Raw genomic sequence first — 55,155 nt, 5'->3', positions numbered from 1 at the left:
GTGCCCACGGTCTTGACCACTACATAGTCGTCCTCGCCGCCCTCGGGAACACCGTCCTCGATGAGGTTCGGGATGGTGCGCAGCAGCTCTTCCTGCTTGGTCTGCGCAGCGTCGGCTTCGGCGGACGCCGCCTTGACCGAGTTGGCCAGCTCCTTGACCTCGGCGAGCAGTGCCTGCTTCTCCTCACCCTTGGCCTGCGCCACCTTTTTGCCGAAAGCGTTCTGCTCGGCCCGGAGGTTTTCGAAGCGGATCAGCGCTGCCCGGCGGGCGGAATCCGCGGAAATGATCGCGTCCACCACTGATTCGTCCGCGCCGCGGGCGCGCTGGCTGGCACGGAACTTGTCCGGGTTTTCGCTGAGGTCTTTTACGTCGATCACCCCATAAGGGTATCCAATACCTCGCACGACGACGGGCGGGCCCCGGGCGTGCCGGATCGGCATCCGCCGCCGGGCTACTGTTGAAGCACCATGAGCGACCTGATTCTCTACCTGCTGATTGCGGTGGCGCTTGCCTTCGCCATCTCCAGCTGGTGGGGCGTGCGCAAGCTCAAGGCCCTGCATATCCGCAGCGCGGTGGGCGGGGACGCGCACGAGTCGGGACTCAGCCAGCAGCGCGTCGCCGTGATCCTGAACCCCATCAAGACGCGCTCCGGTGAGGCGAGGGCAGACATCCAGCGCGCCTGCGTCACGGCGGGCTGGGATGAGCCCGTCTTTTTTGAAACCACTGCGGAGGACCCCGGCTTCGGCCAGGTGCAGGCCGCGCTGGCGCACAAGCCCGACGTCGTCCTGGTGGGCGGCGGCGACGGTACCGTGCGGGTGGTGGCCGAGTCCCTTGCCCACACGGGAGTGGCCATGGGCCTGATTCCGCTGGGGACCGGCAACCTGCTGGCGCGGAACGTGGACCTGGACGTCAACGACCTGCACGCCAACGTCCAGACGGCGCTCTTCGGCCGGCAGCGTTTTATCGATACCGCCCGGATGGCGATCGAGAACTCCCGCACCGGACATTCCTCGGAGCATGTTTTCCTGGTCATCGCCGGCATCGGCATGGACGCCGAGGTGCTGGCAGATACAAACGCCGGCCTGAAAAAAGCCGTGGGCTGGCTCGCCTACACCGAGGCCGGTATGCGGCACCTTCCCGGCCGGCGGAAGAAGATCTCCATCTCGCTGGACGGCAGCCCCGAGCAGGCCCGGAACATCCGCAGCGTCCTTTTCGCCAACTGCGGCCTGGTGCCCGGCGGCATCGACTTCATCCCGCAGGCCATGATCGACGACGGCATGCTGGACGTGGTGGTGATGAGCCCGCGCAGCGCCCTGGGCTGGCTGCTGATGTACGTCAAGATCCTGTTCAAGCACAGCGGCAAGCTGCCCATCATGACTGTGTACCGGTCCGGCAGGATCGTCATCAAATGCCCTGAACCGATGCCCACACAGCTCGACGGCGACACATCAGGCGAGGCCACCCGGCTGACAGTCCAGGTGGATCCACGGTCGTTGCTCGTGCGGGTGAGAAGTCAGGTTTAGGACGGGCTGCAACTGTTCGATAAGGGGCGGCTGGCAGGGCACGGAACCTGTCAGGCGTGGGCTTCCTTCGCAGCCTGGGCTGCGGCCTTGGCGGCAGCGCGGGCTTCGGACTGCTCACGGATCATTGCCTGTTCCTCTTCGAAGCGCAGGCGGTCAGCACGGTCTGCGTCGTCGCCGTCCCAGTCCTGGTTGTCGGCAGTGGGCCGGGGGTTGACGATCATCCCCTGGCCATCGTTGTCTGTGCTGCTGGTAGTCATGACCCGCTCCCTTCGTTAGGGGCCATCCCCCATGTGGATCAAGTAAGCATACGCACTTGTCCACAGCCCCGGAAGTACCCGCGACGGCATTTACCTACGCTGTGGGCGAAGCGGCGGAAACGTTTTCTGCCGGTGAAGACCCGGGCTGCAGGATGGACGCCACCCAGGACGTTGCCGCCGCGAACGCCTCATCCGACGTGTGGGACTCCACCGCTGTTTCCTGCATGTCCGCCCGGGGATATGAGCCCAGGAAACGGGTGTTGGGGCTGATCCGGTGAAGGCCGGCCAGGGCATCTGACACGCGCGCATCGCCCGCATGGCCATCGGCGTCGATGCTGAAAAAGTAGTGGCCGAGGTACTGCCCGGTGGGGCGTGATTCGATGCGGCTCAAGTTTACGCCGCGGCTGGCGAACTGGTCGAGGATTTCCATGAGGGCGCCCGGCCGGTCCTCCGGGAGTGGAACCACAACGGTCGTCTTGTCCGCGCCTGTCCGTTCCGGCAGCCTGCCCGGCCGGCTGACCAGGATGAAGCGCGTCACCGCGCCCGGGTTGTCGCCGATGTTCTCAGCGATAACGGAGAGACCGGGCTGTTCCCGGGCCACCAGCGGCGCGCAGATGGCGGCGTCGTAGTGGCAGTCCTCATCCAGCAGGCCCATGGCCGACGCGGCGGTGGAGGATCCTGGAACGTATTCCGCAGCGGGAATGTTCTTGTCCATCCAGAGCCGGCATTGTGCCCAGGCATGCCCGTGGGTTGACACCCTGCGCACGTCTGCCAACTCCACACCGGGCCGGGCCGCCAGAACGAAGCTGATGGGAACCAGGACCTCGCGGATGATCCGCAGTTCCTGCCCGTTGGCGATCGCGTCGAGAGTGGCGGTGACGCCGCCCTCCACGGAGTTCTCGATGGGGACCATTGCCGCGTCAGCTGCACCGTCCCGGACCAGGTCCAGGGCCGCGTTGACGTTCGACGCCGGGATGCGGGTGGCCTGGACAGCGTCCGGTACCTGCATCAGGGCGGCTTCGGTAAAGGTTCCCTCGGGGCCCAGGAAGGCGTAGGTGACGGCGGAGCCGGGCATCAGAGGACGATCGGCTTGAGACCGTTGTCCGAGACCAGCGGCTTGCCCAGCTCCAGCCACTGGTCCATGCCACCGGCCACGTTGATCGCGGTGTATCCCTGGCCGTTGAGCCACTGCGCGACGCGGAAGGAGCGGCCCCCGGTGCGGCAGATGATGTAGAGGTCCTCGTCCGGATCAAGTTCGTCCAGGCGCGCCGGGATCTGGTCCATCGGAATGTGGACGGCATCTTCGGCGTGCCCGGCCACCCATTCGTAGTCCTCCCGGACGTCCACAATTACGGCGTCGGAAGGGATGTCCTGGACGGGAACGGTATCGAAATCACTCATGGGAAGTCCTGTCGTGGCGGTCGGATGCACCGTTAAGCCTAGTGCTTCCACCGCGGGCGGGTCCGGCAGCCAGGCAAGTTAGGCTTCTAGGAAACCCTGAGGAGGACGCGTGCCCGCAGAGCAGCCCACCATCCTGGCCACCTCGGGCGGCCTCAAGCCAGGCGCCCGGACGCGGCTGGAGTTTGACCTGCTCCTGCATCACGCCGTGGAGCTATCCGGCGTCAGCGGGCGCGCCCCAAGAGTGGCCCACCTCGGCACAGCGGGCGGCGACCAGCGCGCGTTCAACGCGGAGCTGGATGAGGCAGCGCGCCTGGCCGGGGTCCGGTTCAGCCACCTGAACCTGTTCACCATGCCCAACCATCCGGACCCGGCAGCGCATCTCCTGGAGCAGGACGTGGTCTGGGTCAGCGGCGGTTCGGTGGTGAACCTCCTGGCGGTGTGGCGCGCCCACGGGCTGGATAGCATCCTGCGCACCGCGTGGCAGGAGGGAGTGATCCTGGCCGGTGTGTCCGCAGGCTCCATCTGCTGGTTCCAGGGCGGCACCACTGATTCTTTCGGTCCCGAACTGCGCGCCGTGGGCAATGGCCTGGCGCTGCTGCCGTACGCCAACGGCGTGCACTACGATTCGGAAGCGCGCCGGCGGCCCCTGGTCCACCGGCTCGTTGCGGACGGAACCCTCGGGGAAACGCATTGCACGGACGACGGCGTGGGGCTGGTCTACCGCGGCACGTCACTTGTGGAGGCCGTGTCCGAGGTCCGGGGCAAGGGCGCGTACAGGGTCACCCGCGGAGGAGACGGCGACGTGGTCGAGGAGATGGTGGAGCCGCGGTACCTTGGCTGAGCTTCACGAGCTGTCGGCCGTCGCGCTGAGGGACGCCCTGCATTCAGGGGAAGTCTCTGCAAAGGACGCCGCCGCCCACTTCCTGGCCAGGGTGGAGCAGCACAATCCGCTGCTGGGCGCATTCGTCACCGTCACAGCGGAACACGCCATGCGGCAGGCTCTGGCGGCAGATGCCCGGCGTTCCCAGACACCCGCCAGCGCACTGCCCGTCCTGCACGGCATGCCGCTGGCCTTCAAGGACCTCACGGATGTGGCCGGGGTGGTGACCACCCACGGCAGCGCTGCCCTGGACCACAAGCCGGCGCCCGCGGATGCCCCGCTGGTGGCGCACCTGAAGGAGGCTGGTGCGATCTCCCTGGGAAAGACCCAGGTTCCCGAATTCGGCCTCACGGCCTACAGCGAAAACCGCATCGCACCGCCGTCGCGCAATCCCCATGCCTTGAGCCGGAGCTCCGGCGGCTCCTCGGGCGGGAGTGCGGCAGCGGTGGCGGCCAACCTGCTTCCCTTCGCCCCGGGCACCGACGGCGGCGGTTCAGTCCGGATTCCGGCGGCCGCCTGCGGACTGGTCGGGTTGAAGCCGGGCCGGGGCCTGGTGCCTGCCGGGGAAAGCCAGGGCGACCCCGCCAGGCTGGTGGTGGCCGGCCCGCTGGCCCGGAGCGCCGCCGACGCCGCGCTCATGATGGATGCCCTTGTCCCGGACGCCGCATTTTTGGATGCGCTGGCGCAGGAGCCCCCGCGGCTGCGGATCGGCGTCACGCTGGACAGCCCATGGTCCGGAACGTTCCCGTTCACCGCGGAGCCGGAAGCGCTGGAGGCGCTTGAGGCCGGCGAGAAGCTGCTGGAGCACGCAGGGCACAGCGTCACCGAGGCAAGCATCCGCTACGACAACCGGTACCCGGACGCCTTCACCACGGCCTGGACCGCCGGCGTGGGCGCCGCCAGGATCAGCCCCCAGCGGGAAGCGCTGCTGGCCCCGCTGACCCGCACCTTCCGCCGTCGCGCCCAGCAGCGCAGCCCGGCCAAACTGGCCGAAGCGCTCGCGTTCCTGCGGCAGTTCCAGCAGGACACCGTGACGCAATATGCACAGTGGGACCTGCTCCTGATGCCTGCACTGGCACAGACCCCACGCCCGGTGGGCTGGTTCACCGGGACGGCACACGGCGATGAGCGCTGGCCTGCAACGCAGTGGCCGGGGGATGCCGACGGCGACTACCGGAAACAGTGCGAATACGCGCCGTGGTCATCCATGGTCAACGTCTGCGGCCTTCCCGCGATCACCGTTCCGGTGCACTGGACGGGCAATGCGGCGGGCACCGGGCTCCCCATGGGGATCCAGCTGGTGGGACCGATGGGCTCGGAGGCCCTCCTGCTGCGGGTGGCCCACCAGTTGGGATTCTAGCGGGACGGTAGTTGACCTGCGCCTAACGCCCCTTTGACCCTCCCGTAACCTGGCGGGAGCAGACTCTTATCAGCGCCTTTCCGCATCCTCCACCTGGCCAAAGCTCAACGAGGAGTTGCCCATCATGAACGCTGAATTCCCGAGTGCTGCCACTGGACAAGCCGGCGTGGGTGAAGAATTCCGGCCGGACCTGAGCAATGCCACGGTCCGGGAAGACCTGGCAAAAACCGGCCGCTGCGCAATGGTGCACCTTCCCACCGGCAGGACCTGCCTCCGTCCCCTCCGCCACCTTGGCCCCTGCGATTTCCACGGGCCCGAAGAGGCCGAGACGGTCGCCGCCACGGCCCAATAACCGTGGCCCGGGGGGCCGGCAGCGCAGCAGCCTCGCAGCCTGGACAGCAAGGGCGCGGCACCGGGTAGTGCCGGATTGCCTGCAGGGTGTCGACTCTTGGGCACATCGGGAGGACGATTAAGGGGCAGTCACGATAAGGAGGTCTGCGATGTGCTATTCATCCAGCAAGGACTTCGGGTGGGGCGTTAAGAAGGAAACCCACCGCCAGCCTGAAGCCAAGCAGGAAACCCCGGCGGAAACTCCGGAGCAGGAAGTCAAGGCACAGGACTACACGTTCTGGGCCTTCCCTAACTGGCGCAGGACGCCACGGCCCAGCACCCCCTCCGGCGAACGGAGCAAGGAAAGGGTCTGACACAGTGCGGTTCAACATTGTGCCGGTCTGACGAAATGCCGGTCCGGCACAGTGCCGGTTTGGTACAGTGCCGACGTCCTCGGAAGGGCCTCCCCAAGGGGCCCTTCCGTTGCGTCCGGGCTTGGCCAGGCAGGGCTTGGCCAGACGGAGCCTTCCGCCGCCGGGGCGCCTCTTGCCGGAGAATGGACGCATGCCCGGTTTCTACGTACACGAAGCCACCCTCCGGTTGGACCCCGCCGCCGACTCAGCGGCGCCCGGAGCTGCGATCACCGTAGCCCTGTGCGGCAGCTGGGAGCACCCCCCGCCGTGCCCGCTCGCCGCCCACCACACTGCCGTCCAACAGGACGGACAGTCCGTGAGGCTGCGGACCGTCTTCGCGGCCGATCCACGGCAGGAAGCCGAGGTCCGCCGTCGTATTGACGCTGCGCTTGCCAAAGGATCGCAGGCCAGCCCGGACGGCACCCTGTCCCGCTGGACGCTGGTGGGGACCAAAGCTGCCGAACTGACCACGGCAGAGCTCGAGCACGCGCAACGAATCGCCGGCAGTTAGCAGGCGCGGCGTTGTGCCAGCCGAAACCTCCCCGCTAAGGTTGCATTATAAGCATGCTTATCATCCTGGAAGGGGACGTGAATGAGTGCTGGACAGTACACGCCGGGGACTGACGGACCGATGGAGCCGCGCGACAATGGAACGCCGCCGGCCGACCGGACCGGAACGCCGGGGGTACCCGCCGCGCGCCCCGCAGACTCATCACCTGCCACAACCCCGCCCGCCCCGGCAGGTGCCGGCGAACCCAAGGTGACCCGCGCCGGCGTGGTGTGGGCCGCGGTGGTAGCGGCCCTTGCGCTCCTGATCCTGCTGATTATCTTCATCCTGCAGAACCAGGACCTCGTGCTGGTCAGGTTCCTGGGCTTCGAAGGAAGCTTGCCGCTGGGCATGGCACTGTTTATCGCCAGCGTGACCGGCGGGGTCCTGGTAGCGGCGGCAGGCGGCGCGCGCATCCTCCAGCTCCGCGCCAATGCCCGCCGGGCGCGGGCAACGCAGCGAAGGTAGAGCGCCCCGAAGCATCACAGAGCGGACAGCCACCGCAGGCTCAGAAGCTCCCCAGGGTGCGGTACTTCCCCGCCCGCGCTGCCACCAGCTCGGGAACGGGGATCCCGGCCACGGAACCCAGCTCGTATTCGATGGCGGAGGCCATCCGCCCGCAGAATTCACGGGGCTCCAGCGAGGCGTCGTCGCGTTCATCCACGATGTGGTCCACCAGGCCGTGGGCGTACAGCGACGCAACGTTCACGCCCTGTGCCTGGGCCATGGCAGGGGCAAAGGCCGTGGTCCGGTGGACAATCGCGCTGGCGCCCTCGGGAGGCAGCGGGGACAGCCAGCTGTGCTGGGCGGCGATGGTCCTGTCGGCGGGCAGCAGCGCCAGCGCCCCTCCCCCGGCCCCCTGGCCGAGCAGCACCGAGACCGACGGCGATTCCAGGCCGATCAGCTCGTGCAGCGAGCGTGCGATTTCGCCTGCCAGCCCGCCTTCTTCTGCTTCCTGTGAGAGGGCCGCACCTGCGGTGTCGATGACCGTGAGCAGCGGCAGCCGAAGTTCCTCCGCGAGTTTCATGCCGCGCCGCGCCTCCCGCAGGGAGCCTGGCCCCATCCCGGCAGCGTCCTTCCGCAGCGGGCGGGCGTGCCCCAGGACGATGCAGGACTGGCTGCCGAAGCGGGCCAGGGCCAGCAGGAGCCCGGGGTCCTTTTCCCCTTGCCCGGTTCCGTTCAGGGGCAGGGCATCGGTGGCACCGTATTTGAGGAGCTGGCGCAGGTCGGGCCGCCGCGGCCGGCGGGAGATTTCGATCGACGTCCAGGCATCCACCGGGGCGGGCCGGACGGCCAGGGTGGCAGGTGCGGCAGGCTGGTCAGCCGGCTGGGAAGACAGGTCCAGGCGGGGCGTCAGGATATCCAGCGCCCTGCCCACCAGGTCGGCCAGGTGGCCGGGTTCCACCACGCCGTCGATCAGCCCCTTGTGGAACAGGTTCTCGGCCACCTGCACGTTGTCCGGGAAGGCTTCCCCGTGCAGCGCCTCATAGACCCGGGGGCCCAGGAAGCCCAGCAGTGCGCCGGGCTCGGCCACGTTGATGTGCCCCAAAGATCCCCACGAGGCCATCACCCCGCCGGTGGTGGGGTGGCGGAGGTAGACCAGGTAGGGAAGGCTTGCCTGCCGGTGCGCCCGGACCGCGCCGGTGATCTTGACCATGGACAGGAACGCGAGGGTCCCCTCCTGCATGCGCGTGCCGCCGGACGCGGGCCCGGCCAGCAACGGCAGCCCTTCGGCGGTGGCCCGCTCCACGGCAGCCACGATCCGTTCCGCTGCCGCGTGGCCGATGGATCCCGCGAGGAAGGAGAATTCACTGACGATGACCGCCACACGACGGCCGCGGATGAGGCCGGCGCCGGTGATGACGGATTCGTCGGTGCCGCTGCGTTCCCTCGCCTTGGCCAGGTCCCGCGCGTACTCGTCGGACAGCGCCGGCTCCTGCGCCGGTGTGTCCCAGGAGATGAACGAGCCCTCGTCCACCACAATGTCCAGCAGTTCCGCGGCGCTGAGGTGCCGCACCTTTTCGGTCGTGGGCATGCTATTTCACCCCGGCGGTGGCGGCAGTTGCATCGGCAGGGACAAGGCCCAGCCACTGCCGGATGGATTCGCCGTCGGCATCCAGCAGCGGCGGGGCCGCATGCTCGGTGACCGTGGTTTCCGCGGTGTCGCCGGGTGCGAAGAACCGCAGCGGGGGGCCGGGCAGGCTGACTTTGCCCAGCAGCGGGTGGTCAACGTCCACCACCAGGCCCTGGGACGCCACCTGCTCCCAGGCGTACACCTCGTCCAGCGAGCGGACCTTCCCGGCCGGGATCCCGGCGTCGTTAAGCTTTTGCAGCAGTTCCGCGGCGCCGTAGCCGGCAAAGACGCGTTCGACGGCGGCAATCACCCCGGCGCGGTTCCGCACCCTTTCAGCGTTGCTGGCAAAGCCGGGGGCGGCGGGGTCCAGGCCGAAGGCGGCCGCGAAGGAGGCCCACAGCTTTTCGCTGCCGACACTGATCTGGACGCTGCCGTCCTTGCACGCGAACAGGCCGTAGGGGGCGATGGACGGATGGTGGTTGCCCTGCGCCTGCGGCACTTCCCCGGCCACGGTGGTGCGGGTGCCCTGGAAGGCGTGGACCCCGATCAGGGATGCCAACAACGAGGTGCGCACCACCTGGCCGTGGCCGGTCCGGTCGCGTTCAACCAGCGCCGCCAGTACCCCGAACGCGCCGTTCATCCCTGCCAGCAGGTCGGCGATGGGGACGCCCACGCGCTGCGGATCGTCCGGACCGGACCCGGTGAGGGACATCAGGCCCGCCTCTCCCTGGAGGATCTGGTCGTACCCGCTGCGCTGCGACTCGGGACCGTCGTGGCCGAACCCCGTGATGGACAGGATCACCAGCCGCGGGTTGAGTTCGTGCATGGCCGCGGTCGAGAAGCCCAGCCGGTCCATGACGCCGGGGCGGAAGTTCTCGATCACCACATCAGCCCGCTTCAGGAGCCCGCGCAGCACGGCCTGGCCGTCCCCGCTCTTGAGGTCCAGGCTGATGGATTCCTTGTTCCGGTTGCAGGACATGAAATAGGTGGACTGCAGGTCGTCCTCGGGTCCTACGAAGGGCGGACCCCAGCCGCGGGTGTCGTCACCGGTTCCGGGGTTCTCCACCTTGATGACGCGGGCGCCCAGGTCAGCCAGCATCATGCCGGCATGCGGTCCGGCCAGCGCCCGGCTCAGGTCAACGACCGTGTGCCCGGCCAGGGGGCCTTGGGGATTGTCAGCTCTGCTCATGTGCTGGTTCCTTTTCTGAATATGGGATGGGGCCGTGGATGCCGGCCGGTGCGGGGGGCTTGGGGCGGCTACAGCCAGCCGGGGACCACGAGCGCCAGCCAGGCCAGGGCGGGGCCGGCCACGATCACGATGCCGCTGTAGCCGAGGATCTGCTTGTAGAACCGGTCCTTGTCCACGCCCTCGGGCGCGTTGGCCAGGACCAGGGCGCCGTTGGTGGAGAAGGGCGAGACGTCCACGATGGTGGCGGCAACTGCCAGGGCGCAGATCACGCCGACGGCACCAATTTCACCGGTGGACAGGAACGGCACCGCGAGCGGGATAAGTGCGGCCAGGATTGCGGTGGAGGAGGCGAAGGCGGAGACCACGGCACCGATGTAGCAGATGAGGAGGGCCGCGAGGAGGGGCATGCCCATGCCGGCCACGCCGTTGGAGACGAACTCGATGGTTCCGGCTTCCTCCAGCACCCCGACGAATGTCAGCATGCCGCAGATCAGCAGCACCGTGGACCAGCTGATCTTGTTGATGGCACCCTTCTGCGCGGCAGGAGAGACCAGGGCCAGCACGATGGCGATGGTGATGGAGACAAACCCGACGTCAACCTTGAACCCGAGGGCGACGACGGCCAGGGCGATCAGGCCGCCGATGGTCACCAGCTGCGGGATCCGCTGGGACCGTTCCTTGGTGGCGGCCACGCCGTCGCCTGCTGGGTCGCGGGGGCCGTACATGCCGGAGCCGAAGCCCTTGAAGGCAACGTCGCCGGCCTTGGCTCCGACGCTGACGGCCATCCGCGCTTCGGCGGCCTGTTCCACGAAGTGGCTCATCTTGGAGGACAGGAGCGCCCGCCCGCCCAGGACCACAAAGAGCACCAGGGCGATGATGATGTTGAAGACCAGGCTGGACAGGAACAGTGCAGTGGGACTGAAGGCCAGGTCGGTTTTGGCGAGGATGCCGTTCACGGTGACGCCGTACACGGCGATGGGCGAGAATCCGCCGGCCTGGGCGCCGTGGATGACCATCATGCCCATCAGCAACGGGCTGATCTTGTACTTCCCGGCGAAGCTGAGGGCGATGGGGGCAATGATTGCGACGGCGGCGGGAGACAGCGCGCCAACGGCGGTGATGACTGCGGTGATGGCGAACATCACCCAGGGAATGAGTGCCACCCGGCTTCCCACGAGCTTGACGGCACCGCGCACCAGAAGGTCGATGGTTCCGTTGTTCTGGGCGATGGCGAACAGGTACGTGACGCCGACGATGGTCAGGAAGAGGCCGCCGGGGAAGTTGGCCAGGATGTCGTTGGTGGACATGCCCAGCACCACGGTGCCGAGCAGGAAGGCGCCAACGAAGGCGAGTGCGCCCATGTTCAGGGGCAGGACGGTGGCAAGCAGGAACATCGCCGCCAGGATGATGATCGACAAAACAGGAGCGGACATCGTTGGTCCTCCATTGGGGAAGAAAAATGTGACGTGAGTAACTGGCTCACTGGACTAGCCTCCTAGAGAGTGAGTCTATCTGTCAATAGCCGGCGGCTGTACTCTTGAAGGAACGACGACGGAGCGAGGGCTTTGTGGAGAAGACATCACGGCTTGGACTGGAGCGGGTGGCGCGTCCGCGGCTGTACGAACAGCTGGTGGAGCAGATCCTTGCCTACATCGAGTCGGCCCAGCTGGGGCCGGGCGACCTCCTGCCTGCCGAGCGGGACCTCGCCGAGCGGCTTGGGGTGTCCCGCGCCACCCTTGCCCAGGCCCTGGTGGCCCTTGAGGTCCTGGGCGTTATCGATGTGCAGCACGGCACGGGCGCGGTCCTTGCGCGCCGTCCGAGCGTTGCATCCGTCATCAAAGGATTGCGTGAGCACCGGAGCCGGCTGCCGGAGATCGTGGAGGCGCGCAGCACCCTGGAGGTCAAACTGGCTGCGCTCGCAGCGGCCCGCCGCACCGACGACGACTTAAAGGCGATCGACGAGGCCCTGGACGTCATGGCCAGGGAGATCAGCGACGGCGACCGCGGCACCCATGGCGACGAACTCTTCCATCAGGCCATCACGGCTGCGGCCCATTCCTCGGTGCTGGCCCAGCTCATGGCGTTTATCGCGGAGATGATCCTGGAAACACGCATGGAATCGCTGGGCCAGCCGGGCCGGCCCGAGCAGTCCCTTGCCTCGCACCGCAAGATCGCCGATGCCATCCGGGCGCAGGATGCGGAAGGGGCAGCAGAGGCCATGCTGGCCCACATCGAGCTCGTTTCGGATGTGGAGCTGCTCCGCTAGACGGCGCCCCTCGACGCGAGAGCACAACTCCCCGCCGAACGGTCATGTCCCCCTGGAACGCGCGGGGGAATAGCGCATCCGGAGGGGAATTTTGCGCCGACACGCCGGGCTGTCTGGAGCACCGGACAGCCGGGGGCAATTTCCTATTCTTATCGGGCCGCAAACCCAGTGTGATGGAACCTACGTTTTATCACCCAAGGAGTTTTGGCCATGGCCGCAGGAAGTACAGCCGTAGAGGCACGTTCAATCGAAATGATTCCGCCCGGCGAGCGCCACGGCAGCCCGCGTGGGCAGTTCACGCTCTGGTTTGGCGCCAATGCGCAGATCACCGCGATCGTGGACGGTGCGCTGGCAGTAGTGTTTGGCGCGGACGCGTTCTGGGCAATAGTCGGCCTGCTGGTGGGCAACGTGGTGGGCGGTGCGGTGATGGCCCTGCACTCGGCGCAGGGCCCCAGGCTGGGCCTTCCGCAGATGATTTCCAGCCGTGCGCAGTTCGGCGTCTACGGGGCGGTGATCCCGCTGGTGCTGGTCATCCTGATGTACATCGGATTCGCGTCGACGGGTACCGTCCTTTCAGGCCAGGCGATCAACCTGATGCTCGGGGTGGAGGCGCCCGCCGTCGGAATCCTGATCTTCGGCGCGGCCACCGCGCTGCTGGCCATCCTCGGCTACAAGTACATCCATGCCCTGGGCCGGATCGCCACGGTAGTGGGACTGGCCGGATTCCTGTACCTGACGGTGGCGGTCTTCACGAAGTTCGACGTGACGCAGGTGATGATGGTCAAGGGCTTCGAGTGGCCCACGTTCCTGACCGCGATCGCCCTCGGCGCCGGGTGGCAGCTGACCTTCGGCCCCTACGTCGCCGACTACTCCCGCTACCTGCCGGCCACCACGTCCGAGCGGAAGACCTTTTGGTACACCTTCGCCGGATCGGTGGGCGGCGCGCAGTGGGCCATGACCCTGGGCGCGATCGCCGGCGGCCTTTCCGCAGCCAAGCTGGGCGGTGACTTCCTGAAAAACCAGGTGGGGTACATGGGCGACCTTGCCGGCGGCGGGCTGATCGCCGTCTTCATCTACCTGATGATCGTCACCGGCAAACTCACGGTCAACTGCCTCAACGCTTACGGGGCCTTCATGTGCGGCGTCACCATCAGCACCGCCGTGAATCGCCGCGACTCGGTGTCCAAAACACTGCGGATCGTGTTCATTGTTGCGGTGATCAGCGCCAGCGTCCTCATTGCGCTCTTCGCCAGCAAGGATTTCCTGAACCTCTTCAAGAACTTCGTCCTGCTGTTGCTGATGGTGTTCACGCCCTGGTCGGTGATCAACCTCGTGGACTACTACAAAATCTCCCGCGACCGCCTGGACATCCCGGCGCTGTACAACCCGGACGGACGGTACGGCCGCTGGAACGCGGCTGCGCTGGTCTCGTACGGAGTCGGCGTCGTAATCCAGATCCCGTTCCTGGCGCAGGCGCTGTACACCGGTCCCGTCACCAAGCTGCTGGGCGGCGCGGACATCTCCTGGCTGGTGGGGATCGTGGTCACCCTCGCCATCTACTACCCCTGGGCCAAGGCCACCAACCGGGCGCCCGCGGAGTCCATCTACCCGCCCGCTCCGGCGGAGGACAGGGTTCCGCTGGCAGCCGCCGGCAAAGCCTAAAAGCCGGATGCCCTATCACGTTTGGTCCCTAAAACGGTGTCTTAGGGACCAAACCTGATAGGGCATCCGGGGGTTAGAAGGTGTTCGTCGACGTGGTGCCGGCGTATGCCAGACCGATAATGAGCAGCAGCCAAAAGGCGCCGTAGCCGAGCAGGCACAGGTAGCCCAGGACCAGGCCGGTGATGGACATGCCCTTGCCTGACGGCTCCCGCTTGAGCGCCATGTGGCCCGTGACGATCGCCGCAATCTGCGGAAGGAGCAGCCAGCCCATGATCACGGAGGCGATGCCGCACACCATGCTGGCGATGCTCAGGGTTTTGGGCTCGGCCGGCATCCCGTAATAGGCGGGCTGTCCGTACGGGCTGGCGGGCTGTCCGTACGGTGCCTGTTGCGGATAAGCGCCGGCCGGCTGCCCGTACGGATTCCCGCCGTGCTGGTCGCCACCGTACTGATCGCCGCCGTAGTGATTTTGGGGGTACTGGCTGCCCGGGTACTGGCTCGCGCCCTGGTTCTGCGCTTCCGAGCCGTAAGGCGGCACGAAGCGGGGCGGTTCATAGCCCGACGGCGGCACGTTGGGTTGCGGGTCTGCGCCCGGGTAGTCAGGCCCCGGATATTCAGGGCGCCGGGCAGGCTGGTCAGTCAAGGTTTCCCCCTAGGATTTTGATTCCCAGCCTACCGCCGAACCGTCCTCCGGAACCCGTCAGTGCATTACAAGCCTGATGGCGAGCACCAGCATCAACACCCCGATGGCCAGGTCCACCCAGCGCCAGGTCCGCGGGCTGCGGAGGACCCCCGCCAGCCTCCGCGCCCCATACCCCAGGGCGGAGAACCAGAGCACACTGCCCGTGACGGCGCCGCCTGCGAAGATCCACCGCGTACCGGGGCCCTGCTGGTTGGCCAGGCTGCCCAGCAGCACCACCGTGTCCAGGTAGACGTGGGGGTTCAGGAAGGTCAAGGCGACCGCAGTGGCAACCACCGAGTGCTTCGATCGCGGAGGCTGCTCGGTCAGCGACGAGGGCTTCAACGCCGCCATGAAGGACCGTACCGCAAACCACAGCAGGTAGGCAGCCCCGCCCCAGCGCAGCACCTCCAGGGCCTCCGGAAAACGGGTGACCAGGGCACCGATGCCGGCAGTGCCGCCAAGAATCAGCAATGCATCGCCCGCCATGCACACGGCCACGACCGCACCCACGTGTTCCCGCCGGATTCCCTGGCGGAGCACAAAGGCGTTCTGCGCCCCGATCGCCACGATCAGCGCGAGGCCGGTCAGAAGTCCCGTTATCCCTATAGTCCACATGCTTCGACGCTAAAGGGACCGTACGATGAAGACAAATAACAGATCCTACTGTTCCATTAGAATTTCTTCATGAACTTCGAGCACTTGAAGGCACTGACCGCAGTGGTTGACGAGGGGACTTTCGAGGCTGCAGCGGATGCGCTGCGGATCACCCCGTCCGCCGTGAGCCAGCGGATCAAGGCCCTGGAAGCCTCGGTGGGCCAGGTCCTGGTGCGCCGCCGGGTGCCGTGTACGGCCACTGACGCCGGCATGCTTTTGCTCCGCATGGCCCGCCAGGTGCAGGTGCTCGAGGCCGAGACATCGAACGCCCTGGGCAGTGGCGGGTTGTCCCGGACCCACCTGCCATTGGCCGTCAATGCGGATTCGCTGGCCACCTGGTTCGTTCCGGTTTTGGCAGAGGCCGCCGAATGGGATGACACCACCATCGACCTCCATGTCGAGGACCAGGGTTACAGCAGCCAGCTCCTGCGGGAAGGGGAAGTGATGGGCGCAGTGACCTCCGATCCCGTTCCGGTGAGCGGCTGCCGGGTAGAGCTGCTGGGGCATATGCGCTACATCCCGGTGGCCGCCGCCGGACTGCATGGCCGGTTCACCACTCCGGAGGGCCTGGACTGGGCGGCGATGCCCGTGCTGAAGTTCAACGCCAAGGACACCCTCCAGCGCCAGCTGCTCGATGCCAAAGGTATCCAGCAGCCTCCGCCCACGCACACCGTTCCGTCCTCGGAAGGATTCCTCGCCGCCGCCCGGGCCGGACTGGGGTGGGGAATGATCCCGGAGCTGCAGCTCACCGGAGAGATCGCCGATGGGTCCCTGGTCCGCCTGGAGGACAGCCACGAGGACGTAGCCCTCTACTGGCAGTCCTGGACCCTGGACTCCGAAGGACTCAACCGCCTCACGGCCACCGTCCGGCAGGCCAGCAGCAAACTGCTGGTTCCGGCCCGCTCCCGGCATGGCACGGAACAGCCGCGGTCACGTGCCGGCCGTGGGGCTAGTACCCCCAGTACGGCAGGATATAAACGGCGAAAATGACGAACGCGGCGAGCAGCGCGAGGCGTCCCGCACCGGCTCCCGCGTGCTGGTGGGCCTTAACGTTCCGGCCCTGCCGCACCCCGGCTGCCTTAAGGTGGCGGCCCGCCGGATGCCGGGCAGAGCTCCCGCTCCTGTTCGTGGTGTGCTTGCCCACCGCGGGCCTGGGGCCACCTTGGGAAAGGGAATCCTGAGCCGTTGCCTGTTCAATGTCAGCGCCCTTGCCCGCTGGCCCACGTGGCGGCAGGGCCCCTGTTGGGTGGACCACTGTTCCTGGCCGGACGTTCCGGAAAGCCGTGATCCCCGGCTCCTGCTCATGCGTGAGCTCCTGGCCCAGGTGCGCGTACAGTCCCACCACGGCCTGCTGGTCCAAAACGGGCGGCAACGATTCGATGGCCCCCACCAAACGCTGGGAACCCGCGACGGCGACGTCGGAGCTGGTGATGCCGAAGAGGTCCGGCTGCGCGGCCATGCAGATGAGGGGGCGAACCAGCCTGCGATGCGGCGGGTCAACCACCGAGGCCACCGCGGCGCACTGGGCCAGCGCGCCTTCCACCGCCTGGGTCCGGGCGTAGCGTCCCTGCCACAGCACCCCGGAGGCAACGCGCACTTCGCCGGTCCAGTTTTTGGCGTCCACCACCACAACCCCGCCAGGCCCCACCAGGACGTGGTCAAGGTTAGCCTTCGGGCGCCCGGGCCAGTGCACGTCGTGCAGCACATACCAGCCGCGCGGAACCAGCTCGCTCAGCTTGTCCGCCACCACCTGTCCGCCCGCGGCCCCTGCATCCCACGCCTTTGTGGCATGCTCGGCCTGGTCGAGCCGGCGCTTAAGCCTGGCAACCCTCTCAGCGGCCAGCCTGGACTGCTCGGCTGCTCCGTCTCCTGCCCCCATGGCCGTCCCTGCTTCCCTGCCGGAGGGACGAGGGCGGCAGGCCGCCGTCGTCCATTGCTTACGGATGTTTTTCCCGGTTTTTCGAACGTAACAGTGCCGGCAGGCCCCGGTATATAAGTACTTTGCGGGGCCTGTACTCAGGTTGGCTACTTGGTTAACGTCCCACCGGTTCATGACGCGGCGCCGTCACAGGTGCCCGGATTCCGGGCGGATCGTTTTGACTGCCGCGAGGTTCTGGCATGCTGGTGCCATGGCTAGCCGCGCGGGTACAGTTGCCCAACCCCAGGACCTTGTTGACATCACTGCGCTCCTTGACGCGTATTACGACCTCACCCCGGACCTGGGTGATCCAGGCCAGCGGGTGGTGTTCGGTACCTCGGGCCACCGCGGCTCCAGCCTCAAGGCATCCTTCAACGAGAAACACATCGTCGCCATCACCCAGGCCATCGTTGAATACCGGGCGGCGCAGGGCGTCACCGGGCCGCTGTTCCTGGCCAAGGACACGCACGCGCTGAGCGAGCCGGCACAGAACTCCGCACTGGAGGTGCTTGCCGCCAACGGCGTCCAGGTTCTCATCGATGCCCGCCACGGCTACACCCCCACCCCGGCCCTGAGCCACGCGATCCTCACCTATAACCGCAACGCCGGACCCGGCGCTGCACAGGCGGACGGCATCGTGGTCACTCCCAGCCACAACCCGCCGGCTGACGGCGGCTTCAAGTACAACCCCCCGCACGGCGGACCCGCCGATTCCGACGCCACCGGCTGGATCGCCAACCGCGCCAACGAACTGCTCGAAAACGACCTGCGCGGCGTGAAGCGCGTCCAACTGGCCGATGCGCTGGCTGCGGACACCACCGGCAAGTTCGATTTCCTCAGCAGCTACGTGGACGACCTCCCCTCCGTCCTGAACCTGGACGCCATCCGCGACGCCGGCGTACGGATCGGGGCCGACCCCATGGGCGGCGCAGCGGTGGACTACTGGGGCGAGATCGGCGAACGCCACCACCTGAACCTCACCGTGGTGAACCCCACGGTGGACCCGCAGTGGGCGTTCATGACCCTGGACTGGGACGAAAAGATCCGGATGGACTGCTCATCGCCCGCGGCCATGGCGTCCCTGATCAAGCGGATGTCCGACGGCGGTTCTGCCTTCGATGTGGCCACCGGCAACGATGCGGACGCGGACCGCCACGGCATCGTCACCCCCGACGGCGGGCTGATGAACCCGAACCACTACCTCGCCGTCGCCATCGATTACCTCTACCGGAACCGCAGCGGCTGGAACCCCGCCTCGGTGGTGGGCAAGACCCTGGTGTCCTCCTCGATCATCGACCGCGTGGCCGAAAGCCTGGGGCGCAAACTGGTGGAGGTGCCGGTCGGATTCAAGTGGTTCGTGCCCGGGCTGCTCTCCGGCGAGGGTGCCTTTGGCGGCGAGGAATCCGCCGGCGCCTCCTTCAACAAGAAGGACGGCAGCGTGTGGACCACGGACAAGGACGGCATCCTGCTGGCGCTGCTCGCCTCGGAGATCACGGCTGTGACGGGCAAGTCCCCTTCACAGCTGTACAAGGGCCTGACCGACCAGTTCGGCGCCCCCGTTTACGCACGCATTGATGCAGCAGCCACCCGTGAGCAGAAGGCGGCGCTCGGCAAGCTGTCGCCGTCGGACGTTACCGCCACTGAACTGGCCGGCGAGGCCATCACCGCCAAGCTCACCGAGGCACCCGGCAACGGCGCGTCCATCGGCGGGCTCAAGGTGGTCACCGAGAACGCCTGGTTCGCGGCGCGCCCGTCCGGCACCGAGGACGTGTACAAGATCTACGCCGAGTCCTTCAAGGGCGAGGAGCACCTCAAGCAGGTCCAGGCCGAGGCGAAGGCGCTGGTGGACGGCGTCATCGCCTAACCGGCCTCCGGTTCCCGGCTCCACAGCCGGAGCACGCGCCGGATGGTGTGGTCACCATCCGGCGCCATGTCCACCAAGGCGATCCGGTCAAGCACGACGGCGTCTCCCGGGTGAAGGCGCTTTACTCCCGCTCCTGCAGCACCGTGGTGCGACACGTGCGGGCGGTAGCCGGAGAGCGTGTGGCGCGGGGTAAGGATGGCGGCGCCCAGGTCCGTGACCGCATGGACGAGCTGCTCGTGCAGTGCCTGCAGGGAGGGGTGCGGTTCCACCAGGCTGACAGGCACGGTCCCGTTCCTGCCGAAGGCCGCGTCCTCCCCCACTGTCAGGCCGGCACCGAGGGCCTCGGATGCGTGCGGGCCGGCCTGTTCTGCCAGGCGGACGGCGACGTCGGCACTGTCCGGAGAGCCGACGTCGAACCTCACCAAAGTGATGTGCAGCGGCCACGCGGACCGCAGGAACACCTGGCCTTCAGCCACCGGCTCGACGAACGCCACAAAGATGAGGTTCCGCATCGGCATAGGCACAGTTTCCCACTCCTTAACCACCGATGCTCTATCACTTATGGTCCTTTCCGGGCGGCCGGAAGGACCATAAGTGATAGAGCATTCGGGGTTTCGACAGGCTCAACCACCGCCTGGGGGGGGTTAGACGGTGCGGACGACGTCCTCGTAAGCGAACTTGGGCTTGGCTTCGCCCCAGGCGTCCTCGGCAGGCTGGCCGATGTTGACCACCAGGAAGCTCTTCTGGTCGCCGGCCGGGAAGAAGGCCTCGTCGATGGCACCGAAGTCCGCGCCGGTCATGGGGCCGGCCGCGAAGCCGAGCGAGCGGACCGCCAGGATGAAGTAGCCGGCCTGCAGGTGGGCGTTGTTGTTGCCCGTGGCCGCGGCGAGCTCAGGGTTGGCGTCGTACATGGCCTTGGGGGCGTTGTAGCCGGGGAGGAAGTTGTCCCACTGGCCGGCCCAGTCGGTGTCGTAGCTCAGGATGGCCACCAGCGGGGCGGACGCGGTCTTGGCGCGGTTGCCGGGCATCAGGGCGTCCACGAGCTTGGCGCGGGCCTCATCGGAGCGGACGTAGGTGACGCGCAGCGGCTGGGAGTTGAAGGCGGTGGGGCCGAACTTGGTGAGTTCGTAGATGGCCTGGGCCTGCTCTTCGGTCACTTCCCCCTGGAAGGAGTTGGCGGTGCGGGCCTGGGCGAAAATGGCGTCGACGGTGGCCGGATCGATAACCGCTTCTTCGTGTGCAATGGTCATTGGCATACCTTTCGCTGCGCCGCCCCGCCTGCCGGAGTGGCCTCTCTGCTGTCCATAGTTGCAACTTCAAGTTCTCGCGTCCTCTTCCCGTGACGGTACGTGACCTTCGGCACAGCCTTGCCGGGCGGTATTCTGGTGGCAGTTCATCTTCGCCATCGGCGGCAACCCCCTCTGAAAGGCCCAGCCCATGAGCATGCTCGGAATCAAGTGGAAGCTGCACGGCACCGGCAAATCCATCAAGCCCGGCCACGTGGTGGCGCCTGACGAGCGGCTGGCCTGGCCGCTGACCATCGGCGTGGGCATGCAACACGTGGTGGCCATGTTCGGCGCAACATTCCTGGTGCCCATCATCACCGGAATGCCGCCGGCCACCACGCTGTTTTTCTCCGGCATCGGCACGCTGCTGTTCCTGGTGATCACCAAGGGCCGCGTGCCCAGCTACCTCGGCTCCAGCTTCGCGTTCATCGCCCCCATCATGGCGTCCCAGCAGCAGTTCGGCGTGCCCGGCGCCCTCGGCGGAGTGGTGCTCGCCGGCGCGGCGCTGGCCCTCGTGGGCGCCATCGTGCAGAAGTTCGGCGCAGGCTGGATCAACCGCCTCATGCCGCCCATCGTCACCGGCGCCATCGTGGCGCTCATCGGCCTTAACCTTGCCCCCGCCGCCAAGCAGAACTTCGACGCCGCGCCCGTCACCGCCGTCGTCACCCTCGCCACCATCATCCTGGTCAGCGTCCTCTTCCGCGGGATCCTCGGCCGGCTCAGCATCCTGGTGGGCGTGGTGGTCGGATACCTTGTGGCCATGCTGCGCGGCGAGGTCAGCTACGACAAGATGGAGGCCGCCGCCTGGGTGGGCCTTCCGCAGTTCCAGACCCCCGAGTTCCACATCGGCGTCCTTGGCCTGTTCGTGCCCGTGGTCCTGGTGCTGGTGGCCGAAAACATCGGCCACGTGAAATCAGTGGCCGCCATGACAGGGCAGAACCTCGACGGCGTCTCCGGACGTGCGCTGATGGCCGACGGCGCCGCAACCGTCCTCGCCGGCTTCGGCGGCGGCTCGGGAACAACCACCTACGCTGAAAACATCGGCGTTATGGCCGCCACCAAGGTCTACTCGACGGCGGCCTACTGGGTGGCGGGCATCTTCGCCATCCTGCTGAGCTTCTCCCCCAAGTTCGGCGAACTCATCGCCACCGTCCCGCCGGGCGTCCTGGGCGGCGCCGCCACCATGCTGTACGGCATGATCGGGATCCTGGGCGTCAAGATCTGGGTCCAGAACAAGGTGAACTTTTCGAACCCCGTGAACCTGACCACGGCAGCCGTGGCCCTGATTATCGGCATCGCGGACTACACCTGGACCATCGGCGAGCTGACCTTTACCGGCATCGCTTTGGGCTCGGCCGCGGCATTGGTGATCTACCACGGAATGAAGGCCATCGCGAAGGCCCGGGGCACCGTGGCCGAGCCGGAGTCCGAACAGGCAGGCCTGCCGCCGGCTGCCAAGGCCGCGGCCAACGCCGCCACCAAGCGGGCGCCGAAGAAGCGCTAGGCGCTTACACCTGCAGGCTGCGGGCGACCACAGTCAGGCCACCTCGTCCGATTCCTCCCCTTCCACGTTGCGTTCGACGGCGGCGCCTTTCGCGGCGCTGCGCCCGGCCGGGTGGCCCGGGGGGAACGGTCCCGGACGGCCCAGGCCGAAGATGGGCCCGGCCTGTGGGCGCTTCGCCACCAGGGAATCATCATCGGGACGGGGGTGCAGGCGCCGCAGCACCCAGGGAAGGAAATACTGCCGCGCCCAGATCAGGTCCTCCGCCCGGGCCTGGGTCCATCCCTGGGCCGGCAGCGGCCGGGGCTGGAGGGGCTTGAGGGTGTGCGGAACACCCAGCGCGTTGAGCGTGGCAACTGCTACGGCATGGTGGCCCAGCGGCGAAAGGTGCAGCCGGTCCCGGTCCCACATCCTGCCGTCCTGCAGCTCCGGCAGGCACCACAGGTCCACCACGATGGCGTGGTGCCGCAGGCCAATCCTGTGAAGATGCTCGTTGTAGATGGCCACCCTTCCGCGGATTTGGCTGAACACGGGAATATCGCCCCAGTCCGGCCCCGCGAAAAGGAGGACTGTGGCGCCGGTTCCGGTCACCAGGCCCACCGCCTCATCCATCTTTTCCGCGAGCTTGTCCGGATCGCCGAGCCGGAAGATTACGTCGTTTCCACCCCCGGACATGCCAATCAGGTCCGGCTTCAGGGCCAGCGCGGGAGCCAGCTGGCGGTCCAGGATCTGCCCCAGCAGCATGCCCCGCACGGCAAGGTTGGCGTACGCAAAGTCCGGCTGCCCGTCGCTCAGCTCCTCCGCAACCCGGTCCGCCCAGCCCCGGAGGCCGCCCTGGCTGCGCGGTTCAGGGTCTCCCACGCCCTCGGTGTAGGAATCGCCGATCACCACGAAGCGGTGCCAGGGGTGCCGTTCCCCTGCCCCAGCGCCGGCGCGCAGGTCCTGCTCTTCGGTCGTCATGCCGTCCTCCTTCGTGGACGCGACGGCGGGCGCTGCTTCTTTGCGGCCCCCGCCCCGGGTGGCATCTGTGACTGTTGATCCAGCTCTGCCGGCGCAGGCAGGCGCCAGTCCGCCCCGCCGTCGGGTATGTCCTGCTGCGGCTGTGGAGGCTCTGCGGCGGGCCGGTCTGCCAGGGGCAGGTCCATTGCCGCTCCGGCCATTCCCGCTGCCGCTCCAGGCACCACCACGTTCAAGGCGGCGTCCCGCAGGTCCAGTTCATGGTGCAGCGCCTGCGTCTGCAGGAACCGGAGGGCACCCTCCCGGCTGAGGCCGTACTCGTTCATCAGGCTGCGCACGGCCAGGTCCACCAGCACCAGCGAGCTCTGCACCACGGCGATTCCCGCCGTCGCTTCCGCCCGCTCGGCCACCCTGACCACCACGCGCAGGGCGCGGGCCACCTGCTGCACGTAGGTCCGGCTCCGCAGGAGGTCATCGCTGGTGAACGTGTGGGGCTCGGAGGCGTAAAGGTTGATGGCCGCGCTCGCCCCGCCTTCGGAGACGATGGGCGCGGACAGGAGCGACTGGACGCCGTGGCCCGCGGCCGCACTGGAGTACCCCGGCCAGCGCCTGTCCCGGCTGAGGTCCGAGAGCAGGACGAATTCGCCCGTCCGCAGCGCCTCCATGACCGGGCCGTCCGCGAAGGAGCACTGCTCCCGGTCCGCCTCGCGCGCCTGGTCGGTACTGGCAGCAAGAGTGTGCGCCTTACCCAGGCGGAAGAGGGTGGCCGCCCAGCTGATGCCACGGCTTTCACCCTTGATGTCCGTCATGAAGTCACGGGTGACTTCCCAGAGGTAGGTCTCGACGTCCTTGCTGTCGAATACCGGCTCCGGTGGCATTGGAAGAGGTCCCCAGCCAACCTGCCCCGAGGGTTCAGCGGCCATACTCCATGCCTTGCTTGAAGCGCTTCGGCCTACTGCAAAACCTTGTTCTAAGAATACGTCCCCCAGCCACGATGGCGGGAGCCCGGTGGGACTTTGGCTGCCTCAGACCCACACTTGGTAGCCGGTGGACTTGTCGAAGAGCCGGCGGGTACTGATGCCCGCACCGGCTATCCACAGGACCGAATCGTCTTCCGAGGCCTGGTCAACCACCCCGGTCATGACGTGCTCGCCCAGCAGCCACACTTCAACGGTGTGGCCGGTCAGGCGCGCCCAGTCACCGCGCATTCCACGACCGTTCTGGCTGCCGGACGTGCCCTTCTTCGTCCTGGTGAGGCTGCCGCCGGCCGGGACCGTATCTGCGGATGCGCCTGGTTTCATGTGTTCCTCCACCGTCCGGGCGCCAGGCTTCGTAGTCCTGGGCACCATACGAGCTGATATTTCATTGATATATCAAAAGCCAGCTCAAGTATGTTGCAGGTCACATTTCCTGTCAATGAAGCCTCGGCGTCCAAAGTGCGGCGGCGGCGAAACCTAGGCGCTGAAAAGCGCCTCCCGGACCGCATGTTCGAATCCGCTCACGTGCACCCGCGCCAGGTCGGCAGCCCTGGCCTCGTCACCCTCGATGACGGCGCGGAGCAGGTCGAGGTGTTCGTGCACATGGAGGGAAAGATCCGGAAGACGGTCGATGACCATGCACCAGATCCTGGTCGCCAGGTTGTCATAGCGGATGAGGATGTCCTCAAGGTGGGGATTCGCTGCTGCCGCGTAGATGCCCTGGTGCACGCGGGCGTCCAGCCTCAGCGTTTCAGTTACCGAGGCGGCGCCGGCATCAAAGGCCTCAACATCTTTGAGGATGGCCCGCAGCTGTGCCCGGACGGCTTCAGTTGCCACCCGCGCAGCGCGTGAGGCCGCAAGGGGCTCAAGCTGGGCACGTATTTCCGAGATGAACGAAAGATCCGTGACGTCCACGCGCGTGGCAAACGTGCCGCGCCGCGGATAGGTGACCACCAGCCGGTCCAGCTCCAGCCGCTTCAGGGCTTCCCGGATGGGCGTGCGGCCCACGCCAAGGGCTTTGGCAAGAGAGTCGTCATTGAGGAGTTCACCGGGTTTGATGTCCAGCATCAGGAGCCGGTCGCGGATGCTCTCATAGGCCACATCCGCAAGGGACTTCCTGCTGACATCGTCAGCCACCGCCAAAGTTTCAAACGCCACGCTAGGACCCCTTCCTCGGGCCAGAAATGACTATTGACCTCACTCATGGACCAGTATACGCTGATCTCCAACCTAATATATCAGTCCGATACACAGGATATATCTTGAAGGAGGAGGGGACATGACCCTCATGCAAACAGAGTCGTCAGCTGCTGTACTTGCGGCACCGGTCCAGGAGCAGGCGCAGAAATTCGTGCTCACACTGTCGTGCCGCGAGCGCGCCGGGATCGTCCAGGCCGTGACTACCTTCCTGTTCGAGCGGGGCTTCAACATCGACGAACACCAGCAGTTCGACGACAGCCTGCGTGAGACCCTGCACCTGCGCACCGCGTTCTCAGGTTCCCCCGACTACACCCCGGACATGCTCGAAGAAGAGTTCCGTTCCATCGCCGACCGTTTCGACATGAAGTTCAGCTTCCACGACCAGACCCAGCAGCGCGTCCTGGTGATGGTCTCCAAGTTCGGCCACTGCCTGAACGACCTCATCTTCCGCTGGCGCGGCGGCACCCTGGGCGGTGACCTGGTCCTGGTCGTTTCCAACCACGAGACCCACCGCGCCATGGCGGAAGCAGCCGGCCTGCCGTTCATTCACATCCCCGTGACGGCGGACACCAAGGCCGACGCCGAGCGCCGGCTCCTGGACCTGGTGGAGGAGTACAACGTGGACCTGGTGGTCCTGGCCCGGTACATGCAGGTGCTTTCCAACGACCTGTGCCGGTCACTGGAAGGCCGTGCCATCAACATCCACCACTCCTTCCTCCCCGGCTTCAAGGGCGCCCGCCCCTACCACCAGGCCTATGACCGTGGCGTCAAGCTGGTGGGCGCCACCGCCCACTACGTCACCGCAGACCTGGATGAGGGACCCATCATCGAGCAGGAAGTGATCCGCGTGGACCACAGCTATGGTCCGTCGGCATTGTCCACGGTGGGGCAGGATGCGGAAGCACTCGCGCTGTCCCGGGCTGTGCGATGGCACTGCCAGCACCGCGTGCTGCTGGATGAGTCCAGCACGGTCGTGTTCCGGTAACCGGCCGCGCCCCCTCAACAGACTTAAACACGAACAGCAGCAGGAGCAACCACATGGAATCGTCGCCACGCATTGTCATCATCGGAGCCGGCATCGTCGGCACCAACCTCGCCGATGAGCTCGTCACCAGGGGCTGGAACAACATCACGGTCCTGGACCAGGGCCCGCTCAACATGCCCGGCGGGTCGACCTCCCACGCCCCCGGCCTGGTCTTCCAGACCAACCCGTCCAAGTCCATGGCACTGTTCGCCAAGTACACGGTGGAAAAGCTGCTGTCCCTGACCGAGGACGGCGTCAGCTGCTTCAACCAGGTGGGCGGCCTGGAAGTCGCCACCACGGAGACCCGCCTTGCCGACCTTAAGCGCAAGCTCGGGTATGCACAATCGTGGGGCATCGACGGCAGGATCCTCTCGCGTGAGGAGTGCAAGGAGCTCTACCCGCTTATCAATGAGGAAGACATCCTGGGTGGCCTCCACGTCCCCACCGATGGCTTGGCACTTGCGGCCCGCGCCGTGCAGCTGCTGATCAAGCGCACCGAAGCCGCCGGCGTGAAGTACATCGGCAACACCGAGGTGACCGGTATCGAGCAGGCAAACCGCCGCGTGACCGGTGTCGAGACCTCCGACGGCGTGATCCCAGCGGACATCGTGGTTTCCTGCGCCGGCTTCTGGGGCGCCAAGGTGGGCGAGTTGATCGGGATGTCCGTTCCGCTCCTCCCGCTGGCACACCAGTACGTCAAGACCACCCCGGTACCCGCCCAGAAGGGCAAGAACGAACTGCCGAACGGCGCCCAGCTGCCCATCCTGCGCCACCAGGACCAGGACCTCTACTACCGCGAACACGGTGACCGGTACGGCATCGGCTCCTACGCCCACCGCCCCATGCCGGTGGACCTCGACGAGCTTGGAAGCTTCAAGCCGAACGAGATCAGCGAGCACAACATGCCCTCACGCCTGGACTTCACGCTGGAGGACTTCCTGCCCGCGTGGGAAGCAAGCAAGCAGATCCTGCCGGCACTGCGGGAAAGCGAAATCGAGGATGGCTTCAACGGCATCTTCTCCTTCACCCCCGACGGCGGTTCGCTGGTGGGCGAATCCAAGGAACTGGACGGCTTCTTCGTTGCCGAGGCCGTATGGGTTACGCACTCCGCAGGCATCGCCCGCGCCGTGGCCGAACTCCTCGTGGAGGGCAAGTCCCGCATCGACCTGGGCGACTGCGACATCCACCGGTTCGAGGACGTGCAGCTCACCCCCGAATACGTCAGCGAGACCTCGCAGCAGAACTTCGTGGAAATCTACGACGTCCTCCACCCGCTGCAGCCCAAGCTCTCCCCCCGCAACCTGCGGGTCAGCCCCTTCCATGCCCGGCACAAGCAGCTGGGCGGGTTCTTCCTGGAGGGCGCCGGATGGGAGCGCCCCTACTGGTTCGAAGCCAACGCAGACCTCCTCAAGGAGATGCCCGCCGACTGGCAGCCGCCCGCCCGGGATGCCTGGTCCGGAATGTTCAGCTCACCCATCGCCGCAGCCGAAGCGTGGAAGACCCGTACCGCCGTCGCCATGTACGACATGACCCCCCTCAAGCGCCTTGAGGTTTCCGGCCCCGGAGCCCAGAAGCTGCTGCAGGAACTGACCACCGCGGACATGTCCAAGAAGCCCGGCGCCGTCACCTACACCCTCCTGCTGGACCACGCAGGCGGCATCCGCAGCGACATCACCGTGGCCCGCCTGAGTGAAGACACCTTCCAGCTCGGAGCCAACGGCAACATCGACACCGCCTACTTCGAGCGGGCAGCCCGGCACCAGACCGAAAACGGCACGGCCAGCGACTGGGTCCAGGTCCGCGACACCACCGGCGGCACCTGCTGCATCGGCCTCTGGGGCCCGCTCGCACGCGAGGTGGTGGGTGCGGTCAGCAGCGACGACTTCTCCAACGACGGGCTGAAATACTTCCGGTCCAAGAATGTGGTCATCGGCGGCGTGCCGGTCACGGCCATGCGCCTGTCCTACGTTGGCGAACTGGGCTGGGAGCTCTACACCAGCGCGGACAACGGCCAGCGCCTCTGGGACGCGCTCTGGAAAGCCGGCCAGCCCTTCGGCATAATTGCAGCCGGCCGGGCAGCCTTCAGCTCCCTCCGCCTGGAAAAGGGCTACCGCTCCTGGGGCACCGACATGACCACCGAACACGACCCCCTCGAAGCCGGCCTGGGATTCGCCGTCAAGATGGCCAAGGACAACTTCGTCGGAAAGGCAGCCCTGGAAGGCCGCACCGAGGAGAACTCTGCCCGGCGCCTGCGGTGCCTGACGGTCGACGACGGCCGGTCCATCGTGCTGGGCAAGGAACCTGTGTTCTACAAGGACCAGGCAGTGGGCTACGTGACGAGCGCCGCGTACGGCTACACCGTGCGCAAACCGATCGCCTACGCCTACCTCCCAAGCGCCGTGTCAGTGGGCGACTCGGTGGAGATTGAGTACTTCGGACGGCGCATTGTTGCCACCGTCACCCAGGATCCGCTGTACGACCCCACCATGACCCGGCTCCGCGGCTAAGCCATGATCAGCGAAGAGACGATCGGCAGCTACCTCACGCGGCTCGCCTCACGGCAGCCCACCCCGGGCGGCGGCGCCGCAGCCGCGCTGCACGCCGCCCAGGGTGCAGCCCTGGTGGCCATGGTGGCCCGCTACACCACCGGCGGCAAGTACGAGCAGCACGCCGCCCTGGTGCAGCGGATCACCCAGGCCGCGGACGATCTGGTCACTGAGGCAGTGGGCCTGGCCGACGCCGATGAGCAGGCCTTCCAGGCTGTGATCGACGCCTACAAGCTCCCCGCCACGACGGACGAACTCAAGGCCGCGCGCACCGCCACCATTGACGCCGCGCTCGTCCAGGCGGCACAGACACCGGCGCACCTCGTCACTGTTGCCGGTGCCGTCGTGGAGCTTGCAACGGAACTGTTTGACGTCGCGAACGCGAACGTCATCAGCGACGTCGCGGCCGCCGCCGACGCCGCCCGCGCAGCCGCAACCACCGCACGGGTGAATATCGACATCAACGTGGTGGCCATCAAGGACCCCGAGGCACGCGCCGGGCTGGCCCAGCGGACGGACGGCCTGGAGGACAAAGTGGTCATGGCAGCCGACGCCCTTGCGGCACGCGTACGTGAAAGGATCCTTCGTTGAGCACTGAAACCGCAACGCTCTCGGGAACGTCCCTCGCCGGGATCATCCGGGAAAGGACGCAGGACGAGGCCCGGACCCTGGAACAGCACGGCGTGCGTCCCGTCCTCGCGGTGGTGATGGCCACCGATGACGAATCGACGCGCTGGTACGTGCGCTCCATTGAGCGCGCAGCAGAACGCGCCGGCATTGGCTGCCGGGTCCTCGACCTGGGCCATGACGCCACCGAGCAGGTGCTGGCCAGTGTCCTGCGGGACCTGGCCGCCGAGTCATCCGTGAACGGCATCATCCTGCAAACGCCGCTTCCCGCGGGGGTGCGGGCGGACGCCCTGGTGGGGCTCATCGCGCCGGAGAAGGACATTGACGGAGCCAATCCGCTGAGCCTCGGCAGGCTGGCCGTGGGCCAGCCCGCGTTCGCACCGGCCACCGCCCGGGCCGTCGTCGAAATCCTTGACCACTATGACGTCCCGGTGGCGGGCCGGAACGCCGTGGTTGTTGGCCGGTCCGCGGTGGTGGGAAAGCCGCTGTCCCTGTTGCTGCTGGAACGCGACGCGGCGGTCACGGTCTGCCATTCCAGGTCGGGTCCGCTCGGGACCTACACCAGGGAGGCGGACATCGTGGTGGTCGCCGCCGGACGGACAGGCCTGCTGACGGGCAGTGACGTTTCCGCGAAGACAGTAGTGGTCGACGTCGGCACGAACGTCCTTGCCGACGGTTCGCTGGTGGGCGATGTGGACGGGAACAGCGTCCGCGGCGTCGCGGCTGCGCTGACCCCCGTCCCCGGCGGTGTCGGATCGGTGACCACGGCCCTGCTGCTCCTGCACACGGTGGAAGCAGCCCGGAACCAGTCAGGGTCGCTGATTGCCGAATCCGGCGTCCTCCAGGCGGCCGGTTAAAACACATGGACCTGATGGTCCCGTTTCCGTAAATGGTGCTTCGGTGGGCCTAAAACCTGGGGAGGTATTCCTCATCGAAGCACCACTTTCGGAAACGGGGCCATTTCCGTCCCCGCCGATATTCAGCGCAATGAGAGGGAGCAACGATGCTCACCGAGGAACTCGTATTCCAACCTTCTGATTCCCGCGCAGCGGTTGTCCGTAATGGGTCTCCCACCTGGGCTGAAGCCCGGCAGCTCGCCTTCGACTGCGCCAGGCCGCTCCCGCCGGCGAGCCTGCCCCTGGCTGACGCAGCCGGCCGTGTCCTCACCCGGGATGTCACTGCACTGCAGGACCTTCCGCACTATGCATCATCAGCCATGGACGGCTGGGCCGTGAACGGCCCGGGCCCCTGGCTTCTTCCGGAGGACAACCCTTCACCGCAGCACGCGACGCTGCCGGCGGACCAGGTGCTCTTACCGAACCGGGCACGCGTCATCGCCACCGGGGGACTGGTACCGGACGGCGCCGGCGCCGTCCTGCGCAAGGAAAGCGGCCAGGTATCCACGGACGCCGCAGGCAGGCACGTTCTCACGCTGCGTCCCGATGCGCGCCAGGGCGAGCCGCATCCCGGCCAGCACATACGTCCGGCCGGTGAGGAGGCAAGGGCAGGCAACGTGCTGCTGCCAGCCGGTACTGTCCTCAACCCTGCGCACCTCGCCCTGGCGGCCGTAGCAGGCCACGACGAAGTCCTGGTCCGCGCCCGGCCCGCAGTCGGCGTCGTACTGACGGGGGCGGAAGTGGTGACGCACGGCGTTCCTGCACCGGGACAGGTCAGGGACACCTTTGGCCCGCAGCTGGGCACGGTAGTCGGGCAGCTCGGAGGTACTGCCGGCCCTCCCGTGAGGATCGGCGACTCGTTCAGCGAGTGGCTCGCCGCCCTGGCGGACCGTGCCGCGCCGGCCGGTGAACGGCCCGACGTCATCATCACAACAGGCGGGACCGGCAAGTCCGGGACGGACCACTTCCGCGCGGCCATAGCCGCGCTGGGCGGTGAACTGCTGCTGGACGGGATCGCCATGCGCCCCGGCCACCCCGCCGTGCTGGCCGGACTCCCGGACGGCCGCTTCGTCGTCGGACTGCCCGGAAATCCCCTGGCGGCCATGATGGCGCTCCTGACCATCGGTGCACCGCTGCTGGCTGCCCTCGGAAACCGGCAGCTGCGCCCGCTGGACCAGGTGCTGTCCGGCAGTGACATCGAACCGGACGCGGGACGCACCCGGCTCATCCCCTGCAGATTCCTTTCCGGGCTGGCGTTTCCGCTCCAACACACGGGTCCGGGCATGATGCGCGGCCTGGCATGGGCGGACGGCGTTATGGCCATTCCCCCATGCGGTGTTCAGTCAGGCGAACCTGTCCCTGTCCTCCCTCTTCCCTGGACACAGCCAGGTGAGACCATAGATTCCACGAACAGTCAGGGATACACGCCATGGCCCGTATGACCCAGCGCCGGAAGATCCACCGTTTCCACCTGGATGGATCAGCCACCGAGTTCCCCGTCCGGTTCAAGGAGGATGTCCTCGCCGCCGAGGAGCCACTGGAAATCCGGCTGGCAGGACAGCCCTTTGCCGTCACCATGAGGACTCCCGGCGACGACTTTGACCTCGTGGCCGGTTTCCTCGTCTCGGAAGGCGTCATCCGCCAGCAGTCAGACCTGGTGTCGCTGCGCTTCTGCGCCGGCAGGAACGGGGATGTGCAGACCTTCAACGTGGTGGATGCCCAGCTGGGACCTGGCGCGGCCATTCCGGACACCAAGCGGCACGTCTACACATCAAGCTCCTGTGGCATCTGCGGGACCGAATCCATCGACGCCGTCCGCAAGACCCTGCACTTCGACCCGTCCGGGGACGGGCTGCGGGTTCCCGTGGACCTCCTGGCCGGGTTGCCGGAAAGGTTGCGGGAGGCCCAGGCCGTGTTCGACAAGACCGGCGGCGTGCATGCAGCGGGCCTGTTCAGGATGGACGGGGATGAACCTGAACTGCTGTGCCTGCGCGAGGACGTGGGCCGCCACAACGCGGTGGACAAAGTAGTGGGCTGGGCGCTGCGGGAGGGGCTGCTGCCGCTGCGCGGCACCGTCCTGCAGGTCTCGGGCCGCGCGTCGTTTGAGCTGGTCCAGAAGGCCGCCCTGGCGGGAATCCCGGTCCTGGCTGCCGTCAGCGCGCCTTCCAGCCTTGCCGCGGACCTTGCTGCCGAGACCGGGGTGACCCTGGTGGGATTCAGCAGGGGGCACAGCCTCAATGTTTATGCCGGCCGGGAACGGATCGGACGTCCCGGCAGGGTGGCCGTTGAGGCGGCGTCCTGCGCAACATGAATCACGACATGCAACAGTGTGTTTCGGGCGTTTAACGTGTCAAGAGTTACAGGGCGCCTTCAGAAAAACCTTGACTTTGAATGTGGTCTAGCGCACTCTGTTGCTTAGCGCGAATTCTGTTGATTCTTGCGGAACACCTCCCCCAGGGCTTCCCGGCCCTTCCTATGTGAATAAGAACCCTGAACCTAAAGAGGTGCGACACCACAGTCAGCGAATCGGGCGTGGACCCCAACCTTCCGCCCGGACTATCGCCCCAAGGGCATGCATCAATGCCTGCCCGTGACTCGCCGAGCAAAGGAACCCGCTCATGGCTATCAACAGCGAAATATCATCCCCCAAACCGAACGGCCTTCCCGTGGACAGCGATCCACTGGAAGCCCCTGTCAGGCCGAACCCGGACGTGAAGGACAGCACCGTCCCGGCAGCCGGAGCTGCCGCAGCCGGCACGCCGGCAGAAACTGCCCCGGCCGAAAGCGAGACCGCCATCCTTCCGGAGACAGAAGAATACGAGCAGATCCTCGAGGAGCTGCGCCAGAGCAAGACCGAGCAGGCAGTCTCCGAACGCCGCAACCGCAAGCTCATCCTCGACAAGACCACGTTCGGCACCACGGGCGTCCTCGCCCTGGCCTTCGTGGTCTGGGGGTTCGTTGGCAAGGAAAGCCTTTCCACAACCTCCACCGCAGCCCTCGACTGGGTAATGGAGTACACGGGCTGGCTCTTTATGGTGCTGGCCTCCCTCTTCGTCGTTTTTGTCCTGTGGCTGGCCCTGGGCAAGTTCGGAAACATCCCGCTGGGCAAGGACGGCGAAAAGCCCGAGTTCCGGACCGTGTCCTGGGTGTCGATGATGTTCGCCGCCGGCATGGGCATCGGCCTGATGTTCTACGGTGTCGCAGAGCCCCTGTACCACTTCATCACTCCCCCGCCCGGCACCGTGGACGGCCGCACACCGGACGCCATCCAGACAGCGATGGCCACGTCCATCTTCCACTGGACCCTCCACCCCTGGGCCATGTACGCAGTGGTGGGTATTGCCATGGCGTACGGCACCTACCGGCTGGGCCGCAAGCAGCTGATCTCGGCTGCCTTCACCTCGCTGTTCGGCATCAGGACGGTGGAAGGCCCGGTGGGGAAGTTCATCAACATCCTCGCCATCTTCGCCACGCTTTTCGGCACGGCCGCGTCACTGGGCCTCGGAGCACTGCAGATCGGAAGCGGCCTCACCTCCAACGGCTACGTGGGTGAAATCGGGACTCCCGTCCTGGTGGCCATCGTAGCCATCCTGACGGCGTGCTTCGTCGCCTCGGCCGTATCCGGCATCAGCCGCGGCATCCAGTGGCTGTCCAACACCAACATGGTCCTGGCCGTCATCCTTGCTTTGATCGTCTTCATTGCCGGGCCCACCCTGTTCATCCTCAACCTCATCCCGGCAGCTGTGGGAGATTACGCCCGTGACCTGGCAGAGATGTCCTCCCGCACCGAGGCCGTGGGTGACGAAGCGCTCCGTACCTGGATGTCAGGATGGACCATCTTCTACTGGGCATGGTGGATTTCCTGGACGCCCTTCGTAGGGATGTTCATTGCCCGCATCAGCCGTGGCCGGACCATCCGGCAGTTCGTGACCGGCGTCCTGCTGGTCCCGAGCATCGTGAGCGTCATCTGGTTCGGCATCTTCGGCGGTACTGCGTTCAAGATCCAGCAGGACGCCGACAAGGCAAACCTGCCGGGCCTGATGACGGTCACCGACGGAACTGCCAGCATTGATTTCGACGGCGCCCTGTTCAACCTGGTCAAGAACCTGCCCCTGCCGGCCTGGCTGATCGCCGCCGTCGTGGTCCTGGCCATGGTACTGGTTGCCATCTTCTTCATCACCGGCGCGGACTCGGCATCGTTGGTTATGTCCTCGTTGAGCTCCAACGGCTCCTCGGAGCCGAAGCGCGGCCTGGTCATCTTCTGGGGAACGCTGACCGGTGCCGTGGCGGCAGTTATGCTCCTGGCCGGCGGTGACGAACCTTCCGAAGCCTTGTCGGGCCTGCAGCGGATCACCATCGTTGCGGCGCTGCCGTTCGTCGTCGTGATGCTGCTGCTTTGCTTCGCCCTGGCCAAGGACCTGCGCCGGGACCCGCTCTCGCTGCGCCGCCGCCTGGCCACGTCGGTGGTGGAGCGGGCCATCCGCACCGGCGTCGAGCAGCACCGCGGGGTCCAGTTCGACCTCGTGACCAAGCACGAATGCGCGGAGACCTGCCCTGACCCCGAGTCCTGCTCCGGGGGAAGCTCCGGAGGCAGCTCTGCAGTCAGCTCCGGTCCAGAGACTGACAGGAAATAGCGTTACGTACTGGCCCTGGTGATCACATCACCAGGGCCAGTTTTTTGTGCCGGGAGCTTAGCCGGCAATAGCGCTCCCGGCGAGTGTTGCCTCGACGACGTCGGGCGACAGGACGTGCTGGGTGACCATCTGGCTGGCCCCGAGGATTGCCGCGCGGGGCCCCGCCATCGAGATCCCGATGCGCAGGTGCGCCGTGGCCAGCGGCAGCGAGCGCCGGTACACCACCTCGCGGATCCCGGCCACAAGGTGCTCCCCCGCCTCCCCGATGCTGCCGCCAATGATGACAATGGACGGATTGAGCAGGTTGACCGCGGCGGCCAGGACGTCGCCCACATCGCGTCCTGCCTGGCGCAGCGCCTGGACAGCCTGCGGGTGCCCCTCCCGGACCAGCCGCAGCACATCGGCGCCCGTTGCCGCATCCAGGCCCTGCGCCTGGAGCTGCCGGGCGACGGCGGGCCCGGACGCGAGCGCTTCGAGGCAGCCGTAGTTGCCGCAGCGGCACAGGACGTCATCGCCCCGCGGCACGCGGACATGGCCCAGGTCGCCGGCCGTGCCGTTTGCCCCGCGTTGCAGCTGCCCGCTGCTGATGATGCCCGCGCCAACGCCCGTGGCGACCTTGATGAACAGGAAGTTGCTGTGCTCGGGCCAGTAGGCGGTCCTCTCCCCGAGGGCCATGATGTTGACGTCGTTGTCCACCAGGACAGGGACCGGCAGCGAGCGCTGGACATACGGGACCACGTCGAATCCGTCCCACCCCGGCATGATGGGCGGCTTAACGGGCCGCCCCGTGTCGTGTTCAACCGGGCCGGGCAGGCCGATGCCCACTCCGGCAAGGTCCTTGAGGGGGCGGCCGGCCTCGGCGAGCAGCCCTTGTGCAAGGGCAAGGATCCGGCCCAACACGGCTTCCGGCCCCTCAGCCACTTCCTGCTCCAGCCGGCGCTCCGCCACAATGCTGCCGGCAAGGTCAGTGACGGCCACCACCGCGTGGGTGGCCCCGACGTCGACGGCCAGCACAACGCGCGCGGCCGGGTTGAAGGCAAAGCGCGACGGCGGCCTGCCGCCGCTGGAGCTTGCCTCCCCCGCGGGCCCAACCAGGCCGGAGCTGATGAGGGCATCGATGCGGGAGGCAACGGTGGAGCGGGCCAGCCCGGTAGTGATGGCAAGTTCGGCGCGCGTCCGTGCCTGGCCGTCACGCAGGAGTTGGAAGAGATCCCCGGCACGCCCCTGCAGCCCCTGGATGTCAGGCGGAGCAAATTGTCCGGCGGTTTTGGTCATACGAAATTGATAGCACGCCCACTTACTTCTGTCACGCGCACAACTTTTGCTTGACCTTCGGCAAAAGTCCTTCTAGCTTTGCACTAAGACAAACTGCGGGCGGGACACTGCCACATGCCGAAGAAGCCAGGAGAACCATGCCGTATTCAGTCCAGCTCTACACCCTGCGCAACGCCATCGAGGACGACCTGCCCGGAACCATCAGGAAGGTGGCGGAGATCGGCTTCACGCAGGTGGAGCCCTACAACTTTGTGGCCACCGCCAGGGAGCTGGGCGCCGCGCTGAGGGAAAACGGCCTGGCCGCACCTTCCGGCCACGCTCCGCTGCTCAGCCAGGACCAGGACGAAATTTTCGCCGCGGCCAAAGGACTCGGCATTGCCACCGTCATCGAGCCCTTCATCCCGGCCGATCACTGGCAGAACGCGGAGGACATCCACGCCACGGCGGCCAGGCTGAACGCAGCAGCCAAAAAGGGCGCCGAATACGGGATCCGCGTGGGCTACCACAACCATCAGTGGGAGCTGGAGTCCACCATTGAAGGCCGCACCGCCCTGGAATACTTCGAAGGCCTGCTGGATCCGGAGGTGGTCCTGGAGGTGGACACGTACTGGGTGGCTGTCGGCGGCCATGACCCCGTGGACATCCTTGCCAGGCTGGGTGACCGGGTGAAGCTCATCCACATCAAGGACGGCCCCCTGACCACGGACACCAAGGCGCAGCAGCCCGCAGGGCAAGGCAAGGTCCCGGTCCTGGACGTCATCGCAGCGGCGAAGTCCCTGGAGACAGGCGTGGTGGAATTCGACGACTATGCCGGCGACATCTTCGACGGCATCGCCCAAAGCCTGGCCTTCCTGAACAGCAACACCGCCGGCAACCCTGCAGAAGGAGCAACGGCATGAGTCCCCTTTCCGCACGCAAAGGCCCGGTAGGCGTCGGCGTCATCGGCGCCGGCAACATCAGCAAGCAGTACCTGGACAACCTCACCGTGTTCCCCGACCTCAAGGTCCACGTCATCGCCGACATGTTCGAAGAGGCGGCCGAGGCCCGTGCCAAGGAGTACGGCATCCCGGAATGGGGCGGCGTGGACAAGGCACTGCACCACCCGGACGTGGAGATCATCGTCAACCTGACCATCCCGGCCGCGCACGTTGAGGTGGCCACAGCCGCCGTAAACGCCGGCAAGCACGTCTGGACGGAGAAGCCGTTCAGCCTGGACCGGGAATCCGGGCTCGGGCTCCTCAAGACCGCCGACGCCGCAGGCATCCGCCTGGGCTGCGCACCGGACACCTTCCTCGGCGCCGGGCTGCAGACCGCCCTGCGCCTGATCCAGCGCGGCGACATCGGCACGCCCCTGACCGCGATGACCACGTTCCAGACCCCCGGCCCGGAGTCCTGGCACCCCAACCCGGCGTTCCTGTTCCAGCATGGCGCCGGCCCGCTGTTCGACATGGGCCCGTACTACCTCACCACCCTGGTCCAGGCATTCGGCTCCATCCGCAAGGTGGCCGCCGTCGGGTCCAAGGCCAAGGAAGTCCGCGTCATCGGTTCCGGGCCCAAAGCCGGCGAGGAATTCACGGTTGAGGTACCCACCCACGTCTCAGCGATGGTGCAGTTCGAGTCCGGCGCCTCCTCCCACAGCGTGTTCTCCTTCGAATCCCCCCGCGCACGGGTGGGCATGGTGGAGATCACCGGCACCGAGGCCACCATTTCCCTGCCGGACCCCAATTACTTCGACGGCGACATCAGGATGTGGCGGGCCGGAGACGAGGACTGGACCACCATCCCGGCCACCGGCCCGGCGAACGGCCGGGGCATGGGCGTGCTGGACATGGCCCGGTCCATCCGGGCAGCTGTCCCGCACCGGGCCACCGGGGACCTTGCGTACCACGTCCTGGACAGCATGGTGTCCATCTCCGAATCCATTGATGCCGGCACATTCATCAACGTGGAAAGTTCCGCGCCGGCCTCCGCAGCCCTCCCCGAAGACTGGGCACCCGAAACCGCTACCCTCTAGGAAACCCCGACCATGACACAGCAGACACAAACCAGCGGCGCCCGTTCCCTCGGCGTTGCCGCCATCGGCTACGCCTTTATGGGAAAGGCCCACTCCAACGCGTGGCGGAACGTGGCCAGCTTCTTCGACGTTCCGGCCTTCGAGCAGCAAGTACTCGTGGGGCGTGATGCCGGGCAGGTGGCACAGGCGGCAGCCAAGTACGGCTGGGCTGAGTCCGCCACCGACTGGCGCTCCGTCATCAACCGGGATGACATCCACATCGTGGATATCTGTGCACCGGGCTGGATGCACGCCGAGATCGCCGTCGCCGCCCTCGAGGCCGGCAAGCACGTCCTCGTCGAAAAACCCCTGGCCAACACCCTGGCCGAAGCTGAACTCATGACTGCCGCGGCGGCAAAGGCCCGGGCCCGCGGCGTCCAGTCGATGATTGGCTTCAACTACCGCCGGGTCCCCGCACTTGCCCTCGCCAGGGAACTGATTTCCGAGGGCCGCGTGGGCACGGTGCGGCACGTCCGCGCCGCCTACCTGCAGGACTGGCTTGCCGATGACCAGGCCCCCATGACCTGGCGGCTGCGAAAAGAAACAGCAGGCTCGGGTGCCCTCGGCGACATCGCCTCACACGCCATCGACCAGGTCCTCTACCTCCTGGGCGACCAGGTCACCGAGGTCAGCGGCCGGCTCCACACCTTCGTGGACCGCCGGCCGGGCACCAACGGACCGGAGGACGTAACGGTCGACGACGCCGCCTGGGCAACACTGTCCCTCGCCTCCGGAGCCATCGCCTCGGTGGAGGCCTCCCGGGTGGCCACAGGGCGGAAGAACTCCCTCCAGATTGAGGTCTACGGCGATAAGGGCAGCATCCTCTTCGACCTGGAAAACCTCAACGAACTCGGCTTCCTGGACGCCACCGCGCCCGCCCGGGAGCAGGGCGTACGGCGTATCCTCGTCAGCGAACCGGACCACCCGTACCTTGATGCATGGTGGCCGCAGGGCCACATCATCGGCTGGGAACATACCTTCACCCACCAAATCCGCGACTTCCTGCTGGCCGTGCAGGACGGAACCCAGCCGTCGCCGTCGTTCGAGGAAGGACTGAACGTGCAGTACATCCTGAACGCCGTCGAGGAATCCGCCGGCAACAAAAGCGCCGCCACACCCGTCCACGCACCGCTTTCCACCGAAGGAGCCTGACATGCCCCGCCCGTTCACCCTTTTCACCGGCCAGTGGGCCGACCTGCCCTTCGAGGAAGTCGCCAAGCTGGCCTCCGGCTGGGGCTACGACGGACTCGAGATCGCCGTCTCCGGCGACCACCTGGACGCCTGGCGCTGGGACGAACCCGGCTACGTCGAGTCCAAACTGGAGATCCTCAAAAAGTACAACCTCAAGGTCTGGGCCATCTCCAACCACCTCACCGGCCAGGCCGTCTGCGATGACCCCATCGACTTCCGGCACCAGGGCATCGTCCGGTCCAAGGTCTGGGGGGACGGCGAGCCCGAAGGCGTCCGCCAACGCGCCGCCGAGGAAATGAAGCACACCGCCCGGCTCGCGAAGGCACTGGGCGTGGACACCGTCGTCGGCTTCACAGGCTCCTCCATCTGGCAGTACGTCGCGATGTTCCCGCCCGTCCCCGAGAAGGTCATCGACGCCGGCTACCAGGACTTCGCCGACCGCTGGAACCCCATCCTGGACGTCTTCGACGAATGCGGCGTCCGCTTCGCCCACGAAGTCCACCCCTCCGAGATCGCCTACGACTACTGGACCACCGTCCGCACCCTCGAAGCCATCGGCCACCGCGAAGCGTTCGGCCTGAACTGGGACCCGTCCCACATGATGTGGCAGGGCATCGACCCCGTCTCCTTCATCTGGGACTTCAAGGACCGGATCTACCACGTGGACTGCAAGGACACCAAGATCCGCCAGACCGGCCGCAACACCGTCATGGGCTCCCACCTGCCCTGGGGCGACCCGCGCCGCGGCTGGGACTTCGTCTCCGCCGGACGCGGTGACGTCCCCTGGGAAGCCTCCTTCCGCGCCCTCGCGGCCATCGGCTACAACGGACCCATCAGCGTCGAATGGGAAGACGCCGGCATGGACCGCCTCCACGGCGCGCCCGAAGCCCTTGCTGCGCTGAAGAAGTACGATTTCCCTGTTTCCACCGCTTCGTTCGACGCCGCCTTCAGCAGCAAGGACTGACATGCCCCGCCACAGCAACGGCACCTCCGACGGACAACTCCGTTGGGGCATCCTCGGCACAGGCTTTATCGCCGCGCTGCAGGCCCAGGACCTGCTGGACAACGGGTTCACCGTCCAGGCCGTCGGCTCCCGGAGCCTGGAATCCAGCCAGGCGTTCAGCGCCCGGTTCGGCATTGCCACCGCGCACGGCAGCTACGAGGAGCTCGCCGCCGATCCTGAGGTGGATGTGGTGTACGTTGCCACGCCCCACGTGTTCCACCACGCCAACGCACTGCTTGCCCTGAACGCGGGCAAGCACGTGCTGGTGGAGAAGGCCTTCACCATCAATGCCCGCGAAGCGCAGGACATCGTGGAGCTCGCGGAGGCCAAGGGGCTGGTGGCCCTGGAGGCCATGTGGACCAGGTTCCTCCCGCACATGGTCCGCCTCCGGGAGATCATCAGGGAGGGCACCATCGGCGAGGTCAGGAAGGTCATCGCCAGCCATAACCAGGACCTCCCCAAGGACCCGGCCCACCGGCTCAACGATCCTGCCCTGGGTGGCGGCGCGCTGCTGGACCTTGGCATCTACCCCGTCTCGTTCGCGTTTGATGTATTTGGCGCACCCGAAACCATCCGGGCCAGCGCTGCCATGACGGCGACGGGCGTGGACCGCCAGACGGCGGCGGTTTTCGAGTATGCGCAGGGACAGCAGGCCATCCTCGACTGTGAACTGGATGCCGCCGGCCCCAACCGGGCAGTGGTGATCGGCACCGGCGGCTGGATCGACATCGAACCCACCTGGTACAACCCCACACCCTTCACCGTTTACGACACCTTGGGCAACGTCGTGGAACGGTTCGACCAGCCCGTGAAGAGCAGGGGCATGCAGTACCAGGCAGCCGAGCTGGAGCGGCTCGTCAGCGAAGGGCTCACCGGAGGCACCGTGCTGCCGCCAGCTGAGAGCGTGGCCGTGATGGCTGCCTTGGACGGAATCCGCCGCCAGATCGGCCTGGCGTACGACGCCGACGAACGGCTTTAGCGGCCGGCCCGCCTTAGGCGGGACCGCGGTTCAGGACCACCTCGTAGGCTTCCACGCGCCGGTCCGTCACGGTGGTGGGCGATTCCAGGTGGACTGCCCCGGAGGGCAGGATGCCGGCCCCGCCGAAGCGTTCCATGACCTGCCACTGGGCCATGACGTCCTCCCCCGCGTGATCCGGCGGCAGGTCCGGCCAGAAGGTAAACCCACCGGCGTCGTTCAGGGCTTCGCGCCGGTACATTACGCACCCGCCCAGCCACGCCACCCGGTAGGGCACCCATTGTCCCGGCTCAAGGGACAGGTCGGCGCTGAGGTGGCTAAGGTTGGCGGCGCTGTGGAGCGGCCAGCGCTCGAACGCGGGGTCCCCCGGGCGGATGCGCTCCGGCATCACCCCGCCTTCCCACGCTTCGAAGTTCGCGGTCTGCCCGGGCCGCCGGTCGTCCAGGTAGGACAGACCCTGCGGGGCCATCCCTACAAAGCCGCACCCAAGCTCGTGGAGCGCGCGGCTGAGCAACTCCACGGCACCCGGCTCCAGCCAGATGTCGTCGTCAAGGAAGAGGCACTGGTCCGCCGTGGACTGCTCCAGCAGGAACTGGCGGTGTTCCGCCAGCCCGCGCCGCGGCAGGTGGCGAAGGAGCCTGACCGGCCGCCCCTGGGCTTCCAGGACCCGCACCATGGCGGCAGCGGCGGGGTGCTCCCAGCCGGGCCCGTCCGTGGACTGGTCGCTGACGACGACGGCGAAGGCCGGGTCGGTTTGTCCGGCAAGTCCCGCGAGGGTGACGGCGAGTTCCGCCGGCCGGTCGCAGGTGGGTACAAGAACGTCCACTGCAACCCGTTCCGGCCTCTCAGCCGGCCGCGCCCACTGTCCTGATGGTCTCCTGCTCACAGTTCCTCCTGGCACCGGCGGGAAAGGGCCGGCAACTGGCGAATTGGTTTCGCATGGTCCGTACCCCGCCGGGAGCCATGTATGCCGGACACGGCGAAGGCCCCCGTCCCGGCATGGAGCCGTGGCGGGGGCCTTCAGCGGATCAGGACCGCTTATCCGGCGTCGAAGCTCTCGCCGCCGCTGTCTTTGGGCGACTTTTCCTGCGGGAGGTCGTTGCCGCTGCCGTCCGGAATGCCGGTGGCTTCCTGCCCGGGCTCGGAGGAGACCGGCGCGGAGCCCTGGGAATCGTCGTTGAACTCGTTGATCTCAGCCTCGCCGGAGGGAAGGTCCATGTCACGCGGAACCTGTTCCTCCCCGACGCCGGACTGCGGTTCGTTGGTGTCAGCCCCGCCGGCACCCGATGTGGTGCCGCCCTGGCTTGCGCCCTGGTTGCCGCCAAGCTCCTGCTCAGCCGTCGGAGTGCCGTAGCCGCCCGGGTCCTTTTCCGGCTCGGCGTGCTGGTTTTCCTGCGTCATGGTTCCTCCTGTGTGCGATGGGATGAAACTGGTGTGTAGAATCCGGCTGCTTAGAGCCCCTTGCCGCCCGTCACGGGCAGCACCGCGCCGGAAATGTAGGACCCGTCTTCGGAGGCCAGCAGAACGTACGCCGCGGCGAGCTCAGCAGGCTGGCCGGCACGTTCCAGCGGCGTATCCTGGCCAAACTTCGGGAGCTTGTCCGGCCATTCGGTGGCGGGGATCAGCGGCGTCCAGATGGGGCCGGGGGCCACCGCGTTGACGCGGATCCCCTTGGACCCCAGTTCCTGCGCGAGTGCCTTGGTGAACGCCACCTGCGCGGCCTTGGTCATGGCGTAATCGATGAGGCCCGGCGAGGGATTGAAGGCCTGGATGGATGCCGTGGTGATAATCGAGGCGCCCGGTTTGAGGTGCGGGACCGCCGCCCGTGCGGTCCAGAGCAGGGAGTACAGGTTGGTCTTGAAAACCCGGTCGAACTCCTCCGTGGGAAGGGTCTCCAGGCTTTCCCGGTTCTTCTGATAGGCAGCGTTCAGCACCACTACGTCCAGGCGGCCGAATCCGGCCACGGTTTCCTCGACGATCCGGGTGCTGAAGTCCTCTTCACGCCCGTCCCCGGCGAACAGGAGGACGCGGCGCCCCGCCTTCCGGATCCAGTCCGCCGTGTCCTGGGCGTCGTCTTCCTCCTCGGGAAGGTAGGAGATGGCTACGTCGGCTCCCTCACGGGCAAATGCGATGGCCGCCGCCTTGCCGATGCCGGAATCGCCGCCGGTGATGAGTGCCGCCTTGCCCTCCAGCTTCCCGTGTCCCTCGTAGCTGAGTTCCCCGTGGTCAGGTTTGGGATCCATGGGCGCGGTGAGGCCCGGCTGCTTCTGTTCCTGCTCGGGGAAGGGGCCTGCGTGGTAGCCGCCCCGGGGGTCCTTTGGCTGGTCCGTCTGCTTGTCTGTGCCGCTCATAGTCCACCTACTCGCTGTGTCGGTTTTCGAAGAGCCCTGCCGCCGGCCCTTCGACGCTATCCCGGCCGGCGGAACAAAGTCCACCCGTTCGGTGCCGATAATCAGTAAACTTATCAAATGTTGATACCGGCGCAAGATCGGCCTTGTTTCTGGGTATGTGAAGAGTAGAAAGGGAAACAGGGCCGGCCAGGCCAAGGAAGGAGCAGCGATGTCCGAGGTGGAGGATTACACCGGCAGAACCGGGCGGAACGAAACCCGCGAGGAGCAACTGGACCGCAACTGGGCGGAACTGCTCCAGGAGATGCGCGTGCTGCAGATGGGCGTCCAGATCCTGGCAGGCTTCCTCCTGACCCTGCCCTTCCAGGAACGGTTTGAAGACCTGGATGACTTCCAGGTGAACCTGTACCTGACCAACGTGGTGATCGCCGCACTGACCACGGCGTTGATCCTCCTGCCGGTCAGTGTGCACCGGAGGCTTTTCCGGAAGCGCCTCAAGGAAACTCTGGTGTCCAGCGGCGACACGATCGCCAAGATCACCCTGGCCGGCATCGCGCTGCTCAGCGCCGGCACTGCAGCCCTGGTTTTCGACGTCACCGCGGGCCGCTCGGCCGGGCTGACGGCCGGCGCGGCACTGCTGGCCGTGATGGTGGTCCTGCTGGTCTATGTCCCACTGCACCTTAACAAGCGCGCCGCCGCAGGAATGACGGCCAGGGCAAACAAGGAGTGACAATGCGCAAATGGGCCAAGGAACACGGGCTGCTGCTGGCGAACGCAGCCCTGTTCCTGATCTTTTTCGGAGGGATGATCCTCTCCGGAGCAGCGTCGTACAGCGAAGAGCAGCAGGCACACGGCGAACCCGGGGTTTCAGTCCTGCAGTTCATGGGCACCGGGGAGTTTGTCGAGGCCACCTTTGAGAACTGGGAATCGGAGTTCCTGCAGATGGCCCTGTACGTGGTGCTGACGGTTTTCCTGTTCCAGAAGGGATCGTCGGAATCCAAACCGATGGGCAAGGAAGCCCCGCAGGACGAGGATCCCCGCGAGGCCGCCATCAAGAAGGCAACGCCGTGGCCGGTCAAGCGCGGCGGTGCCGCATTGAAGTTCTACGAGCACTCGCTGTCCATCCTGCTGTTTGTGCTGTTTTTGGCCTCCTTCACGGCGCACGCCCTGGGCGGCACTGCGGCGTACAACGAGGAGCAGCAAAGCCACGGCCAGCCCACAGTCACGTTCCTGCAGTACGTGGGGACCAGCCGCTTCTGGTTCGAGTCTTTCCAGAACTGGCAGAGCGAGTTCCTGGCCATCGCCGTCCTGGTGGGCGCGTCCGTCTACCTCCGGGAAAAGGGCTCCCCGGAGTCCAAGCCTGTGGCCGAACCCCATTACGAAACCGGCGCCTGAGCCGGTTCCTGTCGAAAGGAATCCATGCGAACTGTTGTGAAATCCGTCCTTCTGGCCCTCCTGCTCCTGGCTGCGCCGGCACTTTCGGTGGCACCGGCCTCAGCCGCACAACATCCGGCGGTCGCCGCGGGCGACGCAGCTGTCCAGGCGGCGGCGGGGACTTCCGGAGGGGTGTGGGCGCCGGCAGGCAACACTCCCACGCCGTCTCCCGGAGATACCGCCTCCAGCGGACCTGCGAACCCCGGGACGGGCGAGTCCGCGCAAAATGAGTCCACCCGGCTGGACTTCGCTCCCTGGGTGATCGGCGCAATCGCCCTGGTAACAATCATTGTGGTACTGATCTGGCGGCGCCGCCGGAACACCACCATCGTGGGCTGAGGGCGCATGATTACTCCAAACGTGGCCGACGGCATCCACCTCATCACGCATGCCCACGTCAACTGCTATCTGGTGGAGGACCAGGACGGGCTGACCCTGGTGGACGCCGGGCTGCCGAGCATGTGGTCCATGCTGCTGGAACTCCTGGAGGCCCGCGGCCGGCGGCCGGAGGATATCAAGGCCCTGGTCCTCACCCACGGGCACTTCGACCATGTGGGATTTGCGTTGCGGGCACGGCGGGAGTGGAACGTGCCGGTGCTGGTCCATCCCCGGGACGCGCACCTGGCTGCCCATCCGTACAGCTACAAGCCCCAGCGCAACCGGTTCCTCTATCCTCTGAGCCACCCGCGGTCAGTGCCGCTGCTGGGGAGGATGGCGGCAGCCGGAGCGCTGGCCGTCAAGGGAGTGTCAAGCACCCGGCCACTGCCTACCGGCGCCGCCTTGCCGGTGCCGGGACGGCCCACGGTTGTCCACACTCCTGGCCACACCGACGGGCACTGCATCCTGCATCTCGCGGACCGCGACGCCGTCCTGAGCGGCGACGCCCTGGTGACCCTGGACCCCTACACGGGCAAGGCGGGGCCGCAGATCGTTGCCTCCGCGGCGACCAAGGACACGAAGCAGGCCCTGGCGTCCCTGCAGGCGATAGCCGCCACGGGTGCCGCAACCGTGCTTTCAGGCCACGGGGAGCCCTGGACGCAGGGCGCCGGCGCAGCAGTGAGCCATGCACTGACGGTCGGGGCCCACTGACAGTCGGGGCGTATTGAGGCCGTCTTTTCCGGTAATGCCCAGGGGCTTTAGGCCCCTTCGAGTACCTGGCTCGTTGCCCAGGCCAGGTACTTTCCGGCATTGGCAACAGCATCCTGCGGGCTCGACGCCACGTCCAGCAACTGTGCCGCAGCCACCACGCCGTGCCGGGCGAGGTCTTCGGGTGTCACCAGGATCCGGCCGGCCACAACGATGACCGGTATGCCCCGCTCGCGGGCGGCGTCGGCGAGCGCAATGGGCGCCTTGCCGGTGAGCGACTGGGAATCCATGGACCCTTCGCCGGTAATCACCAAATCCGCGCCGCCCAGTTGCTGTGCCAGGCCGGTGAGTCCGGCTACCAGCGCGAAACCGCCTTCCAGCGTGGCGCCCGTAAAGGCAAGGAACGACGCCGGGAAGCCGCCGGCGGCGCCGGCGCCGGTGACGTTCACGTCCCGGCCCGTGGCTTCCCGCAGGACGGATGCCCAGTTGCGGAGGCCGGCGTCGAGCTGTTCCACGGCGTCCTGGTCTGCACCCTTTTGCGGGGAGAAGACGTGGGCGGCGCCGGACGGTCCGTAGAGCGGGTTGCGGACGTCAACAGCGATCCGGAAGGTGGTTGCCGCGAGCCGGGGGTCCAGGCCGCTGATGTCCAGTGCGGCGACGTCGGCGAGGGATCCGCCGCCCAGGGGCACCACGTTGCCGGCGGAGTCCAGTGGCTTCAGGCCGAGGGCGCGCAGGGCTCCGCTGCCGCCGTCGGTCATTGCTGATCCGCCCAGGCCCAGCACGATTTCCGTAGCACCTGCTTCCAGGGCGGCCGCGATGAGCTGTCCGCAGCCGTAGCTGTGGGCCCGCAGGGCGTTCTCCGGCGTGGGTTCCATGCTGGCGAGGCCCGATGCCTGGGCAGTTTCGATGACGGCGGTGACCTTGCCATCGCTGCCCTTGCGGATGGCCCAGGCGGCCCCGAGTGGTGCCAGAATCGGGCCCACCACGGCGTTGAGCCGTTCCTCGTAGCCGGCGGCGACGGCCGCTTCAAGGGTGCCCTCGCCGCCGTCGGCGATGGGGAACTGGGTGGCCACGGCGTCGGGGTAAACGCGCAGAGCGCCTTCAGCGATCGCGGCAGCGGCTTCGGCTGCCGTCAGGGAGCCCTTGAACTTATCCGGAGCAATAAGGATGCGCATGCGCTCCATCATGCCAGCACCGCGCGGGAAAGCGCTTGCCAAATCCGGTATGCGGACAAACCCTGTCGCTTAGGAGAAACCTCAGCCTTCGCGCCACTCGTGGCTGGTGATGTGCGAGCCCGCCTGCGGGCCCATCTGGAGCATGCCGCCGTCCACTGGCCAGGACGCTCCGTTCACGTAGCTGGAGGCAGGCGAGGCCAGGAAGGCGATCACGGCAGCAATCTCCCGGGCGTCACCTGGACGGCCCAGGGGCACGCCCGGGCGGTCCTTCTTGGTGGGGTCCTCGTCCTCCTGGCCGGTCATGGGAGTGGCAATCTCGCCGGGGGCCACGGTGTTGGCAGTGATTCCGTGCTCAGCCAGTTCCAGGGCCAGCGTCTTCATAAGGCCGGCAAGCCCATGTTTAGACGCGTCATAGGCGGAGGATCCCACCCGGGGCTGGAATTCGTGGACGCTGGTGACGGCGATCAGCCTTCCGCCCCTGCCTGCCTGGACCATGCGGCGGGCTGCTGCTTGCAGGCAGACAAACGCGCCGTTGAGGTTGGTGTCGAGTGTCTGCATCCAGCGGTCGATGTCCATGTCCAGGAATTTGGTGCTCTCGCCGGTGCCTGCGTTGTTGACGAAGACGTCCACGCCGCCGAGCTCGTCAGCGAGTTCGTCGATCACGGCGCCTGCCGCCCGGAGCTCAGTGGTGTCCAGTTGGCGGATCACGGCCTTGCGGCCCAGAGCTCGGATCTCCTCGGCGGTGCCTTCGGCCCCGGCTTTGTCGGAGTGCCAGGTGACACCAACATCCAGTCCGGCGCGGGCCAGGGCCACCGCAGTGGCCTTGCCGATGCCGGAATCGGATGCGGTGACGATGGCGGTGGCGGGAGTGAAGTTGCTGGTGTCCTGCATCGAGGCAGCCTTTCGGGTGGGTCAGGGTGCGTGGATCATCTTGGGTCGAACTGGTCGCAGCGGTCAGGCGGGACGGCGAAGTTCCGCCTCCGGCGGGTAGCCGCCGCGTGCTGTGGCCGGTTCCTCGGGAACGGCCATCAGCGGGACGGCGAAGGTGACCACCGGCCGCGCTTCCGGGTCGTCCGCCGACCTCACGGTCAGACTCCGGGTGCCGGGCGGCACCGAGGGGGTGAAGACCTGAAGGTTCCGGGAACCCAGGACCGCGGAGTCCCGCAGTGAGTACTCGGTTCCAAAGTGGTCCTGGAGGATAATCCGGGGCTGCGGTCCGCCCTCGGACGCCATCTGGATATTGACCACCAGCCCGGTGGCCCAGATTTCCACCGACAAGACGGTGAATTCATTCGAGTCCGTGACGTGGCGTCCATACGTGGGCGGCAGCAGCATCCTGCGAAGGGAGCCTGACGGTATGAGTTTGCGCATTGTTGTTCCTGTGGGTCTTGCGTCCGCGGTCGCCGAAGTGGCGCCGGATGCAACTCCGGTGCTGCCGAAACGATGGGGGCGCGGGTGCGGCTTAGGCGTCTTCGCGGTTGGGATTTTCCAGCCGGAAGAAGTTGGATTGCTGCCCGTCGCTGCGCTGTTCCTGATAGATGAAGTTCAGCCCCCGGGAGTCGAAGGTTTCAAACCATTCCTCCCAGCTGATGTGGCGAAGCTTGTCATTTTCGCCGCCAAAATCGATTCTCAGCACTCCGAGGTGGTCTCCGTGTTCGGTGCCTTCCACCGTAGCGGGAACGCCGTCGCGCTCCTCCGCCCACTGCCTGATGACTTCGTGGTGGGTGGTGGCGAGGCTGCGTCCCTCACGCTCCGGCTCGTCGTCCGGCGAGGTGACTTCCTGTGAGTACTTGAGGGATTTGGAGGAGTCCGGCCCGCGCCGGATCTTTCCGCCGTCCGGGCCGGGGCCCAGGTCCTCTTCATCCGTGCCCGCGCCGGAATCGCGGGCGTTGTTTCCCTTGTCCTGTGCCATGGCGGCCATCCTTTCCCCAAGGTCCTAACTAGTAAGGCTACTTACTATGTAGCCTCCGGATTGGCCCTTGTGTCAAGGGGTTTGGCGGCTTTCTGCGGCTTCCCGCAATGGCGCCACTGCCGGGCCCGGGCCGCTAGGTCCGGGGGCGCAGTACCGCATAATATCCGGGAACGCGTCCCTGCCCGCTGATGCCGGTTGCGGGATTCGTTTCGATGGCCACGGCTCCGTCCTCCACGAGTTGCCAGGCAGCGGGGGGCAGTGCCCGGGAGCGCTCCTCCGGGCCGAAACGGCCGGGCATCGGCAGGCCGCGGATGGCCCGTTCGAGCGGAGCAGGAATGCTGCGGGATGTGGCGCCCAGATGGGATACATACTCCACCGGGTTCCCCTGGAAGTTGGTCTCCGCAAGGAATACGCTCCCGCGCTGCCCAACCAGCAGGCGCAGGTTTTCCGCGAGGGCCGCCTGGTCTGCCGCGCCCAGGACATGGAGGACGCCCCGGATGAACACGTTGGCCTCCCGCGGGAGGTCTTTCTCTGCGCCCGGCGCCGTCATGTCCCTGACCTGGAACCGGACGTTGCGGAGTTCAGCGGATTCGGCCTCGGCCCGGTTCACCGCGTGCGCGGACACGTCCACGCCGATGACCTCGGGGAAAAGTCCGGCCAGGGCCCTGCTGAAGCTGCCGTGCCCGCAGCCGATGTCCACGACGGGAAGCTCCGGGTCCAGGTGGCGGAGGAGGACTTCCTTGTAGCTGAGGAATTCCTGGTCCGTTCCGGAATCCCACAGGACCTCACCGGCCGCCCCGGTGGCCCTGATGCCGGCCCAGTAGGTGTCCCAGGCCAGCGGCCGGTCCTTCGGCGCAGAGCGCGACAGCCGGACGAGCTTGGGGATCATCAGGTACTTCTGCAGGGCAGATGCCACCGATTTCGCTGGGGAGGACTTTGAGGGGGAGGACACCGGTCCAATATATGTCCCGGAGCTGTTGCCGGCGGTACGGCACGGGCTATGCGGACCTGCCTCTCCCCCGCCGGTGCCGCAGGACCCGCCGGGTCAGGCCGCCGCACCCTCCAGCTTCAGCCAGGCCATGGCTTCCTCCCGGGATGTGAAGAAGCGGGTGGGACACGGCAGTTTGTTGATGCCCAGGATGAAGTTGGCCATCACTTTGTCCACCGGCGAGGCACCCAGCAGTGCGATGCGTGAAGCCTGGCAGGGGCGGCCAAAGACGGCGCGGGCGCCCCGGCTGACCTTTTCGGTTGTGGCCATGTCCACCAGCATCGGATGCCGGTTCTCTCCGCAGAGTTCGTTCACCCTGCTCATGGCATTCTCTGCATCAGCCTCGCTGATGGCCGCACCGCGCGGCCAGCGCAGGTGCAGGACGCCGCCCTCGAGGGTGAGGTGGCCCTTTTCGCGTTCTTCCGGCTGGTGCGTCACTTTGTCCTCCCAGTGAATATTCATGGAGCCGCCCGCCCCGCATCCCCCTACAATGTACTCAACTGGGAGGAAAGTGAGCATTGTGGCAGCTGATTTGCCGTGTGACTTGCGCATGCCCCGCAGCGCGGTGGTGGCGGATGCCAACGCCGGGCGGCTGGCGCTGAACGCCGCCGCTCTCCGTGATGCCGGATATACCGTCCACTCCACCACGGACGCCGCCGGGCTGGCTGCCCTGCTGGACGGCTGCCAACCAGCTGTCATTGTGGTGGATGCCCCGCTGCTGCCCGCCGCCGAGTCGGAAGCGCCGGTCCTGGTCATGGTGGACCTCGACAACATCGCCGAGTGCACTGTCCGCCCTCCGGGCATCCACGACTGCATCGCCAAACCGCCGTCGCCCCGGGAACTGGTCCACCGCGCTACGGCGCTCATCGATCTGGTGTCCCGCCGCAATGCCTCGCGGCAGGAGGCCGAGGCGCTGCGCGGGCAGCTCCGGCAGGTGTCCGCAGCTGTACGGGCAACGAACGATCCGCAGGAAATCGCGGACCACGTGGTTGCAGGATTCGGCCGGACGTTCAAGGCCGACCATGTCTGCCTGGCCACCTTTGAGGACCATCGGGTCCCCCCGATCACGGCCGCCTGGAGCAGGCCGGGACTGGAGCCGCTCCCGGCCGATGCGCTTCCGGACGAGGAGGAAGCACGCCGGACGGCCGACCTCCTCTGGGCCGGGGCAGAAACCCTGTCCTCGGACGGCGCCGAGACGGACGACGCCGAACCGGGCACCGCCGCGACTGACGGGGCCATGCAGGGCAAAGGCGGGCACGCGGCGGCAGGCGAGGCGCCGGCGTCGGGCATTGCCAACGCTGCCTCGACGCTGGCCATCCCCATGGGCGAAGGAAGCTCGTCGCTGGGCATCATCTGGATCGCCAGTGTTGACCGGCCCCGGACATGGTCCCGTGCTGAACTGGGACTCATCCAGCACGTTGCCGGCAACGCCGCGCACGGACTGATCCAAAGCCACCTGATCAGCAGCCAGCAGCAGGTGGTCAAGCAGCTCCAGCAGCTGGACAAGGCCAAGACGGACTTCCTGGCCACCGTCAACCATGAACTGCGCACGCCGCTGACGTCCATCATGGCCTACCTGGACATGATCCAGGAGAGCACGGAGCAGCCCGTCTCCGCCGAAGTCCACCAGATGCTGGACATCGTGGTCCGGAACACCGAGCGGCTCCGGACCCTCATCGAGGACATGCTGAGTGTGTCGCGCAACGGCCTTGACGACAGCCTGATGCACCTCACCCCGGTGCGCCTGGGCCAGACCCTGGACCTGGTGGCAGCAGCGCTCCGGCCGCTGGCGAAGCTGCAGAACGTGACCATCGCCGTCGACCCGGTCCCGGAAGACCCGGAAATCCTCGCCGATGAGGTGCAGCTGCAGCAGGTGTTCACCAACCTGGTGTCCAACGCCATCAAGTTCACCCCCAGCGGCGGACGGATCGAGGTAGGCAGCGAATCGCACGCGGCGGCGGACGGCACCCGGTGGGCCACCGTGAGCGTCGCGGACACGGGCATCGGCATTTCCAGCGAGGAAATCGACCATGTCTTCACCCGGTTCTACCGTGCTTCCAACGCCATGTCCGGCGCCATCCCCGGCACGGGCCTGGGACTGGCCATCACCAAGGACATCGTGGCCCGCCATGGGGGACACATCGATGTGGCCTCCACGCTTGGCGCGGGCACCACCGTTACGGTCAGCCTCCCCCTGGATGCCGACCGGTCCCGGTCCAACTAGCGGGGAGGAGCACTTTCGATGTTTGCGGATGACGATCCCCGCCTCTCCCACCTGCTGGAAGGCATTGTGCGGCTGGCCTCGGGAGACCTCAGTTCCCGGATCGAGGTCTCTGATGCCCGCGACGAGCTGGATGCCATCATCATGGGCACAAACCTGCTGGCCGAAGACCTGCAGATCATCTACGAAGAGCTTGAGCAGCGCGTCCAGGTGCGGACCCAGCTCCTGCACGAGGCCCACCTCGAAATGCAGAAGATGGCCATGCAGGACCCGCTCACCGGCCTTGCCAACCGCTCGGCCCTGATCGAGGCTTTGCGGACAGCGCTCGACGCCGCCAGCGCAACGGGCGAGGGTCCCGCCATCCTGCTGATGGATTTGGATGCCTTCAAATCCATCAACGACAGCATGGGCCACACGGCCGGCGACCAGGTCCTCATCACTGTGGGGGAACGGATCCGCAGCGCGGTACGCTCCACCACCGACGTCGTCGCCCGCCTGGGCGGGGACGAATTCGCCATCGTTATGCCGGAGGCGTCACCGGACCAGGCAGTCATCGTGGGACACCGCATCCTGGCGGCCCTCAAGCGGCCCATCGAGATCCCGGGCCGCAGCGTGCGCTGCGGCGCCAGCATGGGGCTGAGCGTTGGCAGTGCCGGCCAGGCCCCGGAGGACATGCTGATGGAGGCCGACGTCGCCATGTACGCCTCCAAGGCGGAAGGGCAGAACCGGCTGCACCGTTTCGAGCCGGCGCTCCTGCTGATGCGCAGGCTCCGCAGCCAGCTGGTGGACGACCTGCGCGCCGCGATCAAGACCGATGGCCTGATGCTCCACTACCAGCCCGTGGTGGAGCTCGCCACCGGCCGGATCGAAGGGGTGGAGGCGCTGGTCCGGTGGAACCACCCCACCCGCGGGTTCATCATGCCCGATGAGTTCATTCCCCTTGCCGAGGAAGCCGGGCTGATCTCCGAACTGGGGCTCTGGGTGCTCCGGACGGCAGTGCACCAGCTCCGCGACTGGATCGACGCCTCCCTGGTGGACAGCCGGTTCTCCGTCCGCATCAACATCTCCGCGACGGACCTGCAGAGCCTGCAGTTCATCGAGGACGTCCGGAACGTCCTAAAGGAAACCGGCGTACGGCCGGAGCAGGTGGTCCTGGAACTGACGGAAGTGGCCATCGTGAAAGGCAACGAGCTGGACCGTTATTCGCTGGGAGGCCTCCGCGGCCTGGGAGTGGGCATCGAAATCGATGACTTCGGGACCGGGTACTCCTCCATCAGTTACCTCCGCCGGCTTCCCGTGGACCGGGTCAAGGTGGACCGATCGCTGATCAGCGGGCTGGGCACCGACCCGGGCCAGCCTGAGCTGGTGGCTGCCGTCCTGCAACTGGTCCGGGCATGCGGGCTGGAGGCCGTGTGGGAGGGCGTGGAAACAGCGGAGCAGGCAGAGATTTTGCGCGGACTCGGCTGCCTCAGCGCCCAGGGTTACTACTTCAGCAGGCCGGTCCCGCCTGAACAGATCCCCTTGCTGCTGGCAGACCGGGCGGAAAGCGCTAACCCTTAGGGGCGAAAAGTACTGCGCTTTTGTTCACGCCGATATACGATCATCGTGCGGTGTCTGGTTTTCGTCGCCGCGAAAACAGGGAATAACAGAAACACCTGACCTTAAAAGGCGTTTAGAAATTGAACATTAATGGGCCACTGGGTCATTACTTCGTCAACTGGGGGGCGTAGCTAATGTCGGTTCGTGTACAGGCATGGGGAATTATTGCCGCGGTGTTGGCGGATACCGATCCGTCCGGGGCCGCCGTCCGTCAGCGCCTTAGCAACAGCCTCGACGAGAACCCGGGCGTGCCGGAACGGGCGCTGCTGGAATACCTGCTGGAAACGCGGCGCAGCGAAGCCAATACGGTGGAAACCCTGGAAAGCGCCAGGGAGATGCGCCTGACGCCCCGCGCCATTCCGCCAAAGCTTGCCGAACACATCGACGCCATCCGCAGCATGTCGCGCATCAGCGCCCTGCTTGAAAGCCAGATGCTGATGACGGCTTTCCAGCCCATTTACGGGCTGGCGGGGAAAAACGTGGTGGGCGTGGAAGCACTCTCACGCTTTGTCAGTGACGACGGCGCTGCGGCGGAACTGTGGTTCGCAGAGGCCAGGGCAGTCGGCCTGGGCGCCAACCTTGAGTTCTCGGCACTGGGATCCGCCGCAGCGGCCGCCAAGGACCTTCCGCCGCATCTTTTTGTGTCGCTGAACATTTCGCCCACGTCATGCCTCGATCCGCGGCTGCCGGAGTTGTTCGAGCACATCGACCTTCCCGTCAGCCGCGTGGTGCTCGAATTGACCGAAACCATCGCGGATGAGCAGTACGCGCAGTTTATTGCCGCGGTCACTCCCCTCCGGGACAAGGGCCTGCGGATTGCGGTTGACGACACCCATTCGGGCGCCGGCGCCCTGAGCCGCATGGTGCACCTGCGGCCCGATTTCCTCAAAGTGGGCCGGGACGTGATCGGCGAGGTGGACAGCGACGGCATCCAGCGTGCCCTGGCTGCCTGCCTGGTGGACTTCACGCGGCAGATCGGCACCACCCTGGTTGCGGAAGGCATCGAAACGGTCGGCGAACTGAAGGTCCTCACCGAACTCGGGATTGACGCCGGCCAGGGCTACCTCCTGGGCCGGCCCTCCGTCCGGCCGCAGGACTGGGCGTCCTGGAACACCCGCCTTGACGTGGACGGCCTCAACCGGCAGCTGGTCGGCACCGAGCAGTCCGGCCGGGATTCCCAGCCCACCGATTCCCCCTAGCCCGGACCGGCGCCACCGGGATGTTTA

The 55,155-nt window shown here is 66.8% G+C and carries 57 protein-coding genes (1 of these 57 only partly in view); 31 read left to right on the top strand and 26 right to left on the bottom strand.

The features are described 5' to 3' along the window. On the bottom strand, positions 1-377 hold the 5' portion of the coding sequence (gene serS / locus P2Q66_RS18835) for a serine--tRNA ligase (protein WP_079596884.1). 904 nt of this gene lie to the left of the window's left edge; the window shows 377 of its 1,281 coding nt (coding positions 1-377); the start codon lies at positions 375-377; the stop codon falls past the left edge of the window. A 90-nt stretch (positions 378-467) separates the two neighbouring features. Between serS and P2Q66_RS18830 the strand changes: the two genes are divergently transcribed. After that, positions 468-1,523, top strand: coding sequence for a diacylglycerol kinase family protein (locus P2Q66_RS18830; protein ID WP_079596885.1), 1,056 nt, complete (start codon positions 468-470; stop codon positions 1,521-1,523). A gap of 50 nt (positions 1,524-1,573) precedes the next feature. On the opposite strand, the gene P2Q66_RS18825 is transcribed toward P2Q66_RS18830, so the two are convergent. The 3 genes from P2Q66_RS18825 to P2Q66_RS18815 all read right to left on the bottom strand — a co-directional run bounded on the left by P2Q66_RS18825 (position 1,574) and on the right by P2Q66_RS18815 (position 3,181). Continuing rightward, positions 1,574-1,780 (bottom strand): hypothetical protein, encoded by a 207-nt coding sequence (locus P2Q66_RS18825; protein ID WP_079596886.1) that lies wholly within the window; start codon positions 1,778-1,780, stop codon positions 1,574-1,576. 94 nt (positions 1,781-1,874) lie between these two features. Next, on the bottom strand, positions 1,875-2,855 hold the full coding sequence (pheA, locus tag P2Q66_RS18820; protein ID WP_275730562.1) for a prephenate dehydratase: 981 nt from the start codon (positions 2,853-2,855) through the stop codon (positions 1,875-1,877). Beyond that, the gene (locus tag P2Q66_RS18815; protein WP_115524722.1) at positions 2,855-3,181 is read right to left on the bottom strand and encodes a rhodanese-like domain-containing protein; all 327 of its coding nucleotides are present in this window, start codon (positions 3,179-3,181) and stop codon (positions 2,855-2,857) included. Before P2Q66_RS18815 ends, pheA begins: the two co-directional genes overlap by 1 nt. Positions 3,182-3,290: 109 nt before the next feature. On the opposite strand from P2Q66_RS18815, the gene P2Q66_RS18810 reads away from it, so the two are divergent. From P2Q66_RS18810 to P2Q66_RS18785, 6 genes are all read left to right on the top strand, one after another. Next, entirely contained in the window at positions 3,291-4,022 is a 732-nt protein-coding gene (locus tag P2Q66_RS18810) for a peptidase E (RefSeq protein WP_275730558.1), read from the top strand. Further along, positions 4,015-5,421, top strand: coding sequence for an amidase (locus tag P2Q66_RS18805; protein WP_275730555.1), 1,407 nt, complete (start codon positions 4,015-4,017; stop codon positions 5,419-5,421). Before P2Q66_RS18810 ends, P2Q66_RS18805 begins: the two co-directional genes overlap by 8 nt. Positions 5,422-5,545: 124 nt before the next feature. Next, positions 5,546-5,773 carry a hypothetical protein gene (locus P2Q66_RS18800; protein WP_079596891.1) on the top strand — a complete coding sequence of 76 codons (228 nt, stop codon included), beginning with the start codon at positions 5,546-5,548 and terminating at the stop codon, positions 5,771-5,773. 148 nt (positions 5,774-5,921) lie between these two features. Next, the gene (locus tag P2Q66_RS18795; protein ID WP_115524725.1) at positions 5,922-6,125 is read left to right on the top strand and encodes a hypothetical protein; all 204 of its coding nucleotides are present in this window, start codon (positions 5,922-5,924) and stop codon (positions 6,123-6,125) included. A gap of 190 nt (positions 6,126-6,315) precedes the next feature. Then, entirely contained in the window at positions 6,316-6,675 is a 360-nt protein-coding gene (locus P2Q66_RS18790) for a hypothetical protein (protein ID WP_275730550.1), read from the top strand. Between the two features lie 81 nt (positions 6,676-6,756). Next, positions 6,757-7,179, top strand: a complete 423-nt coding sequence (locus P2Q66_RS18785) for a LapA family protein (protein WP_176156832.1) — start codon at positions 6,757-6,759, stop codon at positions 7,177-7,179. A gap of 40 nt (positions 7,180-7,219) precedes the next feature. Here P2Q66_RS18785 and P2Q66_RS18780 read toward each other — a convergent pair whose 3' ends face one another. The 3 genes from P2Q66_RS18780 to P2Q66_RS18770 form a co-directional block, all read right to left on the bottom strand. After that, positions 7,220-8,746: a carboxyl transferase domain-containing protein gene (locus P2Q66_RS18780; protein WP_275730548.1), complete on the bottom strand. Its 1,527-nt coding sequence runs from the start codon at positions 8,744-8,746 to the stop codon at positions 7,220-7,222. A gap of 1 nt (position 8,747) precedes the next feature. After that, positions 8,748-9,974, bottom strand: coding sequence for a CoA transferase (locus P2Q66_RS18775; protein WP_079596895.1), 1,227 nt, complete (start codon positions 9,972-9,974; stop codon positions 8,748-8,750). Between the two features lie 68 nt (positions 9,975-10,042). Further along, positions 10,043-11,407: an SLC13 family permease gene (locus tag P2Q66_RS18770; RefSeq protein WP_079596896.1), complete on the bottom strand. Its 1,365-nt coding sequence runs from the start codon at positions 11,405-11,407 to the stop codon at positions 10,043-10,045. Positions 11,408-11,541: 134 nt separating this feature from the next. Between P2Q66_RS18770 and P2Q66_RS18765 the strand changes: the two genes are divergently transcribed. Together P2Q66_RS18765 and P2Q66_RS18760 are read left to right on the top strand one after the other, a co-directional pair. After that, positions 11,542-12,240 (top strand): FadR/GntR family transcriptional regulator, encoded by a 699-nt coding sequence (locus P2Q66_RS18765; RefSeq protein ID WP_275730543.1) that lies wholly within the window; start codon positions 11,542-11,544, stop codon positions 12,238-12,240. Between the two features lie 210 nt (positions 12,241-12,450). Beyond that, positions 12,451-13,902: a cytosine permease gene (locus P2Q66_RS18760; protein WP_275730541.1), complete on the top strand. Its 1,452-nt coding sequence runs from the start codon at positions 12,451-12,453 to the stop codon at positions 13,900-13,902. Between the two features lie 73 nt (positions 13,903-13,975). On the opposite strand, the gene P2Q66_RS18755 is transcribed toward P2Q66_RS18760, so the two are convergent. Both P2Q66_RS18755 and P2Q66_RS18750 read right to left on the bottom strand, forming a co-directional pair. Beyond that, the gene (locus tag P2Q66_RS18755) at positions 13,976-14,545 is read right to left on the bottom strand and encodes a DUF4190 domain-containing protein (RefSeq protein WP_275730540.1); all 570 of its coding nucleotides are present in this window, start codon (positions 14,543-14,545) and stop codon (positions 13,976-13,978) included. Between the two features lie 57 nt (positions 14,546-14,602). Continuing rightward, positions 14,603-15,199, bottom strand: a complete 597-nt coding sequence (locus P2Q66_RS18750) for a LysE/ArgO family amino acid transporter (RefSeq protein ID WP_275730537.1) — start codon at positions 15,197-15,199, stop codon at positions 14,603-14,605. 69 nt (positions 15,200-15,268) lie between these two features. Here P2Q66_RS18750 and P2Q66_RS18745 point away from each other — a divergent pair, with 69 nt between their 5' ends. Then, positions 15,269-16,228, top strand: coding sequence for a LysR family transcriptional regulator ArgP (locus tag P2Q66_RS18745; protein ID WP_275730534.1), 960 nt, complete (start codon positions 15,269-15,271; stop codon positions 16,226-16,228). Here P2Q66_RS18745 and P2Q66_RS18740 read toward each other — a convergent pair. After that, positions 16,188-17,117: an NERD domain-containing protein gene (locus P2Q66_RS18740; protein WP_275730532.1), complete on the bottom strand. Its 930-nt coding sequence runs from the start codon at positions 17,115-17,117 to the stop codon at positions 16,188-16,190. The two genes, P2Q66_RS18745 and P2Q66_RS18740, sit on opposite strands and share 41 nt — an antisense overlap. Positions 17,118-17,367: 250 nt before the next feature. Here P2Q66_RS18740 and pgm point away from each other — a divergent pair, with 250 nt between their 5' ends. Continuing rightward, entirely contained in the window at positions 17,368-19,020 is a 1,653-nt protein-coding gene (pgm, locus tag P2Q66_RS18735; RefSeq protein WP_275730529.1) for a phosphoglucomutase (alpha-D-glucose-1,6-bisphosphate-dependent), read from the top strand. Here the strand turns inward: pgm and P2Q66_RS18730 are convergent. Together P2Q66_RS18730 and P2Q66_RS18725 are read right to left on the bottom strand one after the other, a co-directional pair. Beyond that, a complete protein-coding gene (locus tag P2Q66_RS18730; protein ID WP_275730621.1) occupies positions 19,017-19,532 on the bottom strand; it encodes a 2'-5' RNA ligase family protein in 516 nt (171 codons plus the stop codon). The genes pgm and P2Q66_RS18730 overlap by 4 nt on opposite strands. Before the next feature lie 132 nt (positions 19,533-19,664). After that, positions 19,665-20,270 carry a malonic semialdehyde reductase gene (locus tag P2Q66_RS18725; RefSeq protein ID WP_275730527.1) on the bottom strand — a complete coding sequence of 202 codons (606 nt, stop codon included), beginning with the start codon at positions 20,268-20,270 and terminating at the stop codon, positions 19,665-19,667. Between the two features lie 187 nt (positions 20,271-20,457). On the opposite strand from P2Q66_RS18725, the gene P2Q66_RS18720 reads away from it, so the two are divergent. Beyond that, a complete protein-coding gene (locus tag P2Q66_RS18720; RefSeq protein WP_275730525.1) occupies positions 20,458-21,810 on the top strand; it encodes a solute carrier family 23 protein in 1,353 nt (450 codons plus the stop codon). A gap of 33 nt (positions 21,811-21,843) precedes the next feature. Here P2Q66_RS18720 and P2Q66_RS18715 read toward each other — a convergent pair whose 3' ends face one another. The 4 genes from P2Q66_RS18715 to P2Q66_RS18700 form a co-directional block, all read right to left on the bottom strand. After that, positions 21,844-22,767: an SGNH/GDSL hydrolase family protein gene (locus P2Q66_RS18715; protein WP_275730523.1), complete on the bottom strand. Its 924-nt coding sequence runs from the start codon at positions 22,765-22,767 to the stop codon at positions 21,844-21,846. Beyond that, entirely contained in the window at positions 22,764-23,642 is an 879-nt protein-coding gene (locus tag P2Q66_RS18710; RefSeq protein WP_275730521.1) for a GAF domain-containing protein, read from the bottom strand. The genes P2Q66_RS18715 and P2Q66_RS18710 overlap by 4 nt, the downstream gene beginning before the upstream one ends. Before the next feature lie 147 nt (positions 23,643-23,789). Continuing rightward, positions 23,790-24,065 carry a hypothetical protein gene (locus tag P2Q66_RS18705; protein ID WP_275730519.1) on the bottom strand — a complete coding sequence of 92 codons (276 nt, stop codon included), beginning with the start codon at positions 24,063-24,065 and terminating at the stop codon, positions 23,790-23,792. 153 nt (positions 24,066-24,218) lie between these two features. Continuing rightward, positions 24,219-24,899 (bottom strand): GntR family transcriptional regulator, encoded by a 681-nt coding sequence (locus tag P2Q66_RS18700; RefSeq protein WP_079596908.1) that lies wholly within the window; start codon positions 24,897-24,899, stop codon positions 24,219-24,221. A 121-nt stretch (positions 24,900-25,020) separates the two neighbouring features. Between P2Q66_RS18700 and purU the strand changes: the two genes are divergently transcribed. The 7 genes from purU to P2Q66_RS18665 all read left to right on the top strand — a co-directional run bounded on the left by purU (position 25,021) and on the right by P2Q66_RS18665 (position 34,668). Then, positions 25,021-25,926 (top strand): formyltetrahydrofolate deformylase, encoded by a 906-nt coding sequence (gene purU, locus P2Q66_RS18695; protein ID WP_275730517.1) that lies wholly within the window; start codon positions 25,021-25,023, stop codon positions 25,924-25,926. A 53-nt stretch (positions 25,927-25,979) separates the two neighbouring features. Beyond that, positions 25,980-28,472 (top strand): FAD-dependent oxidoreductase, encoded by a 2,493-nt coding sequence (locus P2Q66_RS18690; protein ID WP_115524742.1) that lies wholly within the window; start codon positions 25,980-25,982, stop codon positions 28,470-28,472. 3 nt (positions 28,473-28,475) lie between these two features. Then, positions 28,476-29,102: a cyclodeaminase/cyclohydrolase family protein gene (locus tag P2Q66_RS18685; RefSeq protein WP_275730516.1), complete on the top strand. Its 627-nt coding sequence runs from the start codon at positions 28,476-28,478 to the stop codon at positions 29,100-29,102. Continuing rightward, entirely contained in the window at positions 29,099-29,995 is an 897-nt protein-coding gene (locus tag P2Q66_RS18680; RefSeq protein WP_275730514.1) for a bifunctional 5,10-methylenetetrahydrofolate dehydrogenase/5,10-methenyltetrahydrofolate cyclohydrolase, read from the top strand. The genes P2Q66_RS18685 and P2Q66_RS18680 overlap by 4 nt, the downstream gene beginning before the upstream one ends. Before the next feature lie 146 nt (positions 29,996-30,141). Next, complete coding sequence (locus tag P2Q66_RS18675) at positions 30,142-31,476, top strand: molybdopterin molybdotransferase MoeA (protein ID WP_275730513.1); 1,335 nt, start codon at positions 30,142-30,144, stop codon at positions 31,474-31,476. Next, positions 31,464-32,345, top strand: coding sequence for a formate dehydrogenase accessory sulfurtransferase FdhD (fdhD, locus tag P2Q66_RS18670; RefSeq protein WP_275730512.1), 882 nt, complete (start codon positions 31,464-31,466; stop codon positions 32,343-32,345). The genes P2Q66_RS18675 and fdhD overlap by 13 nt, the downstream gene beginning before the upstream one ends. Positions 32,346-32,652: 307 nt before the next feature. Then, entirely contained in the window at positions 32,653-34,668 is a 2,016-nt protein-coding gene (locus P2Q66_RS18665) for a BCCT family transporter (protein ID WP_275730511.1), read from the top strand. A 57-nt stretch (positions 34,669-34,725) separates the two neighbouring features. On the opposite strand, the gene P2Q66_RS18660 is transcribed toward P2Q66_RS18665, so the two are convergent. Next, positions 34,726-35,943, bottom strand: a complete 1,218-nt coding sequence (locus P2Q66_RS18660) for an ROK family transcriptional regulator (protein WP_275730509.1) — start codon at positions 35,941-35,943, stop codon at positions 34,726-34,728. A gap of 137 nt (positions 35,944-36,080) precedes the next feature. Between P2Q66_RS18660 and P2Q66_RS18655 the strand changes: the two genes are divergently transcribed. From P2Q66_RS18655 to P2Q66_RS18635, 5 genes are read left to right on the top strand one after another with little or no spacing between them, the layout of a single operon-like run. Then, the gene (locus P2Q66_RS18655) at positions 36,081-36,842 is read left to right on the top strand and encodes a sugar phosphate isomerase/epimerase (protein ID WP_275730508.1); all 762 of its coding nucleotides are present in this window, start codon (positions 36,081-36,083) and stop codon (positions 36,840-36,842) included. Next, positions 36,839-37,957 carry a Gfo/Idh/MocA family oxidoreductase gene (locus P2Q66_RS18650; RefSeq protein ID WP_275730507.1) on the top strand — a complete coding sequence of 373 codons (1,119 nt, stop codon included), beginning with the start codon at positions 36,839-36,841 and terminating at the stop codon, positions 37,955-37,957. Before P2Q66_RS18655 ends, P2Q66_RS18650 begins: the two co-directional genes overlap by 4 nt. A gap of 12 nt (positions 37,958-37,969) precedes the next feature. Continuing rightward, the gene (locus P2Q66_RS18645) at positions 37,970-39,148 is read left to right on the top strand and encodes a Gfo/Idh/MocA family oxidoreductase (protein WP_275730506.1); all 1,179 of its coding nucleotides are present in this window, start codon (positions 37,970-37,972) and stop codon (positions 39,146-39,148) included. A 1-nt stretch (position 39,149) separates the two neighbouring features. Next, positions 39,150-40,151, top strand: coding sequence for a sugar phosphate isomerase/epimerase (locus P2Q66_RS18640; protein WP_115524751.1), 1,002 nt, complete (start codon positions 39,150-39,152; stop codon positions 40,149-40,151). Position 40,152: 1 nt separating this feature from the next. Further along, on the top strand, positions 40,153-41,169 hold the full coding sequence (locus P2Q66_RS18635; RefSeq protein ID WP_275730503.1) for a Gfo/Idh/MocA family oxidoreductase: 1,017 nt from the start codon (positions 40,153-40,155) through the stop codon (positions 41,167-41,169). Positions 41,170-41,182: 13 nt separating this feature from the next. On the opposite strand, the gene P2Q66_RS18630 is transcribed toward P2Q66_RS18635, so the two are convergent. The 3 genes from P2Q66_RS18630 to P2Q66_RS18620 all read right to left on the bottom strand — a co-directional run bounded on the left by P2Q66_RS18630 (position 41,183) and on the right by P2Q66_RS18620 (position 43,517). Beyond that, a complete protein-coding gene (locus tag P2Q66_RS18630) occupies positions 41,183-42,052 on the bottom strand; it encodes a glycosyltransferase family A protein (RefSeq protein ID WP_079596921.1) in 870 nt (289 codons plus the stop codon). 152 nt (positions 42,053-42,204) lie between these two features. Continuing rightward, positions 42,205-42,567, bottom strand: a complete 363-nt coding sequence (locus P2Q66_RS18625) for a hypothetical protein (RefSeq protein ID WP_079596922.1) — start codon at positions 42,565-42,567, stop codon at positions 42,205-42,207. Positions 42,568-42,617: 50 nt separating this feature from the next. Continuing rightward, positions 42,618-43,517 (bottom strand): SDR family oxidoreductase, encoded by a 900-nt coding sequence (locus P2Q66_RS18620; protein ID WP_079596923.1) that lies wholly within the window; start codon positions 43,515-43,517, stop codon positions 42,618-42,620. A gap of 208 nt (positions 43,518-43,725) precedes the next feature. Here P2Q66_RS18620 and P2Q66_RS18615 point away from each other — a divergent pair, with 208 nt between their 5' ends. The 4 genes from P2Q66_RS18615 to P2Q66_RS18600 are packed head-to-tail and all read left to right on the top strand — an operon-like array spanning position 43,726 to position 46,037. Further along, positions 43,726-44,244: a DUF6328 family protein gene (locus tag P2Q66_RS18615; RefSeq protein ID WP_079596924.1), complete on the top strand. Its 519-nt coding sequence runs from the start codon at positions 43,726-43,728 to the stop codon at positions 44,242-44,244. Positions 44,245-44,246: 2 nt separating this feature from the next. Then, entirely contained in the window at positions 44,247-44,909 is a 663-nt protein-coding gene (locus tag P2Q66_RS18610; protein WP_079596925.1) for a DUF6766 family protein, read from the top strand. Positions 44,910-44,933: 24 nt separating this feature from the next. Then, positions 44,934-45,287: a LuxR family transcriptional regulator gene (locus P2Q66_RS18605; RefSeq protein ID WP_079596926.1), complete on the top strand. Its 354-nt coding sequence runs from the start codon at positions 44,934-44,936 to the stop codon at positions 45,285-45,287. A 6-nt stretch (positions 45,288-45,293) separates the two neighbouring features. After that, complete coding sequence (locus P2Q66_RS18600; RefSeq protein ID WP_275730500.1) at positions 45,294-46,037, top strand: MBL fold metallo-hydrolase; 744 nt, start codon at positions 45,294-45,296, stop codon at positions 46,035-46,037. 47 nt (positions 46,038-46,084) lie between these two features. On the opposite strand, the gene P2Q66_RS18595 is transcribed toward P2Q66_RS18600, so the two are convergent. The 6 genes from P2Q66_RS18595 to P2Q66_RS18570 form a co-directional block, all read right to left on the bottom strand. Beyond that, on the bottom strand, positions 46,085-47,209 hold the full coding sequence (locus P2Q66_RS18595) for a glycerate kinase (RefSeq protein WP_275730498.1): 1,125 nt from the start codon (positions 47,207-47,209) through the stop codon (positions 46,085-46,087). An 81-nt stretch (positions 47,210-47,290) separates the two neighbouring features. After that, positions 47,291-48,100 carry an SDR family oxidoreductase gene (locus tag P2Q66_RS18590; protein WP_275730497.1) on the bottom strand — a complete coding sequence of 270 codons (810 nt, stop codon included), beginning with the start codon at positions 48,098-48,100 and terminating at the stop codon, positions 47,291-47,293. Between the two features lie 63 nt (positions 48,101-48,163). Further along, positions 48,164-48,580, bottom strand: a complete 417-nt coding sequence (locus P2Q66_RS18585) for a hypothetical protein (protein WP_275730496.1) — start codon at positions 48,578-48,580, stop codon at positions 48,164-48,166. A 91-nt stretch (positions 48,581-48,671) separates the two neighbouring features. After that, positions 48,672-49,121, bottom strand: coding sequence for a hypothetical protein (locus tag P2Q66_RS18580; RefSeq protein ID WP_275730494.1), 450 nt, complete (start codon positions 49,119-49,121; stop codon positions 48,672-48,674). A gap of 133 nt (positions 49,122-49,254) precedes the next feature. Further along, complete coding sequence (locus P2Q66_RS18575) at positions 49,255-50,010, bottom strand: class I SAM-dependent methyltransferase (protein WP_275730619.1); 756 nt, start codon at positions 50,008-50,010, stop codon at positions 49,255-49,257. 156 nt (positions 50,011-50,166) lie between these two features. Next, positions 50,167-50,547, bottom strand: coding sequence for an STAS/SEC14 domain-containing protein (locus P2Q66_RS18570; protein WP_275730493.1), 381 nt, complete (start codon positions 50,545-50,547; stop codon positions 50,167-50,169). Positions 50,548-50,659: 112 nt separating this feature from the next. Here P2Q66_RS18570 and P2Q66_RS18565 point away from each other — a divergent pair, with 112 nt between their 5' ends. The 3 genes from P2Q66_RS18565 (at position 50,660) to P2Q66_RS18555 (ending at position 55,128) form a co-directional block, all read left to right on the top strand. After that, positions 50,660-52,333 carry an ATP-binding protein gene (locus tag P2Q66_RS18565; RefSeq protein WP_275730492.1) on the top strand — a complete coding sequence of 558 codons (1,674 nt, stop codon included), beginning with the start codon at positions 50,660-50,662 and terminating at the stop codon, positions 52,331-52,333. A gap of 18 nt (positions 52,334-52,351) precedes the next feature. Further along, positions 52,352-53,890: an EAL domain-containing protein gene (locus P2Q66_RS18560; RefSeq protein ID WP_275730489.1), complete on the top strand. Its 1,539-nt coding sequence runs from the start codon at positions 52,352-52,354 to the stop codon at positions 53,888-53,890. 173 nt (positions 53,891-54,063) lie between these two features. Continuing rightward, positions 54,064-55,128, top strand: a complete 1,065-nt coding sequence (locus tag P2Q66_RS18555; protein ID WP_079596934.1) for an EAL domain-containing protein — start codon at positions 54,064-54,066, stop codon at positions 55,126-55,128. The last annotated feature ends 27 nt before the right edge of the window (positions 55,129-55,155 follow it).

The sequence above is a fragment of the Arthrobacter sp. Cr_A7 genome (assembly GCF_029222765.1).
Lineage (GTDB): Bacteria > Actinomycetota > Actinomycetes > Actinomycetales > Micrococcaceae > Arthrobacter.
Note: the sequence above shows the minus strand (reverse complement) of the source record. Positions and strands in the feature narration are given on the sequence as shown.

Bases quoted from the DNA above. Each gene is read 5' to 3' on its own strand.
- P2Q66_RS18830 (WP_079596885.1), top strand. From the start codon at position 468: ATGAGCGACCTGATTCTCTACCTGCTGATTGCGGTGGCGCTTGCCTTC.
- P2Q66_RS18825 (WP_079596886.1), bottom strand. From the start codon at position 1,780: ATGACTACCAGCAGCACAGACAACGATGGCCAGGGGATGATCGTCAAC.
- pheA (WP_275730562.1), bottom strand. From the start codon at position 2,855: ATGCCCGGCTCCGCCGTCACCTACGCCTTCCTGGGCCCCGAGGGAACC.
- P2Q66_RS18815 (WP_115524722.1), bottom strand. From the start codon at position 3,181: ATGAGTGATTTCGATACCGTTCCCGTCCAGGACATCCCTTCCGACGCC.
- P2Q66_RS18800 (WP_079596891.1), top strand. From the start codon at position 5,546: ATGAACGCTGAATTCCCGAGTGCTGCCACTGGACAAGCCGGCGTGGGT.
- P2Q66_RS18795 (WP_115524725.1), top strand. From the start codon at position 5,922: ATGTGCTATTCATCCAGCAAGGACTTCGGGTGGGGCGTTAAGAAGGAA.
- P2Q66_RS18790 (WP_275730550.1), top strand. From the start codon at position 6,316: ATGCCCGGTTTCTACGTACACGAAGCCACCCTCCGGTTGGACCCCGCC.
- P2Q66_RS18785 (WP_176156832.1), top strand. From the start codon at position 6,757: ATGAGTGCTGGACAGTACACGCCGGGGACTGACGGACCGATGGAGCCG.
- P2Q66_RS18780 (WP_275730548.1), bottom strand. From the start codon at position 8,746: ATGCCCACGACCGAAAAGGTGCGGCACCTCAGCGCCGCGGAACTGCTG.
- P2Q66_RS18775 (WP_079596895.1), bottom strand. From the start codon at position 9,974: ATGAGCAGAGCTGACAATCCCCAAGGCCCCCTGGCCGGGCACACGGTC.
- P2Q66_RS18770 (WP_079596896.1), bottom strand. From the start codon at position 11,407: ATGTCCGCTCCTGTTTTGTCGATCATCATCCTGGCGGCGATGTTCCTG.
- P2Q66_RS18760 (WP_275730541.1), top strand. From the start codon at position 12,451: ATGGCCGCAGGAAGTACAGCCGTAGAGGCACGTTCAATCGAAATGATT.
- P2Q66_RS18750 (WP_275730537.1), bottom strand. From the start codon at position 15,199: ATGTGGACTATAGGGATAACGGGACTTCTGACCGGCCTCGCGCTGATC.
- P2Q66_RS18745 (WP_275730534.1), top strand. From the start codon at position 15,269: ATGAACTTCGAGCACTTGAAGGCACTGACCGCAGTGGTTGACGAGGGG.
- P2Q66_RS18740 (WP_275730532.1), bottom strand. From the start codon at position 17,117: ATGGGGGCAGGAGACGGAGCAGCCGAGCAGTCCAGGCTGGCCGCTGAG.
- pgm (WP_275730529.1), top strand. From the start codon at position 17,368: ATGGCTAGCCGCGCGGGTACAGTTGCCCAACCCCAGGACCTTGTTGAC.
- P2Q66_RS18730 (WP_275730621.1), bottom strand. From the start codon at position 19,532: ATGCGGAACCTCATCTTTGTGGCGTTCGTCGAGCCGGTGGCTGAAGGC.
- P2Q66_RS18725 (WP_275730527.1), bottom strand. From the start codon at position 20,270: ATGACCATTGCACACGAAGAAGCGGTTATCGATCCGGCCACCGTCGAC.
- P2Q66_RS18720 (WP_275730525.1), top strand. From the start codon at position 20,458: ATGAGCATGCTCGGAATCAAGTGGAAGCTGCACGGCACCGGCAAATCC.
- P2Q66_RS18715 (WP_275730523.1), bottom strand. From the start codon at position 22,767: ATGACGACCGAAGAGCAGGACCTGCGCGCCGGCGCTGGGGCAGGGGAA.
- P2Q66_RS18710 (WP_275730521.1), bottom strand. From the start codon at position 23,642: ATGCCACCGGAGCCGGTATTCGACAGCAAGGACGTCGAGACCTACCTC.
- P2Q66_RS18705 (WP_275730519.1), bottom strand. From the start codon at position 24,065: ATGAAACCAGGCGCATCCGCAGATACGGTCCCGGCCGGCGGCAGCCTC.
- purU (WP_275730517.1), top strand. From the start codon at position 25,021: ATGACCCTCATGCAAACAGAGTCGTCAGCTGCTGTACTTGCGGCACCG.
- P2Q66_RS18690 (WP_115524742.1), top strand. From the start codon at position 25,980: ATGGAATCGTCGCCACGCATTGTCATCATCGGAGCCGGCATCGTCGGC.
- P2Q66_RS18685 (WP_275730516.1), top strand. From the start codon at position 28,476: ATGATCAGCGAAGAGACGATCGGCAGCTACCTCACGCGGCTCGCCTCA.
- P2Q66_RS18675 (WP_275730513.1), top strand. From the start codon at position 30,142: ATGCTCACCGAGGAACTCGTATTCCAACCTTCTGATTCCCGCGCAGCG.
- fdhD (WP_275730512.1), top strand. From the start codon at position 31,464: ATGGCCCGTATGACCCAGCGCCGGAAGATCCACCGTTTCCACCTGGAT.
- P2Q66_RS18665 (WP_275730511.1), top strand. From the start codon at position 32,653: ATGGCTATCAACAGCGAAATATCATCCCCCAAACCGAACGGCCTTCCC.
- P2Q66_RS18660 (WP_275730509.1), bottom strand. From the start codon at position 35,943: ATGACCAAAACCGCCGGACAATTTGCTCCGCCTGACATCCAGGGGCTG.
- P2Q66_RS18655 (WP_275730508.1), top strand. From the start codon at position 36,081: ATGCCGTATTCAGTCCAGCTCTACACCCTGCGCAACGCCATCGAGGAC.
- P2Q66_RS18650 (WP_275730507.1), top strand. From the start codon at position 36,839: ATGAGTCCCCTTTCCGCACGCAAAGGCCCGGTAGGCGTCGGCGTCATC.
- P2Q66_RS18645 (WP_275730506.1), top strand. From the start codon at position 37,970: ATGACACAGCAGACACAAACCAGCGGCGCCCGTTCCCTCGGCGTTGCC.
- P2Q66_RS18640 (WP_115524751.1), top strand. From the start codon at position 39,150: ATGCCCCGCCCGTTCACCCTTTTCACCGGCCAGTGGGCCGACCTGCCC.
- P2Q66_RS18635 (WP_275730503.1), top strand. From the start codon at position 40,153: ATGCCCCGCCACAGCAACGGCACCTCCGACGGACAACTCCGTTGGGGC.
- P2Q66_RS18625 (WP_079596922.1), bottom strand. From the start codon at position 42,567: ATGACGCAGGAAAACCAGCACGCCGAGCCGGAAAAGGACCCGGGCGGC.
- P2Q66_RS18620 (WP_079596923.1), bottom strand. From the start codon at position 43,517: ATGAGCGGCACAGACAAGCAGACGGACCAGCCAAAGGACCCCCGGGGC.
- P2Q66_RS18615 (WP_079596924.1), top strand. From the start codon at position 43,726: ATGTCCGAGGTGGAGGATTACACCGGCAGAACCGGGCGGAACGAAACC.
- P2Q66_RS18610 (WP_079596925.1), top strand. From the start codon at position 44,247: ATGCGCAAATGGGCCAAGGAACACGGGCTGCTGCTGGCGAACGCAGCC.
- P2Q66_RS18605 (WP_079596926.1), top strand. From the start codon at position 44,934: ATGCGAACTGTTGTGAAATCCGTCCTTCTGGCCCTCCTGCTCCTGGCT.
- P2Q66_RS18600 (WP_275730500.1), top strand. From the start codon at position 45,294: ATGATTACTCCAAACGTGGCCGACGGCATCCACCTCATCACGCATGCC.
- P2Q66_RS18595 (WP_275730498.1), bottom strand. From the start codon at position 47,209: ATGCGCATCCTTATTGCTCCGGATAAGTTCAAGGGCTCCCTGACGGCA.
- P2Q66_RS18590 (WP_275730497.1), bottom strand. From the start codon at position 48,100: ATGCAGGACACCAGCAACTTCACTCCCGCCACCGCCATCGTCACCGCA.
- P2Q66_RS18585 (WP_275730496.1), bottom strand. From the start codon at position 48,580: ATGCGCAAACTCATACCGTCAGGCTCCCTTCGCAGGATGCTGCTGCCG.
- P2Q66_RS18580 (WP_275730494.1), bottom strand. From the start codon at position 49,121: ATGGCACAGGACAAGGGAAACAACGCCCGCGATTCCGGCGCGGGCACG.
- P2Q66_RS18575 (WP_275730619.1), bottom strand. From the start codon at position 50,010: ATGATCCCCAAGCTCGTCCGGCTGTCGCGCTCTGCGCCGAAGGACCGG.
- P2Q66_RS18565 (WP_275730492.1), top strand. From the start codon at position 50,660: ATGCCCCGCAGCGCGGTGGTGGCGGATGCCAACGCCGGGCGGCTGGCG.
- P2Q66_RS18560 (WP_275730489.1), top strand. From the start codon at position 52,352: ATGTTTGCGGATGACGATCCCCGCCTCTCCCACCTGCTGGAAGGCATT.
- P2Q66_RS18555 (WP_079596934.1), top strand. From the start codon at position 54,064: ATGTCGGTTCGTGTACAGGCATGGGGAATTATTGCCGCGGTGTTGGCG.